General features: G+C 62.9%; 36 protein-coding genes and 1 tRNA gene (1 of these 37 running past the window's edge). 17 read left to right on the forward strand and 20 right to left on the reverse strand.

Going from position 1 to position 42,946, the window contains the following annotated elements; all coding sequences use genetic code 11:
- Positions 1-464: the start of a transposase gene (locus KY459_06650; GenBank protein MBW3564388.1), read on the reverse strand. It extends 541 nt beyond the left edge of the window; 464 of the gene's 1,005 nt are visible here — the first part of the coding sequence; it begins with the start codon at positions 462-464; the stop codon falls past the left edge of the window.
- A 520-nt stretch (positions 465-984) separates the two neighbouring features.
- Between KY459_06650 and KY459_06655 the strand changes: the two genes are divergently transcribed.
- Positions 985-1,203 carry a type II toxin-antitoxin system HicB family antitoxin gene (locus tag KY459_06655; protein MBW3564389.1) on the forward strand — a complete coding sequence of 73 codons (219 nt, stop codon included), beginning with the start codon at positions 985-987 and terminating at the stop codon, positions 1,201-1,203.
- 337 nt (positions 1,204-1,540) lie between these two features.
- On the opposite strand, the gene KY459_06660 is transcribed toward KY459_06655, so the two are convergent.
- Positions 1,541-1,975: a DUF433 domain-containing protein gene (locus KY459_06660; protein MBW3564390.1), complete on the reverse strand. Its 435-nt coding sequence runs from the start codon at positions 1,973-1,975 to the stop codon at positions 1,541-1,543.
- A 247-nt stretch (positions 1,976-2,222) separates the two neighbouring features.
- Here KY459_06660 and nhaA point away from each other — a divergent pair, with 247 nt between their 5' ends.
- The 4 genes from nhaA to KY459_06680 all read left to right on the forward strand — a co-directional run bounded on the left by nhaA (position 2,223) and on the right by KY459_06680 (position 8,360).
- Positions 2,223-3,560 carry a Na+/H+ antiporter NhaA gene (gene nhaA, locus KY459_06665; protein ID MBW3564391.1) on the forward strand — a complete coding sequence of 446 codons (1,338 nt, stop codon included), beginning with the start codon at positions 2,223-2,225 and terminating at the stop codon, positions 3,558-3,560.
- 137 nt (positions 3,561-3,697) lie between these two features.
- Entirely contained in the window at positions 3,698-4,939 is a 1,242-nt protein-coding gene (icd, locus tag KY459_06670) for an isocitrate dehydrogenase (NADP(+)) (GenBank protein MBW3564392.1), read from the forward strand.
- A gap of 5 nt (positions 4,940-4,944) precedes the next feature.
- Positions 4,945-6,120 carry a DNA polymerase IV gene (gene dinB, locus KY459_06675; GenBank protein MBW3564393.1) on the forward strand — a complete coding sequence of 392 codons (1,176 nt, stop codon included), beginning with the start codon at positions 4,945-4,947 and terminating at the stop codon, positions 6,118-6,120.
- Positions 6,117-8,360, forward strand: a complete 2,244-nt coding sequence (locus KY459_06680; GenBank protein MBW3564394.1) for a hypothetical protein — start codon at positions 6,117-6,119, stop codon at positions 8,358-8,360. The genes dinB and KY459_06680 overlap by 4 nt, the downstream gene beginning before the upstream one ends.
- A 361-nt stretch (positions 8,361-8,721) precedes the next feature.
- Here KY459_06680 and KY459_06685 read toward each other — a convergent pair whose 3' ends face one another.
- The 3 genes from KY459_06685 to KY459_06695 are packed head-to-tail and all read right to left on the reverse strand — an operon-like array spanning position 8,722 to position 13,718.
- Positions 8,722-10,662 (reverse strand): molybdopterin biosynthesis protein, encoded by a 1,941-nt coding sequence (locus KY459_06685; GenBank protein MBW3564395.1) that lies wholly within the window; start codon positions 10,660-10,662, stop codon positions 8,722-8,724.
- On the reverse strand, positions 10,652-11,863 hold the full coding sequence (locus KY459_06690; protein MBW3564396.1) for a molybdopterin molybdotransferase MoeA: 1,212 nt from the start codon (positions 11,861-11,863) through the stop codon (positions 10,652-10,654). Before KY459_06690 ends, KY459_06685 begins: the two co-directional genes overlap by 11 nt.
- Positions 11,864-11,915: 52 nt before the next feature.
- A complete protein-coding gene (locus tag KY459_06695) occupies positions 11,916-13,718 on the reverse strand; it encodes a DUF885 domain-containing protein (GenBank protein MBW3564397.1) in 1,803 nt (600 codons plus the stop codon).
- 156 nt (positions 13,719-13,874) lie between these two features.
- On the opposite strand from KY459_06695, the gene KY459_06700 reads away from it, so the two are divergent.
- Positions 13,875-14,390 carry a hypothetical protein gene (locus KY459_06700; GenBank protein ID MBW3564398.1) on the forward strand — a complete coding sequence of 172 codons (516 nt, stop codon included), beginning with the start codon at positions 13,875-13,877 and terminating at the stop codon, positions 14,388-14,390.
- Entirely contained in the window at positions 14,383-14,604 is a 222-nt protein-coding gene (locus KY459_06705; GenBank protein MBW3564399.1) for a hypothetical protein, read from the forward strand. Before KY459_06700 ends, KY459_06705 begins: the two co-directional genes overlap by 8 nt.
- Positions 14,605-14,634: 30 nt before the next feature.
- On the opposite strand, the gene mnmA is transcribed toward KY459_06705, so the two are convergent.
- From mnmA to KY459_06765, 12 genes are all read right to left on the reverse strand, one after another.
- Entirely contained in the window at positions 14,635-15,786 is a 1,152-nt protein-coding gene (gene mnmA, locus KY459_06710; GenBank protein ID MBW3564400.1) for a tRNA 2-thiouridine(34) synthase MnmA, read from the reverse strand.
- Between the two features lie 24 nt (positions 15,787-15,810).
- The gene (locus KY459_06715; protein ID MBW3564401.1) at positions 15,811-16,689 is read right to left on the reverse strand and encodes a DMT family transporter; all 879 of its coding nucleotides are present in this window, start codon (positions 16,687-16,689) and stop codon (positions 15,811-15,813) included.
- Between the two features lie 16 nt (positions 16,690-16,705).
- The gene (locus KY459_06720) at positions 16,706-18,982 is read right to left on the reverse strand and encodes an NADP-dependent malic enzyme (protein ID MBW3564402.1); all 2,277 of its coding nucleotides are present in this window, start codon (positions 18,980-18,982) and stop codon (positions 16,706-16,708) included.
- A gap of 105 nt (positions 18,983-19,087) precedes the next feature.
- A complete protein-coding gene (locus KY459_06725) occupies positions 19,088-19,621 on the reverse strand; it encodes a putative metal-dependent hydrolase (protein ID MBW3564403.1) in 534 nt (177 codons plus the stop codon).
- A gap of 33 nt (positions 19,622-19,654) precedes the next feature.
- Positions 19,655-20,959, reverse strand: coding sequence for a PAS domain-containing protein (locus KY459_06730; protein MBW3564404.1), 1,305 nt, complete (start codon positions 20,957-20,959; stop codon positions 19,655-19,657).
- Positions 20,956-22,353: a sigma-54 dependent transcriptional regulator gene (locus KY459_06735; protein ID MBW3564405.1), complete on the reverse strand. Its 1,398-nt coding sequence runs from the start codon at positions 22,351-22,353 to the stop codon at positions 20,956-20,958. The genes KY459_06730 and KY459_06735 overlap by 4 nt, the downstream gene beginning before the upstream one ends.
- A 76-nt stretch (positions 22,354-22,429) precedes the next feature.
- Positions 22,430-23,644 (reverse strand): ABC transporter permease, encoded by a 1,215-nt coding sequence (locus KY459_06740; protein MBW3564406.1) that lies wholly within the window; start codon positions 23,642-23,644, stop codon positions 22,430-22,432.
- Positions 23,641-24,867 (reverse strand): ABC transporter permease, encoded by a 1,227-nt coding sequence (locus tag KY459_06745; protein ID MBW3564407.1) that lies wholly within the window; start codon positions 24,865-24,867, stop codon positions 23,641-23,643. The genes KY459_06740 and KY459_06745 overlap by 4 nt, the downstream gene beginning before the upstream one ends.
- A gap of 3 nt (positions 24,868-24,870) precedes the next feature.
- Positions 24,871-25,533 carry an ABC transporter ATP-binding protein gene (locus KY459_06750; GenBank protein MBW3564408.1) on the reverse strand — a complete coding sequence of 221 codons (663 nt, stop codon included), beginning with the start codon at positions 25,531-25,533 and terminating at the stop codon, positions 24,871-24,873.
- 34 nt (positions 25,534-25,567) lie between these two features.
- Entirely contained in the window at positions 25,568-26,812 is a 1,245-nt protein-coding gene (locus tag KY459_06755; GenBank protein ID MBW3564409.1) for an HlyD family efflux transporter periplasmic adaptor subunit, read from the reverse strand.
- A gap of 144 nt (positions 26,813-26,956) precedes the next feature.
- The gene (rlmN, locus tag KY459_06760; protein ID MBW3564410.1) at positions 26,957-28,030 is read right to left on the reverse strand and encodes a 23S rRNA (adenine(2503)-C(2))-methyltransferase RlmN; all 1,074 of its coding nucleotides are present in this window, start codon (positions 28,028-28,030) and stop codon (positions 26,957-26,959) included.
- A 7-nt stretch (positions 28,031-28,037) separates the two neighbouring features.
- Complete coding sequence (locus KY459_06765) at positions 28,038-28,349, reverse strand: hypothetical protein (GenBank protein ID MBW3564411.1); 312 nt, start codon at positions 28,347-28,349, stop codon at positions 28,038-28,040.
- A 269-nt stretch (positions 28,350-28,618) separates the two neighbouring features.
- Here KY459_06765 and KY459_06770 point away from each other — a divergent pair, with 269 nt between their 5' ends.
- From KY459_06770 to KY459_06785, 4 genes are read left to right on the forward strand one after another with little or no spacing between them, the layout of a single operon-like run.
- Complete coding sequence (locus KY459_06770; GenBank protein MBW3564412.1) at positions 28,619-29,953, forward strand: erythromycin esterase family protein; 1,335 nt, start codon at positions 28,619-28,621, stop codon at positions 29,951-29,953.
- A gap of 12 nt (positions 29,954-29,965) precedes the next feature.
- Complete coding sequence (locus KY459_06775) at positions 29,966-30,331, forward strand: DUF5335 domain-containing protein (protein ID MBW3564413.1); 366 nt, start codon at positions 29,966-29,968, stop codon at positions 30,329-30,331.
- Complete coding sequence (locus tag KY459_06780; protein ID MBW3564414.1) at positions 30,332-31,018, forward strand: protein-L-isoaspartate(D-aspartate) O-methyltransferase; 687 nt, start codon at positions 30,332-30,334, stop codon at positions 31,016-31,018.
- Between the two features lie 29 nt (positions 31,019-31,047).
- Positions 31,048-31,947, forward strand: a complete 900-nt coding sequence (locus tag KY459_06785) for a hypothetical protein (GenBank protein MBW3564415.1) — start codon at positions 31,048-31,050, stop codon at positions 31,945-31,947.
- A gap of 2 nt (positions 31,948-31,949) precedes the next feature.
- On the opposite strand, the gene KY459_06790 is transcribed toward KY459_06785, so the two are convergent.
- Entirely contained in the window at positions 31,950-33,101 is a 1,152-nt protein-coding gene (locus tag KY459_06790) for a metallophosphoesterase (protein MBW3564416.1), read from the reverse strand.
- 107 nt (positions 33,102-33,208) lie between these two features.
- Here KY459_06790 and KY459_06795 point away from each other — a divergent pair, with 107 nt between their 5' ends.
- Complete coding sequence (locus KY459_06795; GenBank protein MBW3564417.1) at positions 33,209-35,344, forward strand: sulfatase-like hydrolase/transferase; 2,136 nt, start codon at positions 33,209-33,211, stop codon at positions 35,342-35,344.
- A gap of 116 nt (positions 35,345-35,460) precedes the next feature.
- Here KY459_06795 and KY459_06800 read toward each other — a convergent pair whose 3' ends face one another.
- On the reverse strand, positions 35,461-37,749 hold the full coding sequence (locus KY459_06800) for a hypothetical protein (GenBank protein ID MBW3564418.1): 2,289 nt from the start codon (positions 37,747-37,749) through the stop codon (positions 35,461-35,463).
- 763 nt (positions 37,750-38,512) lie between these two features.
- On the opposite strand from KY459_06800, the gene KY459_06805 reads away from it, so the two are divergent.
- Positions 38,513-38,587, forward strand: a tRNA-Cys gene (locus KY459_06805).
- 15 nt (positions 38,588-38,602) lie between these two features.
- Here the strand turns inward: KY459_06805 and KY459_06810 are convergent.
- On the reverse strand, positions 38,603-39,301 hold the full coding sequence (locus KY459_06810) for an SDR family oxidoreductase (protein MBW3564419.1): 699 nt from the start codon (positions 39,299-39,301) through the stop codon (positions 38,603-38,605).
- A gap of 23 nt (positions 39,302-39,324) precedes the next feature.
- Between KY459_06810 and KY459_06815 the strand changes: the two genes are divergently transcribed.
- From KY459_06815 to KY459_06830, 4 genes are all read left to right on the forward strand, one after another.
- Positions 39,325-40,062 (forward strand): hypothetical protein, encoded by a 738-nt coding sequence (locus KY459_06815; protein ID MBW3564420.1) that lies wholly within the window; start codon positions 39,325-39,327, stop codon positions 40,060-40,062.
- Between the two features lie 96 nt (positions 40,063-40,158).
- Entirely contained in the window at positions 40,159-40,317 is a 159-nt protein-coding gene (locus KY459_06820) for a hypothetical protein (protein MBW3564421.1), read from the forward strand.
- Between the two features lie 22 nt (positions 40,318-40,339).
- The gene (locus KY459_06825; GenBank protein MBW3564422.1) at positions 40,340-41,821 is read left to right on the forward strand and encodes an urea amidolyase family protein; all 1,482 of its coding nucleotides are present in this window, start codon (positions 40,340-40,342) and stop codon (positions 41,819-41,821) included.
- Positions 41,822-41,857: 36 nt separating this feature from the next.
- Entirely contained in the window at positions 41,858-42,760 is a 903-nt protein-coding gene (locus KY459_06830) for a TIGR01777 family oxidoreductase (GenBank protein MBW3564423.1), read from the forward strand.
- The last annotated feature ends 186 nt before the right edge of the window (positions 42,761-42,946 follow it).

Below are 42,946 nucleotides of genomic sequence, written 5' to 3' on the forward strand. Positions count from 1 at the left end.
GAGAGCCACCACGGCGCCCGCTCGAGCCCCGCACTCGCACGGTAACTCGACCACCGGTAGTCCTCGGGGCGCTCGACCATCCCGGCCCGCACGGGATTGAGAACGACGTAGCGCGCCGCCTCGAGCATCCAGGTTGCCTCGTCGACCAGATGCGCCTTGAACCGTCCCTGAAAGAGATGTCCGCATCGGTCGTACTTTCGGTTGGAATCCTGCGCGTAGCGCTGGTTGAGCCGCTGCATTCCGCGTGACAGCGTCGGCTCGGGTGTGGAGAGGAGGATGTGGTAGTGGTTGCCCATCAGGACCCAGGCGTGGATGCGCCAGTTGAAGAGCGCGACGACTCCGGCGAGGATGCCGAGAAACGACTCGCGGTCGTCATCATCGTGGAAGATCATCTCGCGGTTGTTCCCGCGCGATGTGACGTGCCACAGAGCGCCACGATGTTCGAGTCTGAGCGGTCGAGCCATGGAGAAACCATCCCTCGGTGAAAGGAAAAAAGTCCAACCGTTGACGGGAGTGGTTGCTTTTCTCCCTCGGAATGGAAACTTTCGTGACGTCTCTCTACGAGGGTTAGAATGCGTTTGAGCCCGAAATGCATCTCGAACCGACAATCGAAGGTGTGGCCCCCAATTCGCCGCAATTCGCCGAAGGTGTGGCCCCCAATTCGCCCCAATTCTCAATTGAAGGTGTGGCCCCAATTCTGACTCGGCGTGATGAGGTACGCTCGAGACGATGCCCTCAGAGAGAAAACTCGTGCGGAAGATCCTTGCCGGAGCATCTGATTCGAATATCCGGTTTGATGAACTGCGTTCTCTCCTGAAGCGGCTCGGTTTCAGCGAGCGAATTCGAGGCGGCATCACATTTTGCGAGAGATGGCGTTGCGGAGATCCTGAACCTGCAGCCGCGACGCGGAAGAGCGAAGGACTATCAGGTCAAACAGACGCGCGCCGTTCTGCTGAAGTACGGACTCGGTCGGAGAGGAACACGATGAGTGAGACTCCGAAGTACGAGATGATCATCTACTGGAGCGAGACCGACGATGCTTTCATCGTCGAGGTTCCCGAGCTGTCGGGTTGTATGGCGGATGGGGCGACGTACGAGGAGGCCGTCAGCAATGCGCAAATCGTGATCGCAGAGTGGCTCGAGACGGCTCGTGAGCTCGGACGAGACATTCCAGCTCCTCGGGGTCGTCTGATGTATGCCTAGCGAAGCGTTCCGCAGTGAGAGTCATACCCGCCCGCGGTTAAGCGAAAACTCGCATCCGGGCCTCGAAACCGGGTGAATCTGAACAACGTCAGGCGAGCCAGAAAGTTAGGCCGAAATCGCGTCGGACCAACGCGAACAACATCTTCAGGTGGTATCGGGCGTCGGAGGGGCGGTACACGCAAGCGGATCCATTCAGGTTGGAGGTAGGGAAACAGCCACACCGGGTCCGGGCAATCTGGTGGGAAATGGTCTCTGTGACGCTCCACCGCCAGACCCGCTTCCTCCAGGATTCGTGGAAACGCAAGTCCCAGATTGCGGTCGGTGAAGAACGTGAAGTTCACGCAGAGCGCTCGAAGATGATCGCCTCTTCGACGGCTTCGGAGCTGATCTCGTAGTCAGCCGCAACCTCATCAATACTTTCACCCGCATCGATCCGATCGAGCAGTGTGCGGGTGGAAATGAAGGCGCGGCTGATTACCGGCCTACCAAAAGAGATCTCAGGATCGATCAGAATCGGCTTTGCGTCGATCTGCTCCGCAACCATGAATGGATAGAGACGAACGGGGAGACGCAACTCGCCCCACTCGACCCGCTGCAGATGAGTGTCAAACATCCGGCGCATCGCGAGCTGTCCCGACGCGGACAGGTTGATGAGCCCTCCGTATCGATCGAGGAAAATCTCACCCCCAGCGGTGCAGAGCTCCTGGCGAAGCAGGAGATTCTCGATGGAAAGCTCCTTCTCTGCCCACGACAGCGCCTGGCGAACAGCCACTAATGGGACGCCATGTTCCGTGCGGAGCGATCGCAAAACCGGGGCTTCGATCAGATTTGCGAACGAAAGCGTCGGAGGCCGCCGACGGGCCGGTCTGAGAACCGGCTGAAACTCCGCTTTTCCCTGCGTCGTCTCGTACTGCCGACCGATGAACCACGACGAGCCACCAGCCGGCCAGAAAGCTTACATTCCCGGTTCGAGCCGGGGAAAGAGCTGCCGTATCGTCTGATAACGTTAGAGCCAGGCCATGCAACGTCTTCTGAAAAGGTTCCGACGGGAAACGTCTCCGGTTCGCGAGTTTCTGAGAACCGAAGCCGCTTCAGGAGTCCTGCTCGGCGTTGCAACGATACTCGCTCTGGTGATGGCCAACAGTCCGCTCGCCGGAGCATACAGGTCCTTTCTCGACACACCGGTAATCGTGGGAATCGGGGCGATTGTCATCGACAAACCCCTGCTGCTGTGGATCAACGACGGTCTGATGGCGATTTTCTTTCTGATCGTCGGACTCGAGATCAAACGGGAGATAAAGTACGGCGAGCTGTCGAGTGTGAAGTCGGCAACCCTCCCTCTCGCCTGTGCCGCTGGCGGAGCAATGGTTCCCGCTCTGATCTACCTCGCTTTCAATCCCTCATCGCCAGCCGCGCGTGGCTGGGCGATTCCGATGGCAACCGACATCGCCTTCGCGGTCGGTGTTCTCGCGCTGCTCGGGACTCGGGTTCCCTCGTGGGCGAAGCTGCTGCTTCTGGCCACGGCGGTGGTTGACGACCTGATCGCGGTCATCGTCATCGCGCTCTTCTACACCAGCGAGCTGAAAACCGAGGCTCTGCTGCTGGCGACAGGCGCAGTCGGGATCCTGATCATTCTGAATTCACTGAATGTCAGAAACCTCTGGCCATATCTTCTGGTGGGTGGGGGGCTCTGGGTTGCCGTTCTCAAATCGGGTATCCATGCGACTCTGGCGGGCGTCGTCCTCGGGTTTTTGATCCCGGCAATGGCGAAAAAACAGCGCGCGCTCACCGACAACGAAGCTGCGCTACTCCAACAGATCGGATCGCGAACGGACGAAGAAACCAATCTCCAGAAGGAGCACCGCCAGCAGAGACTCGAGCGTCTCGAAGATCTCGTCGTCGAGTCCGGCTCTCCGCTTCACCGTCTCGAGCACAAACTTCATCCTGTCGTCGCATTCTTGGTGATTCCGATTTTCGCTTTCGCGAACGCCGGCCTCACACTGGACGTGCAGACACTGACCTCCGCTCTGGCGGCTCCGATCTCACTCGGCATCATCGTCGGGCTCTTCCTCGGCAAACAGCTCGGCGTATTCACCGTGGCGTACCTCGCGATCAGGCTCGGTCTGACTCCCCTTCGCCCGGACCGTGACACGCTGATCTGGATTTACGGCCTCTCACTCCTCGCGGGGATAGGATTCACCATGTCTCTGTTCATCGGGGGTCTCGCCTTTGACGATCCGGGACGTTTCGAGCAGGCCAAAATCGGTATCCTGGCCGGCTCGCTTCTCAGCGGTGTTTCCGGTTTTCTCCTGCTGAGAACCCGCTCGCCGCGAGCTCCGGAGACCAGCGCCGACTGAACCGCGTTGAGGCCGCCGGCGGGAAGCTGGGGTCAGAGCCAGACGGGCTGTTGCCGCTACCGGTGTGCAATCGGGCACTTCTCGATTTTTCCCGGCGAATCCAATAGAGTCGCCGCGAGAAAGGAGTTGCCCGACAGATGAAATTCGAGCGTTTCGGCAAGGTTCCGGAGGGGTCCGTAATCTCGGCGGATGGAAAGAAAATCACCGTTCCGGACGACCCGATCATCCCGTTCATCGAAGGGGACGGCACCGGCCCCGACATCTGGCGCGCAACCCGTCACGTTCTCGACGGCGCCGTCGAAAAGGTCTACTCCGGCAGGAAGAGAATCGCCTGGTTCGAGGTGTACGGCGGCGAGAAGGCGAACGAGAAATTCGGAGAATGGCTTCCGGAAGAGACTCTCGACGCGGTCCGGCACTTCAAGGTCGCGATCAAGGGCCCGCTGACGACGCCGGTCGGTGGCGGCATCCGCTCGCTCAACGTCACCCTCCGCCAGGTTCTCGATCTCTACGCGTGCGTCCGCCCGGTGCGCTACTTCGGCGGCGTCCCGTCGCCCGTCGCCGAGCCGGAGAAGGTCGACATGGTGATCTTTCGCGAGAACACGGAGGACGTTTACGCCGGGATCGAATGGAAGGCCGGCTCCGAGGAAGCAAGTAAGATCCGCGATTTCATTCGAGACATGGGGAAGGAGATTCGCGAAGGATCGGCGATCGGAATCAAGCCGGTCTCGGAGTTCGGATCGAAGCGTCTCGTGAAAAAGGCGATCGAGTACGCGATCGCGAACGGCCGCGATTCGGTGACGCTGGTCCACAAGGGCAACATCATGAAGTTCACCGAGGGGGCCTTCAAGGACTGGGGATACGAGGTGGCGGAGGAGGAGTTCGGCGATCGGACCGTGACGGAAGCGGATCTCTGGGACAAGCACGACGGCAAAGCGCCTGCGGGGAAGATCATCATCAAGGACAGGATTGCCGATGCGATGTTCCAGCAGATTCTTCTGCGGCCGGCGGAGTATTCGATCATCGCGACGACGAATCTGAACGGCGACTATCTCTCCGACGCACTCGCGGCGCAGGTCGGCGGACTCGGAATGGCGCCGGGATCGAACGAATCGAACGAGGTCGCGTTTTTCGAGGCGACCCACGGCACCGCGCCGAAGTACGCCGGGCAGGACAAGGTCAATCCCGGCTCGCTGATCCTCTCAGGAGTCATGATGCTGCGGCACCTCGGCTGGAACGAGGCCGCTTCCGCCGTCGAGGAAGCTCTCGGCCGGACGATTCAGGAGAAGCGTGTCACCTACGATCTCGAGAGGCAGATGAGCGGAGCCACGCTGTTGTCGACGTCGGAGTTCGGCAAGGCGATCGTCGACAACATCGGCTGATGTAGATGCGCAAAATCATCCACGTCGACATGGATGCGTTCTATGCATCGGTCGAACAGCGGGATGACCCTTCGTTGGCGGGGAGGCCGGTGGTGGTCGGTGCGAATGCGCCCCGGGGGGTAGTCGCCGCCGCGTCCTACGAAGCGAGGGCTTTCGGCGTCCGGTCCGCGATGCCGTCGGTTCGCGCCGCGCGACTCTGTCCGGACGCGGTGTGGATTCGACCGCGGTTCGATCGCTACCGCGAGGTCTCGTTGCAGATTCGTGAGATCTTCGAGCGTCACACAGATCTGATCGAGCCGCTCGGCCTCGACGAGGCTTACCTCGACGTGACCGTCGAAAAGACCGGAATCGCAACGGCTACCGAGACCGCGGAGGTCATCCGGCGAGAGATCCGGGAGACGACCGGCCTCACCGCCTCCGCGGGCGTCGCGGCCAACAAGTTCCTCGCGAAGATCGCGTCGGACTGGAAAAAGCCCGACGGCCTGTTCGTGATCAAACCGCATCAGGTCGAGCGATTTCTCGAGCACCTCGACGTCCGCAGGCTGCCGGGAGTCGGACGGAAGACCGAAGAGCGCCTGAAAAGCATGAACATTCTCGAGGTACGTCATCTGCGCGAGCTCGACGAGGATGAGCTGACCGAACGCTTCGGAAGTTTCGGCAGGCGGCTGTGGCAACTGGCGCGCGGCATCGATGACCGCCCGGTCAATCCATCGCGCATCCGGAAGTCGATGTCGTCCGAGAACACCTACTCGCGGGACCTCACTCTCGAAGAAGTGAGGGAAACGATGAACCGGGAGATTGACCGGGTCTGGAGCTGGGGCGAGAAGCGCGGCATGTTCGGCCGGACGATCGTGGTCAAGCTCCGGTCAGCCGACTTCACGACGCTCACCCGACAGTCGACGCGTTGCGATCCGCCGGCGACGCTCGAGGAGTTCCGGTCGCGGGCGCAGGAACTGCTCGGAGCGTTTCCCTTCGGACCGGAAACCAGGTTCCGTCTGGCGGGGGTGGGGATGAGCGGGTTCGACGAGGCGCTCGACCCCCAGGAGCCCCTTCCATTCGAGCGCCGCGAGGATCATCATCAGGTCGGAGAGGATCATGGCGAAGGACGCGGCGAGGAGTTTCATCGCGACGATCGAGAAGATCCGCGAAGGGAAGTCGCGCTGACGAAGCGCCCGGAATGATCACGGCTCTCGTCACCGTCGCCGGGGTGCTTGTTCCGTCGGCGCTGCTCGCATTTCTGGTTCACAGGCTTCTCGTTCCCGTTTCGCGGACGACGTTCTTCCTTGCACTCGGTATCGCGCTCGTCGCTGTGAGCCCGGGTCTGGTGCCCGACCGTGTTCCGGTGCCGCTCGATGAAGTGATGCGAGGGTACCCATTTCGCGGCGTCGTCGGTGAGGTATCGCCCCGAAACGCTTTGACGAATGACACGGTCAAGCTCTTTCTTCCGTGGTATTCGGCGGCTCGGGATCAGATGCTCGATGGCGATCTGCCGTTATGGAATCCGTGGTCGTTCGCAGGGTATCCGCTTCTGGCGAATGGTGAAGCCGCTCCGCTTTCGCCCTTTTTTCTGGCGACTCTGTTCGTGCCGCTGCCCGAGCAGATCGTAGCGATGGCCGGCGTGAAGGTGTTCGTCGCCTTTCTCTTCGGGGCGCTCTTTCTGATGCGACTCGGAGCCAGCCGGTGGGCGGCGTGGTTCGGTTCGGCAGCATTCGCACTTTCGACCTATCAGTTCGTCTACCTCTACTACAGCGCAGCGACTGTGTCGGCTCTTCTTCCGGCGGTTGCCCTCGGTTTGCTCCTCATTCTCGAGGATCCGGGCCGCAGGTCGATCTCGTTCTTTGCCGTAACCGTGGCCGTCGCCATGTCCTCCGGACATCCGGAGAGCGTGCTCCACATGATCATCGGCGGACTGATCGTGATCGCCGCGGTGTTGATTCGGGGAGGGCTGCCGGACGTGCGGCGATCGTTTCTGCTGATCACAGGGGGAGCGATTCTCGGTCTCGCTTTCTCGGCGATCGCCTGGGTTCCGGTGGCGGAGCAGGTGGCACAAAGCCAGCGTCTCGGAGAGATTGCGAGCCATCGTGAAATGAACCAGTCGTTTTCCGGGCTTGCGGGCTGGGCGCTCATCACGCCGGACGCGTTTGGAAATCCGGCGAGAGGCACCTGGGCGTGGAAGTACAACTATCCGGGCGTTGCATCGTCCTACGTCGGCTCGATCGTTCTGTGTCTCGTTCCACTGGCGATCTTCATCCGGAACGCGGGAGCTGTTCCGAGGACGCTCGCGATCGGAGCGGTGCTCACCTGGCTCTCGGCGATGAAGTGGACCTTTGTCGGATATCTGTCAGAGATTCCTCCGCTATCACTCGTCGGAAATGACAAACTCCGCTTCGTCTCGGTGTTTCTCGCCGCGGCGGCTGCCGCGCTGATTCTCGACCGTCTTCGTGCTCTGCGTGCATTGCCGGCATTCGCTCTGGCGGCGCTCGTCTTCAACGCGGGGTGGCTCGCGATCGCGCTTCAGTACTTTCCGGATCGGCTCGGCCCGTACGCCCTGATCGGCCCCGCTGCCGTGATCGGGTTTGGGCTCGTGGCCTGGAGATGGGCGTCGTATTCGTGCGTCATCGCTTTCTTTCTGATCGTCGTCGAGCTTGCCGTTCTCAATCTCCCGTTCAACGCAACGGCGGAGACCCGCTACTACGCTCCACCGGTTCCGATGATCGACCGGTTGCACGCTCTCGCTCCGGAGGAACCTTTCAGAGTCGCCGGCCTCGACTGGACTTTTCTCCCGAACACCTCCGCGATCTACCGGCTGGAGGACGTGAGAGGGAGTGATCCGATGGCGTGGCAGCCGTACGTCGAGTTTTTCGCTGATGCATCGGTTCCGACCGAGGGCGCCGATCTTAGGAGGATCATCGACCCGGCTCATCCGCACCTCGATCTTCTCGGTGTCCGGTTCCTTCTGGCGGACCCGGAGCAGAGTGCCGGCGAGGGATGGCGGCTGGTGTACGAAGGGGCCGACGGCCGGCTGTACGAGAATGAGCAGTGGAAGCGGAGGTTCTTCGAGGTCGAAGAGGGCGCGGCGGCGACGGCGCGACGCCCCGCGATTCGTTCGCTCTGGACTTCACAGACGAGGCCGGGACGGTTTCGCCTGACGGTCGATGCGGAGCGCCATGCGCTCATCGGATCATCTCAGCCGGATCTACCCGGCTGGAGGGTCCGGGTCGACGGGCAGCCGGCCGGCCTCGTCGATTTGGCAGAACCGTTCGTCGCATTCCGGGTTCCAGCGGGGATGTCCCGGGTGGTCGTCGATTACCAGCCGACCTCAGTGTGGTTGAGCGCCTGGATCTCAGTGCTGAGCCTGCTGGGATGGTTTCTCTGGTTCAGAACCCGGGTCAGTCCGAGGGCGCGAAGCGACGGATCATAAACGAATGTTTGATCTCTCGCGAAAACCCACTTCCTCGTTATCCGGAGCCATTTGAACGGCACAATGCCCCGGTGAAGCGGGAACGAAAACCGGAGCCCGCAAAACTCCGCATCCCATACTCAAGCCGACGTCGTCCCGAGCGGGCGGTCGGGTGGGCAAGCGAGGGACCTTGTAGGGTGGGACATCAGGCCAAGCGAAGCGCTGCAAGTGGGTCGAAGTCCAACAATTTCGTGGTCGTTTCATTAGAAGCCGCCGAAGGACGCCGAAGGATCTGGTGGCAGGCTCGTGAATGAATGATGCGGAGAGGCATCACGTCGATTCACGACCCACCCCCGGATTCTTCACCCGCGCTGCGCCGGGCTCAGAACGACGAATTGTCGTGGCTGAAGCCGAGCCCGCGGAGCCGCTCGCGTACGGCCGGATCGCCGACGGTCTCGACGAACCGGCGGACCGGCGCGCGATCGATGCGAGAGCGCGCGACGGCGAAATCGTAACGTTCGTCGCCGATCGGGATGAACCCGAGGCCGGACGATCGGGCGACCGTCTCGATACAGACGCCCCAGTCGGCCCGTCGCTGGGCGACGGCGCTCGCCACCGCTTCATGTGATTTCGGCTCGACCCAGTACCCGGCCGGACGGGCACCCTCCAGAATGCGGTCGATGAGCGCTCGCGTACCGCTCCCCCGGTTGCGATTGATCATCACGAGCCCGGCCGAAGATCGGATTACGTTCGTCGCCTCATCGAGGCTCCGGCCTTCGAAGCGTTCATCGTCCTCGCGAAACGCGATTCCCTGAACGCGGACGTAGCCGTGGATCAGCTCGATCGTATCGTCGACGAAGGGTGCGTTGTAGGAACCGGTCGCGGGATCCCACAGATGGATCCCCGCGAGATCGCACTCTCCGCGCTTCACCGCTTCGAGACCGGCCGAGCTTCCCGCGGCGATCGAGCGCGTGCTGAAACCGGCCCCGCGGAGCGTCGCGAGGATCTCGTCGAGCCCGCGGCACTGGCTGCCGATCACGACGAGATCGACCGGTTCGATCTCTTCCGAGAGGAGAGTGGCTTCGAGGATCTCGCCCTTCTCGACGAGCTCCTGGTGGCGGTCGATCCGGACGAAGGCGTCCGCATGGCTGAACGTCGTGACCGAACCGGATCCCTTCCCGATCGGCCACGCGATCGGCGGCTCCTCGGGGTCGGTCGACGGCACGAGCATCACGAGAACGAACTCGGTGCGCCCCTTGTCGGAGATTATCCTGAACGGTGCACGAGCCGTAATTCTTCGTCCGGGCTTGCGGCGCCGTCCCGTCATCCGCGCGATCAGTGGTGCTACGAATTCATGGAAGGTGAAGATCGCCGAAGTGGGGAAACCGGGAAGGACGACGACGGGCTTTTCGTGATGGAGCGCGAGGCAGACCGGTTTGCCGGGCTTGAGCGCCACGCCGTGGACGACGAGGCCGGGATCGAGCTCGGCAGCGATCCGATAGGAGATGTCGCCGGCGCCCTTCGAGGTTCCGCCGGACATCAGAACGATGTCGTGATCGCAGAGCGCGCCGTGGACCATCTCTCTCAGTTGGTCTGCCTTGTCGGGACAGATTCCGAGCCGGTGCGGCTCTCCTCCCGCTTCGCGTACCGCTTCGGCGAGAATCCACGAGTTGCTGTCGATGATCCTTCCTGGTGTGAGAATCTCGTCGCTCGATGGATCGACGAGCTCGTCGCCGGTCGAGATGATGGCGACTCGTGGCTTCGCGAACACCGGAACCCGAGTGTGGCCGGTCGACGCCAGAACGCCGATCTCGCGCGCGGTCAGCAGACGGCTTGCATGCGCGATCGTTTCTCCCTGGCTGATGTCGGTACCGGCGAACGTGACGTTCCCTCCGGGGACGACCGCTCGGGAAACCTCGAGCTCTGCGCCCTCCCGGTTCGTGTGCTCGACCATGACGACGGCGTTCGCGCCGCGCGGAAGCGGTGCGCCCGTCGCAATCGGGAGGGCTTCCCCCTGCCGGACTTCGTGCCGCGGCAGTTGCCCCGGAGCCGAAGCCTCGATCGTGACGCGAAGTCTGCGAGGCTCGGTCTCGCTCGCTTCCCACGTATCCTCCGATCGGACGGCGAATCCGTCGACGTTGCTCCGATCGAACGAGGTCACATTCACCGGCGAGCGGAGATCCTCCGCCAGAACCCGTCCGGAAGCCGACTCGAGCGCGACCGTCTCGGCACGAGGCGCGAGGTGGGCGGTTGCCAGGTCGTACCTCCGATGCGCTTCCTCCACATCGATGACGTCGAGAAACTGTTCCTGATCAATGGTCATAGAGGTAAACCTCGATCGAGGAGCCGACGGGATGGCCTTCGCTGTCGGCGGAGACCAGCGCGAATCCGTCGGCTCGGGTCGTGGTCGAAAGGATCGATGCACCCGCCGAGGCGATCGGCTCGGCGGTGTCTCCCTCGATTTTCAATCGGACGTAGTCGACACGACCCGGTTCGGAGACGATCTTACGCCCGAGAGTTCTGGTGACCCTCCGGTAGGGTAACCAAGAATTCCGTCCGCCCAGGCGACGAATCGTCCTCCCAGCCAATAGATCGTACGCGCAGAGGCATGAAACGGGATTTCCCGGAAGAAGGAAAACGATCCGGTTGCCGACAGTTCCGAAGCCGGTGGGCGATGCGGGACGCATTGCGATTCCGTGGACCGCGAGCTCTCCGAGCTCGGCCACGAGTTGCGGGGCATGATCTTCGGTGCCCACCGACGAGCCGCCAGAAATCAGAATCACGTCTGCATTCGAGTTGCTGAGCGCATCCCGGAGAACATCCGCGTCGTCGGGAAGGATGCGCGATTGCGACACCTCTCCACCGTCGCGTTTCGCGAGCATTTCGAGCATGACCGAATTGCTCTCCCAGATCGATCCGGGGCGTGGCGGAGATCCGATCGGAAGGAGCTCGTCCCCCGTTGCGAGAATCTCGACTCTCGGCCTCCGGATGACCTCGGCGTGGTCGAGACCGATCGAGGCGATCATCGCGATGTCCTGGGGGCGCAGGATTCTCCCGGCCGCAAGAACGCGATCCCCCTCCCGGACGTCTTCCCCTTTGCGGCCGATGTGCCGGCCGGGAGTGACCGAGTCCTGGATCCGCACGCGACCGCCGGTCTCCTCCGCGATCTCGGCGACCACGACGGCATCGGCCCCATCCGGGATCGGTGCCCCGGTCATGATCCGGACGGCTTCACCCCGTCGTATCGCGCCCTCCCATCGCGAGCCCGGAAGCGCCTGGCCGACAACCACGAGGTCGACGCGGTTCGACGCCGTCGCACCGAAAGTCTCTTCCGCGCAGACCGCATAGCCGTCCATCGCCGAGCGGTCGAAGGAAGGAACGTCGACTGTCGAGATCAAATCCGAGGAGAGAGCGCGGCCGAATGCTTCCCGGAGTGGGACGTTTTCCGAATCGAGAGTCGCGCTGAGGGAGTCGAGGATCTCGATTGCGTCATCGAGACGCACCCGGGACCGGAAACCTCGCATCCGGACGTCCCCGGGTCGTGGGTGCGACCGGTCTGAGGCGTCGGTCGCCGTCTCAGGGCTCCTTCTTCGAGGCGATCCAGTCCCTGACTCTTCGCTCGAGGATCGACAGCGGGATGGCACCAGCTCCGAGGACCGTGTCGTGGAACTCCCGGACGTCGAAGTTCTCTCCGAGCTCGGTGCTCGCGAGCTGCCGAAGCTCCTTGATCTTCAGCTCTCCGATCTTGTAGGCGAGCGCCTGACCCGGCCATACGATGTAGCGGTCGATCTCGACGACGACGTCGTGCTCGGACTTCCCTGCGTTCTCCATGAAGTATTCGATCGCCTGCTGCCGCGACCATCCCTTCGAATGCATCCCGGTGTCGACGACGAGCCGGATCGCGCGCCACATCTCGTAGGTGAGCTGACCGAACTTCGAGTAGGGATCCTCGTACATGCCGAGGTCGCTGCCGAGCGATTCCGCGTAGAGTCCCCATCCTTCGACGAAAGCGGTGTAGCCGAATCCGTATCTGCGAAAGTTCGGGAGCTCGCCCAGTTCCTGCGCGAGAGCGATCTGAAGATGATGTCCGGGCACCGCCTCGTGCAGCGTGAGGGCTTCCATCTCCCACTTCGGTCTCGACGCTAGATCATAGGTGTTCGCGTAGAAGACCCCGGCGCGGCCCGCTTCGATCGATCCGGGGTTGTAGTACGCGGTCGTCTGGGTTTTCTCGGAGTACTCGGGGACGGGCTCCACCGTGTACGGAAGGCGTTGCAGGGTACGGAAGAGGGTCGGAAGCTCTCCATCGATCCGTTTCGCGATGTCGCGATATGCCGTCAGCAGGTCTTCCTTCTGGTCGAAGAAGAACTGTTCGTCGGTCCGGAGAAACGTGAAGAACTCCGCGAGAGATCCTTCGAAGCCGGTCTCCTCCCGAATCTTCTCCATCTCGCCGCGGATGCGCGCGACCTCGTCGAGGCCGATCTGATGGATCTGATCGGGTGTGAGGTCGGTCGTCGTTCTCTGGCGCACGTTGTAGGCATACCAGGCCTCACCGTCGGGAAGCTCGGAGAGACCGATCGATTCTCTGGTCCCGCCGTAATAGCTCTTCTCCCAGAAGTCTTCGAGCTTTCGAAGGGCCGGATAGACCGACTGGCGGAGGGCCGAGATGCCCTCGCGCCGGAGACGTTCACGCTCTGACTCGGGAATCGATTCGGGCAGGTCCGAGAAATAGATCGTGTAAATCGGTGAGTCTTCGACTCGGTCGGGCATCTGCAGACGGATCAGGTTTCCGACTTCCCGGAGGGTGATTCGCGGTGGCGTCACTCCTTTTTCGAGGCCCGCTTCGAGGTGCTCGATCGTGTGATCGACCGAGGTCGGGAAGGCCTCGAGTCGCCGGATGAAGTTCTCGACGTCCGCGACGGTGCGCTTAGGCGTGACGTTCGCAATCTGTGCGATCGACTGGTGGATGCCTCCCATCTGGTTGATCTGGAGGTATTCGCCGGGGAAGCGGTGGCCGGCGATCTCGTTCTCGAGGTCCTCGAGATAGAGGTCGTAGTTGAGCTTGTCGGCCTCGCTGAGGCGTGAGCGGTCGATTGCCTTCAGTCTGGCGAGCGCATCCCGCGCGTGGGCTTTCCGGCGCTCGATCGCGGCAGCGGAGATGTCGGTGACGCGATCGTCGTAGCGGCGGTCGCCGAGGTACGTCGCGAACTCCGGAAACTCTTCGAGCGTCCACTCCCACTCTGCGTCGAAAAAGCCGTGCAGCTCGTCGTCACGGTGATCCGCCGGATCAGCCGTCGCGGGGCCGGAGACCGATGGAGTCACGACGATCTCCGTCTCTTCGAGACAGTCGCAGGGAGCGGTTGTGGCGCAGCCGGCCAGCATGAGAGTGCCGGCGAGCAGAAGTGGGAAGAATCGATGCATTTTGCCTCCGGAGTCGGGATGTCGGTGCACGTAGTCATGGTATCGGAACCGGGCCGGAACCAGAGTTCGAGTCAGCGTCTGTTTCCGACGAAGGCGCTTATTGTATCCTCGGATGAGATGCTGCCTCCGGGTCCGTTCATCGAGGTGATGAAGTCGCTCGCCGCCGCTGACGTCCGCTTCATCGTGGTCGGGGGCGTCGCCGTCGTGTTGCACGGTCATCTTCGCCTGACGGCGGATCTCGACCTTGTCCTCGACATGACGCCGGACAACCTCAGGCGCGCAGTATCTGCGTTGGCGGATCTGAATTTCAAACCCCGAGCCCCGGTTCCGATCGAGACTTTCGTAAGTCCGGAAGAGAGAAAGCGCTTGCGCAGGGAAAAACAGATGGAAGTGTTGTCTCTCTGGAGTGAGTCCCGGGCCGGATTCGAAGTCGATCTCTTCACCGAAGCTCCATTCGACTACGATGAGGTAGCCCGGCGAGCGACGCGGGTGATGGTTGACGAATTCGAGATTCTCGTGGCCCCGGTTTCAGTGCTCATCGGCATGAAGCGGAAAGCTTCGAGAGGGAGAGACCTCGAGGACATCGCCGTCTTGGAGAGAATTCTGCGACAGCGAGGGGACTCGAATGAGTGAGTGGAGCTTCGAAGGAACGACTCGCCGGCAGGAGCTTCTGGGGCTCGAGATGACGGTTGAGGAGCGCCTTCGATGGCTCGACCGCACATTTCTCGAAGCGGTCGCGCTGCGCCGCGCCGCGGCAGGCGATGCGGAACCGCTCTGGATCAGATCTGAATTTCCCGATTCGGCCGAGCGGGATACCGCCGATGGTCGTCCGGGCGAACGGGACTGATCCGGTCGTCAGATTCTTCTGAATTTCCGCCTAGCCCTGGCGGCGCGAGATCCAGCCCCCGCCGAGACAGACGTCGCCGTCGTAGAAGACGACCGCCTGTCCGGGTGCGGCGGCGCGGACTGGCTCGTCGAACGTGACGCGACTCGTCCACTCGTCGAGCATCTCGACCGAGGCGGGAAGGTCTTCGCCGCGCGAGCGGACGCGGGCCCGAACCTCGATCTTCGTTCCCGGCGACGGAACCTCGCCGGAGATCCAGTGGGTTCGCTCGGCCACGAGCTCGAGCCGCCGCAGGTTCTGCTCGGGTCCGACGACGACGTCCTTCGTCTGCGGGTCGATGTGCACGACGTAGAGTCGATCGGCCGTCCCGCCGATCTGAAGACCGCGGCGCTGGCCGACGGTGAACCGGTGGTAGCCGTCGTGCGTCCCGACCTCCCGGCCTTCGACGTCGATGATTCTGCCGCAGGCGTTCCCGGTCGCGACCGCGGTCGCCGATGCGCTTCCTCCCGCCGCCGCCATCCGCTTCGCCTCCTCCTCGACGATTCGCGCGTAGGAGTCGGTCTGCGGAACGAAGCAGATCTCGTACGACTCCGCCTTCTTCGCCACCGACAGCCCCGCCTCTTCCGCGATTGCCCGCACCTCGGGCTTGGTCAGCTCGCCGAGCGGGAAAAGGGCGTGGGCGAGCTGCGCCTGCGAGAGCTCGAAGAGGAAGTAGCTCTGATCCTTGGCGAGATCGCGCGCCTTCCGGAGCTCGAATCGCCCATCCTCGCTTCGGGTGACGCGGGCATAGTGACCGGTGGCGACCTTCGTCGCGCCGACCGAGAGTGCCTTCCGGTGAAACGAGTCGAACTTGACCCACGTGTTGCAGCGGACGCAGGGACTCGGTGTGCGGCCTTCGAGGTAGTCGAGCGCGAACGGCTCGATCACCTTCTCGCGAAAACCCTCCTCCATGTCGATGACGAAGTGCGGTATGCCGAGCTTCCACGCGACCGATCGTGCATCCGCCATGTCGTCGAGCGTGCAGCAGCCGCCGTACTCCGTCTCCGAGCGAGCGGACGAGTCGTACATCCGCATCGACAGGCCCAGAACGTCATAGCCTTCGCGCACGAGGAGGTACGCGGTCGTCGAGGAATCGACACCGCCGGACATCGCGACTGCAATTCGGGTCCGCGTCTCCATGCGGATCGGGCAACGTCTGAAAAGTAACGATTATTCGGCGAGGACTGCCGCGGGGCGGGCCCGCCCGAGGATGATCATCGCGGCCACGCCGATGATCGAAACGACAATGCCGATGACCGTCAGAAGCGTCAGCACATCGCCGAGATAGATGACGCCGAGGATCGTGGCGATGACGACGCCGAGCTGGGAGATGATGCCGGCGGCGAGGGTCTCGACCCACCGGTAGGCCCATGTCATGAGAATCTGGGCGAGCAGCGCGGCCACGCCCGCGAGCAGAACGAAAAGCCACTCGCGCGGGCTTGGGGCCTTCCAGACCGGCACCGCGACCGGAAGCGTGACGATCAGGCCGAAGACGGAGAGAAAGAAGAGGATGCTCCAGGTGCTTTCGGTCTTTCTGGCTCCGCGCATCGCGGTCACCGCGGCGGCGGCGCAGACTGCCGAAGCGAGTCCGGCGAGCTCCCACCTGCCGAATCCGAGCGTTTCGTCCGGCGTCGAGTGGCCGGTGACGACCAGGGCGACTCCGATGAGCGTGATCACGAGTGGTCCGACGTTCCGGGCGGTCAGCCGCTCGCCGAGAAATACGGCCGCGAGAATGCCGCTGAACACCGGCGATGTGGAGTTGAGAAGTGAGGCGACGCCGACCGGGATGTGCGCAACCGATACGAAATAGAGAAGGACCGCGAGCCCACCGAAAAAACCGCGCAGCACGAGCGGCAGGAGCCGGGTGTACTGAAAGCTCTTCGCCCGGATTCGCGGGATCAGGAGGATCGGGACGAAGACGATCAGGAAACGGAACACGGCGACCTCGCTGGGAGGAACCGTGGCAGCGGCGACCTTGACGAAGATCGCCATCAGAGCGAAGCAGAGCGTCGAGGTGAGGAGCGCGACGACGCCCCGGTTCTCGGTCAATGCGGGTCGCTTTCTCCTACCAGTCCTGAGCGTCGAGCGCGGCGATTGCCGCCATGTTGACGATGTCGGAAACGTCGACGCCCCGCTGGAGCACGTGGACGGGCTTCGCAAGTCCCTGCAGAATCGGACCGATCGCTTCCGCGCCCGCGATCCGCCAGAGCAGCTTGTAGGCGATGTTGGCCGATTGCAGGTCGGGACAGATGAGGACGTTCGCGTCCCCCTGAATGACGCTCCAAGGGTAGTCGGCCTCGGCGATCGAAGAGACGACCGCGGTATCCGCCTGCATCTCGCCGTCGACCACGAGATCGGGATCAGTCGCGTGGAGAATCTCGACCGCGCGCCTCACCTTTGCCTGACTCGGGTGCGGAGTCGAGCCGAAGTTCGAGAACGAAAGCATCCCGACGCGCGGCTCGATCCCGAATCTGCGAGCGGTTTTTGCGCTCAGCCGCGCGATCTCCGCGAGCTCCTCGGCCGTCGGATCGATGTTGACGGTCGTGTCGGCGAGGATCAGCTCGCGGTTGTCGAACAGCAGAAGGTAGGCACCCGACACGCGTTTGACTCCCCCGGCGGTCTTCAGGATCTGGAGGGCGGGGCGGATCGTTTCGGGGTAATAGGCGCGCAACCCGGAGATGACGCCGTCGGCGTCTCCCAGGTCCAGCATGAGCATCGCGAAGTAGTTGCGGCTCCGAGCGAGCTTCCGGGCGTCGGCGAGCGTCACACCGTAGCGACGCCTGAGCTGATGGAGGCGTTTGGCGTAACGCTCGGATTTGTCGGTATCGCGAACGTCGATGATCTCGACGGCCGAGGAATCGATCTCGAGGTCTTTGATGTGGCGCTCGACGATGTCGCGTCTGCCGAGAAGTACGGGGGAGGCGATTTCCTCCTCGATCAGGATCTTTGCAGCGCGGACGATTTTCTCGTCGTCTCCCTCCGGCAGGACGATTCGTTTCCTGTCGCCGGTCCGGGCCCGGTCGAAGACGGTGTTCATGATCTGCCGGGAACGGCCGAGGAATCGCTCGAGCTGACGTACGTACTGCTCGTAGTCCTCGATCGGCCTTCCGGCCACGCCGCTCTCCGCGGCGGCCTTCGCCACGGCGGGGGAGACCCAGAGCAGCACGCGATAGTCGAAGGGCTTCGGAATGAGGTATTCGCGTCCGAACTGCATGCGGTCGACCGAGTAAGCGCGCAGAACCGAATCCGGCACGTCCTCGCGCGCGAGATCCGCAAGCGCCTTTGCCGCGGCGCGTTTCATCGGCTCGTTGACGGCCGTAGCACGGCAGTCGAGCGCTCCTCTGAAGATGAACGGGAACCCGAGAACGTTGTTGACCTGATTCGGATAGTCGGAACGTCCCGTTGCCATGATCACGTCTGGCCGGGCCTCGGTCGCCTCTTCGTAGGTGATCTCGGGATCCGGATTGGCGAGCGCGAATACGATCGGGTTGTCCGCCATCGATCGCACCATGTCCTGTGTCACGATTCCGCCGATGGATAGGCCGAGAAAGACGTCGGCGCCCTTCATGGCATCTTCGAGGGTTCGGGCGTCGGTCTTCGCCGCGAACTCCTGTTTGTACTCGTTCATCCCTTTCTCGCGCCCCTGGTAAATCACGCCGGTACTGTCGACGAGGATGACGTTCTCCCGTTTCAGGCCGAACTCCTGGTACAGGCGGATGCAGGCGATTCCGGCCGCGCCCGCGCCGGTTGACACGATCCGAACGTCCTCGATTTTCTTGCCGGCGACTTCGAGCGCATTGAGGAGTGCAGCGGCGGAGATGATCGCCGTCCCGTGCTGGTCGTCGTGGAAGACGGGGATGTTCATTTCGGCCTGCAGGCGGCGCTCGATCTCGAAGCACTCGGGCGCGCCGATGTCCTCGAGGTTGATGCCGCCGAAGGTCGGCTCGAGATGCCTGACGAGAGCGACGAACTCGTCGACGTCGGTTACCGAGAGCTCGAGGTCGAAGACGTCGATCCCGGCGAATCGCTTGAAGAGAACAGCCTTTCCTTCCATCACAGGCTTGCCGGCAGCCGGGCCGATGTCTCCCAGCCCGAGGACGGCCGTTCCGTTGGTCACGACCGCGACGAGATTCCCCTTGTTCGTGTATCGATAGACCGCTGATGGGTCTTTCTCGATCTCACGGCAGGGAGCCGCGACTCCCGGAGTGTAGGCCAGCGAGAGATCGCGCTGGGATAGCGTCGGCTTGGTCGGGATGACTTCGATTTTTCCGGGGATGGGCTCCTCGTGATAGATGAGGGCTTCGGCGGAAAAGTCGCGGCTGCGGGGCTTGTCGTCGTTCATGTCGGGTGTAGTTTATCCGCGCCGGGCGCCGGGCGGCGAACGTGAGCGACAGGAGCACCGAGCATCTTCCGCCGCCTGCGCAGTCAAACTATCGCAACAGACCGATCACCAGCCTTCACGCTGGGCTGTGGTCGTGATGTGCGCGAGATGGTGCCGGCCGTGCCACGCGTAAATGCCGATCGTCCTGGCGAGATCGAGCATCCCCGCCTCGGGATGGATGTAGCGACAGGTGAGATCATCGGAGGAGAGCGCGCGGAGAAGAGCCACCAATTTCACGTGAAGACTCTCCAGAAAGGCGAGGCTGACTTCCACCGGCACGAGCCGGTAATCGGCCAGCTCGGCCCAGAGGCTCTCGTCATAGGGCTTGATCGTCGGTTCGTCCTCGGTGAGCGCCCACTTGAACCGGACGTAGGCATTGAGATGGCTGTCGGGAACATGGTGGGCGACCTGCCGGAGAGTCCATCCGCCGTCGCGGTATCGGACGTCGAGCTGGTTCTCGTCGAGTTGCTCGACCGCGGCGCGCATGCGCGAAGGGAGCTCTTCGATCTGATCGATCCACAGCGACGTCTGTTCGGTCGTGATGACGCCGTCGTGCTCGAATTGGCCGATCGGATAGCGGGGATCGGGAAGAGTGTTCATGGTTGCCGGACGTTTCAAGGGTCGCGCCGGCCCTCAGAAACGGATCGTGAACTCGGCTCCCGTTCCCTCGCGGTTTCGGAGGCTGAAGTCGAACCCGTGGCTCGAAAGGATCTCGCGGGCCAGAGTCAGCCCGAGCCCGCGCCCATCGCGTTTGGTGCTGCAGAAAGGACGGAAGAGATCCCCCTCGATCTCGTCGGAGATCCCCGGTCCACTGTCGAGGATTCGCAGCTCGGGCCCATGGGCGCCTCGATCGATCCGCATCCCGATCGATCCGTCCCGTCCGATCGATTCGGCGGCATTTCTCAGGACGTTCAGCAGCACCTGCTCGATCTGGTTCTTGTCCATGTCGATCGTGCCGGGATCCTCTGACACGTCGACCGTGATCCGGACGTTGCGCGCCTTGAGGTCGGGCCTCACCAGCACCGCCAGATCCTGCATCAGCTCGACGAGCGAAACCGGCCGGAGCTCGGGTGCGGGCAATCTGACGATGTCCGCGAACGCATTGACGAACCGGTTCAGATTCTCGAGCCTCGAGCGGGAAACCTCGATCGCGTTCTCGTAATCGGTCCGGTCTGCTGCCGAGATCTGCCGGCGATAGTGAAGCGACGATTCGAGCAGCGACCGAACCGCTCCCACCGAGTTGGCGACCTCGTGCGAGATCATCCTGATGAGCTTCTCGTATGCGGACTTTTCGGTCGTCCGAAGCTCTTCGGTCAGCTCGTCGACGACGAAAAAGGCTCTGGAAAAGCCCCGGTCCATGTACTCGGCACGGCGGCAGCGGAACCGCCTTCCGCTGTCGAGAGAAACAATCGTCGACTCATCGCGATCGAGCTTCGCGAGAATGCCGGCCAGTGGATGGCCAATCTCATCGAGCCGGCGGCCCGCGAGTGAAACACTGCGATCGTCGAAGATCGACTCTGCCGCGGGATTGATCCGGCGAATCCGATCGTCGAAATCGAGAATGATGATTCCGGAGGGTGATGCATCGATGATTCGACCGAGCAGGAGGTTGGTCTCTTCGACACGAAGCCGTTCCTCCCGCAGCGATTCAATCATGCGGTTGTAGACCGCGATCAGCGCATCCATCTCCGGCTGCCCGATATCTCGAAACTGGGATGCGAAATCCCCCTCCGCGAGGAGCTCTGCACCAGTCGAGATCAATTCGAGCGGTACGAAGAGGGAGCTGATCAACCGGTAGCCGAGAATGAGCGACAGCACGAAGACGATCTCGACGCCGATGAGAAGCAGGCGATTGTCGGCGAGGAGCAGAACCGCAACGAGGCCGAAGAAGAGGTGGATGAGGACCAGATAGAGGATGAACCTCCGGCGAAGGCTCATGGCTCCAGACCGTATTTCTCGAACCGGCGGTAGAGTGCGGCCCGGCTGAGTCCGAGAGCTTCGGCCACCTTCGTGACGTTCCCCTCGTAGTGTCGAAGGCAACGATCGATCATTTCCCGCTCGATCTCGTCGAGGGTCATCGATCCGGCCGCCGGCAACTGTCCGTCGGCTTCCCGAGGCTGATCGATCTCGATCGCCGAGACGAGCTCTGATTCGGTGAGGACGTCGGTCTCGTGCAGGAGAACCGCTCGCTCGATCACCTGCCGGAGCTGCCGGATGTTGCCGGGCCAGCTCTGCCGCTGGAGCCATCGGATCGCGCCGGGCGAGATGCTCAGCGAGCGACCGTACGATTGGCTGCAGACGGCCGCGAAGTGTCTCGAGAGGATCGGGATGTCCGATGGGCGATCGCGCAGGGGAGGAAGTCGAATCGTGATCAGATTGAGCCGGTAGAGCAAGTCCTCGCGGAACGAGCCTTCCGCCACCATCTCAGCAACCGGTCGATTGGTCGCCGAGATCACGCGGACGTCGACCGTTCGGCTCCGGCTCGAGCCGAGAACCTCGTACGTCCGGTCCTGGAGGACCCTCAGCAGCTTCACCTGGGAGTTGAGATCGATCTCTCCGATCTCGTCGAGAAAGATCGTGCCGCCGTCGGCAACTTCGAAACGACCTTTACGGGCGTCCTTCGCGTCGGTGAATGCGCCCTTGACGTGACCGAACATCTCGCTCTCGAAGAGGGTCGACGAGATCCCACCGAGATTGACCTTGACGAATGGACCTCTGCGACGGCGGCTGTTCAGATGAATCGCCTCGGCGACGAGCTCCTTGCCCGTACCGCTTTCTCCCGTGATCAGCACCGAGGCGTCGGTGGGAGCCACCCGTCCGATCATTGCGAGAATCCGGAGGAGCTCCGGGTCGCTGCCGACGATTCCGGAGAATTCATGGTCGCGGTCGAGAGCACCGCGATCGCGAATGCGTTCGGGCGGCCGATCCGGATCGTTGCTTGCTGCGAGCGACAGCGCCGTTTCGAGCGACGCGAGGAGTGCCGCGTTGGACCAGGGTTTCGGGATGAAGTCCGAAGCTCCCGCCTTCATACCTTCGACGGCGAGCCCGATCGATCCCCACGCCGTGATCAGAACGACCGGTACGACCGGATCGACTTCCCGGATTCTGCGGAGGAGACTCAATCCTTCTTCTCCCGTGGTGCTGCGTGAGAAATTCATGTCCTGAAGGACTAGATCGATCACGCCGGAGCGGATCTGCCTGATGGCGTCATCGGGATCCTCGGCCACGGTCGCGCCAAAACCCTGCTGGCGAAGCAGCAGAGAGAGCGAGGCCGTGATCGACGGATCGTCGTCGACGACCAGAATCGTGGTTTCTTCGCGAGACTTCGTCATCGGATCGACTCGATTATCCACCAGTCGATACTTCGCGGAAGCGTCGGAAGTTTCACTCGGGGCCGGCCTCTCGGTTCTACTCGTACTGCATTGCGGCGGCGGGTTGAATTCGCGAAGCCAGCCAGCTCGGATAGAGGCTGCAGACGATCGCGAGAATGTAGATTGTCGCGATCGATGCGGCCATGCCTATGGATCGGACTCCGCGGAACATCGCGACCAGCTCCGGGAGCGGGGAGTCAGACGGAGCGAGCGTGTCCGGCACCTGAACGATGATCAGGATGCCGGCCATCACCCCGAAGGTGGTGATGATCAGGGTCTCGAAGATGATCTGTCGGTAGATCCTTCCTGAGGTAGCGCCGACGGCTCGCCTCAGCCCGAGCTCGTCGGTGCGGCGGGTGATGTTCTGCCAGAGAACGCCGATCAGGCCGAGAGCGACCATCAGAATCATAAAGCCTGCGATGACCGCTCCGATCATGATCGGCGCGAGCGCAAGTCGGTATGAAGCGTCTCTCATCGCCGACAGCGGCCGGATCGTGAACGACCATTCCGGCGCGATGCTCTGAAGCCTGGTGATCAGCTCCTCTTCGAATGAGGCTTCCACGGGCGCATCGAATCGAACGGCGATGTTTCGAGGCGGGCGTGTGGCGGCGTCTCCGAGCCTGACCCGGCGGAAAAGAAAGTTTCCCGGCGAGGAGAGCTCGCCCCTGCTCCGGAAGTCCTCGACGACGCCGACGATGCGGACCTCCCGTCCCCCCCAGAACACGAAGGTCTTTCCGACGGGGGACGACTCGCCGAATGCGTCTCGTGCGAGATCTCCGTCGATGATTACCGGCTCGGTTTGGTGAGCATCATCCTCCGGGCCGAAGAAACGCCCCTCGAGCAGACGGAGCTTCATCACGGCCACGAAGTCGTCGGTGACTTCGTTGACCTCGATCTCGAAGCTGCGACCGTCGATCTCGATGCTTCCGGTGGTGCTACCGAAAGAGTAGGGCGGATGAAGAACCCCGGCTGCCATCGCGACCTCGGGAACCTGCTCGATTTCGTGGAGCAGGGTGGCGAATTTCGTGGAGGTGTCGGCGGACCAGTTGTCGTCGGATGTCTGTTTGACGTCGATCGCGACGTTCCAGACATTCCGCCATTCGAACCCGAGAGGCCGATGGTAATTCTGCAGAAGGTGAAAAGACATCGTGAGCACTGCGAAAAGCACGAGAAACGAGATGAAGATCTCGACCATGATCAGGGCATTGAGTTTCTTTCGTTTCCAGACGAGTTTGAGCATGTGACGGATCATCGGTCTGCTCCTCTCAGTGCGTCGACCGGATGCATTCGCGACATCCTCCAGGCCGGCCAGACTCCGGAAACGATGCCGAAGATCAGCGCCATGAGGAAACCGGCGAGAAAGATCCGGAAATTGAGCGATAGCTGGGCGTAGGGGATGATGCCGGAGCGGTTGAGGGCGGCGAGGACGATTCCGGAAATGCCGAAGCCGACGATGCCACCGAGGACCGTCAGCACCACATTTTCAACGATGAACTGGCCGACGAGGGCACGGGAACGGGCACCGAATGACTTTCTCACGCCGATCTCGGAGGCTCGTTCCATGATCCTGCTGAGATTCATATTGATCAGGTTGATTGCCGGAAGACCCATGAAGAGAAGCGCCATCACCACGAAGATCGTTTTCAGTATGTGGGGACTGAGGTCGAATTCACTGGCCACCGCATTGAAGAAGGTGTCGAGGTTCGCGGTGACGGTGGTGAAGTCCGAGCTTCGAGGTGGCGCCGCCGCGACGCGGGAGGCGAACTCCTCCTGCATGACCGGCAGACTTGCGCGGTCCTTCGCGAGCACCAGCGCCATCGAGTTTCCCGTAACCTCCTCCTCGCGGTAAGCGGCCGACTTGGCAGTCGTCGAAGGAACCCAGATGTCGGCGAAGGGAAGGAGTCGAATGAAGGGTACGTCGCGGACGACGCCGACGACGCGAAACCGCTGCTGATCGACTTCGATCGTCTCGCCGATCGCCGCCTCAGCGTTGCCGAAGAAGTTCGCGGCGGTGGACTCGTTCACGACGGCGACGTAGTTCGCGGTCGAGACGTCGAGCTCCCCGAACGGGTTGCCGGCGATGAACTCGAAATCGAGAACCTTCCAGAACTCCGCATCGGTCCGCTTGATCCAGAGCTCGTTTCTGCGACTCTCGTCGAACGAGAGGACCTTGGCCTGCATCTGAAAAATCGAGGTCGATTCGGCGCCTGGGAGGTCGCGCACATGGCGATCCAGAAATCGCCAGCCGGGATGCCCGCTGCGCGAGGACTCCGGGCCACGGGCCTCGAGGAAATAGACACCGAGCCGGCGGTCGAGATTGGTCTCGGGCGGATGCGCTGCAAAGACATGATCGATCATTGCGGTCGCGATCATGAGAACGGCCAGCGTGAAACTGATTCCGAAGATGCTGGCGAACGTGAAGAACTTCCGGCGTTGAAGGACTTTCCAGGAGAGCTGCAGGTAGTGTCTGAGCATCGGCTACTCCACCTGCCGTCCGTCGAACAGCCGGATCGTCCGCTCGGTCGATTTCGCGAGTCGCCCGTCGTGAGTGACCATGACGATCGTGGTCTTCTCGTTGTTCAGATCGCGGAGGATCTCCATGATCTCGTCGCCCATATGACTGTCGAGGTTTCCCGTCGGCTCGTCGGCGAGGAGAATCTTCGGTTTTCCGACGATCGCACGGGCGATTGCCACGCGTTGCTGCTGGCCGCCCGAGAGCTGCGAGGGATAGTGATTTACACGGGACGACAGCCCGACGCGGTCGAGCGCTTCGTTCGCCAGTTTTCTCCGCTCGGATCCCGACAGTTTCCGGTACAGCAGAGGGATCTCGACGTTGTCGATGACTTTCAAGTCGGGGACGAGATGGAAGCTCTGAAAGATGAAGCCGAGCTTCTCGTTGCGAAGCGGGGCGACGTTCCGGTCCCTGTACGATTCGATCGGTTCGCCATCGATTGCGATCGAGCCGTCGGTCGGCGCGTCGAGAAGACCAACGAGGTTGAGAAGCGTACTCTTGCCGCAACCCGAGGGGCCCATCACCGAAACGAACTGCCCCGTCGCGATGTCGAGATTGATGTTCTGCAGCGCGAGCGTCTCGACGCGCTCGGCCCGGTAAACCTTACGAACATTTCTTAGCTCGATCATTCTGGTTCCACCTTTCATTCGGTACTGTTCGTGGTCAGTCGATCCCGATGCGTTCGAGGCTCAGCCTGTCGCGCATGTCGCTGACGATCACTTCATCTCCTTCGTTCAGTCCATCGAGGACTTCGATCATTCGGGGAGAGACGAGGCCGAAGGTCACCTCGACTCGGACGGCGTGATCGCCACGCAGCACGAAAACCTGCTGCGACCTCGCATCGGAGAGATGAGGCCCGCGGTCGAGCGTCTTTACGTCACGCCTCTCTTCGGTGACCACCTGTACGTCGACTCTCAGCTTGTTCCTGAGCATCTCGTCGGAGGGTTCTTCGAGCGCTACGTGAAAGCGGATGATCCCGTTCTCGATGGTCGGATCGACTGTCGAAACGCGGCCGTCGAGCCAGCGGTCGCCGACGTGTACGAGCGCGGGGAGCCCCGGGCTCAGCCGCCCCGCATGAATGTCGGACACCGTCGCCTGCACGTGGAATGAGCTGAGATCCGCGAAGCGTGCGATGACTTCTCCCTCGCGGACGGTGATCCCTTCCTGCGGAGTGACCCAGGTCAGGACTCCGCGCTCGGGCGCACGAGTCATGGCGAGCTCGAGCTCGCGTGCGGCCTGCTCCCGCTCCAGGCCGAGCGCGACGATGGCGGAATCGATCGTTGCGAGCTCGCTGCGCCGATTGATCGCCGTGCTCGCAACGGAACGGTGGAGGTCCTCCAGCTCGATTCGACCCTTCTTCGCCTCGACTTCCGCCTGCCTGCGAGTCTCGAGCGAGACGAGTCCCTCTTCGTGGAGTTTTCGATTCTGATCCGCGCGCGACTCGAGGAGCTCGAGGTCGAGCTCCGTCCGTTCGATCCGGCTCCGCAGATCGGCCAGATCGCTTTCGGTTCGGACTGCCAGACGCTCACGCTCCTGTCGCTTCTGCTCGATCTGTTCGGTGATTCGCTCGAGACCGAGCCGCGACGCGGAGGTATCGAGCCTGAGAATCTCTTCTCCCGGCTCGAGAATGTCGCCGGGCTGGCGCAACACGTCGACCACACGCGCGTCGACCGGCGTCGAGATCGCTCGTTCGAAAGCGGGAGCGATCTCGCCGCTCGCCTCGAACCCCGCCCGGATCGTCCCTCGCTCCACGGTCGCCGTCCGGATCTCCGTCCGGTCGATTGACGGCTCGAGCCAGCTTCCGACCAGAAGGATGCCCGCTGCGAGGGCAGCCAGGAGGAGGAGCCACTTCACGACCCTGGCCGCAAGCTCCTTTCTCCTTGTTCCGGCGTCAATTTCCCGATCCATCACGCAGCAGGAGAGACCAAGGATCACGCCACAGCTAAACGGCTGAATAGTAAGACTTTGACTGGATTATAGATGTGCGGGAACGGACGGTTGGGGATCGAGCCGTCCGGAATCGCACAGCGATGGCACCGCCGCGTCCCGGTGTCAGATTCGAGCTGGTCGCTTTTCGCCGCGCCCTTTCCGTTCCGAGCGGCCGCGAAGCTGGCCGCACGCGGCGGCGATGTCGAGCCCCTTCGATCGCCGGACGGTCACACGAGTACCGGTCGCGGCAAGGGCGGCCGCGAAGCGGTCGATCGCGGCGTCGGATGGACGGGTCATCCAGTCGGGAAGCGTCGGATCGGGATTGAAGGGGATGGCGTTGACTTTGATGTCGATGCCGCGGAGAAGCTTCGCGAGCGCCTCGGCGTCGGCGGGCGAGTCGTTCCAACCCGCAAGGAGGACGTACTCGGCGGTGATCGTCCGGCCGTGCTCGAGAGGAAATGCGCGGAGTGCTTCGATGATCTCGGCAAGGGGGTAGCGTTTCGAGATCGGCATGATCTCTTCGCGACGCGCCTGGTCCGGAGCATTGATCGAAACGGCGAGGTTCGGCCGATCGGGACGTTCGGCGAGCCACCGGAGCCCCGGCGTGATTCCGGAAGTCGAAAGCGTCACGCGTCTGAGCGAGATCGAGAGAGCCAGGATGTCGAGGACGACGTCGAGCGATTCGGTGTTGAGCAGCGGCTCACCCATCCCCATGAAGACGACATTCAGCTGCTCGTCATCGACCGAATGGATCTCCTGAACGCTGTGGATCTGTTCGAGGATGACCGAGGGAGGGAGATTGACGCCGGGCCCGAAAAAGCCCGTCACGCAGAACGTGCATCCGACCGCGCATCCGGCCTGGGACGAGACGCAGATCGTCGTCCGGGCGCCCATCGGCATGTGGACGGTCTCGATCCGGTCCTCCGACGGAAGCGCGAAGAGGTATTTCCGGCTCCCGTCAGAGGCCTCGGGGGTCTGGTCGACGACCTGGAGTGACGAGAGAGAGAATTCGGCGGCGAGACGGTCCCGGGTCTCCTGCGGGAGGTTGGTCATCGCGTCGAACGCGTGGACGTGATGCTGGTAGAGCCAGTCGGCGATCTGAGCGATCCGGTAAGCGGGAGTGACGTGGCCGGCGAGAATGGCAGGAAGATCGGAGGGACGGACGTCGTAGAGGTTGCGCGAGCGTGGGGAAGACACGGGCTTTTCAGCCGTTCTTCGACGATTTGACTTTGCGCGTCGGATCGATCCCGACCGACTTGAGGAAATTGAGATCCTCGACGTCGATCCGGAACTGTGCCTCGCCCGCGGGAAGCGCGAGCCGCTGGGTCCGTTCCTCCTGCGCCGGTTCGTCGTCGTCGCTCCGGCTCAGGCCGATCGTGGCATCGAGGACGACGTAGAGATCGTAGCCCTCATCACGGATCTGCTGGATCATCCCGTTGACATTATTCGAGCCGGAGACCGATTCATTGATTGCGGTCCCGAGCTCCTTCAACAGTTCTTTGATCCGATCTTCCATCTTTCGATCTCGGAAACGGCCTGAGCGGATGGGTCCATTTCCGCAAACCGATTGTGCCATATTCCAGCGGATGTCAAAACTTGACAGACTCGAATCCATTGCCGCCGGTTCCACGAGCGCTCGAGAGCATCCGTTCGCGGAATGAAACTTGCGTGGTTTCATCCGAGCCGCCATCGTACGCGGCTCGCCAGCAGCGGGGCTACCTCCTGCCTCGACCGAAGCCGCCATGAGCGGTGCAGAGTCGCGTGACTGACGGTGGAAGGGAGGTTATGAAGGACGCAGCACTGATCGACCGCATCCGACGCTCCGCGAAGCGACTCGAAGGAGCTCGCACCGACTACGACGACCTCCTCGATCTCGTCGGGGACGCGAAGTTCGTACTTCTCGGAGAGGCTTCTCATGGAACTCACGAGTTCTACGATCAGCGCGCCGCGATCACGAAACGCCTCGTCAGGGAGAAGGACTTTCGAATCGTCGCGGTCGAGGCCGACTGGCCCGATGCCTATCGTGTGAACCGTCATGTGCGGGGGTTCGGCAAAGACGAGACGCCCCTTCAGGCCCTGGGCGACTTCCGCCGCTTCCCGACCTGGATGTGGCGGAACCGGGACGTGCTGGACTTCGTCGAGTGGCTTGCCGGCCACAACGCCGCCATCGATGAACAGGATCGACGCACGGGCTTCTACGGGATTGATCTCTACAGTCTTTTCGCGTCGATCGAGGCGGTGATCGGTTATCTCGAGAAAGTCGATCCCGAGGCCGCAAGGCGAGCGCGGGAACGCTACGGCTGCTTCGACCACTTCGGCGAGAACAGCCAGGCGTACGGCTACGCGAGCTCGCTCGGCATCAAACCGGACTGCGAAGACGAGGTCGTTGCTCAGCTCGTCGATCTGAGGAGCAGATTTGCCGACTATGCGTCGCGCAACGGCCAGATCCCGCCCGACGAGGCGTTCTACGCCGAGCAGAACGCCCGACTCGTCGCGAGCGCCGAAACGTACTACCGCTCGATGTTCGGCGGCCGCGTCTCGTCGTGGAACCTCCGCGATCGGCACATGGCGGATACGATCGACGCTCTTTCGAGCTATTACGAGCGGAAGAGCGGCAACGGAAAGGTCGCGGTCTGGGAGCACAACTCGCATCTCGGAGACGCGAGAGCAACCGAGATGGGCCGGCGAGGCGAGCTCAACGTCGGACAGTTGATGCGTGAACGGCACGGGGAAGAATGCCGGTCGATCGGATTCACGACCTTCACCGGTGAAGTCACCGCGGCTTCGGCGTGGGATGGTCCGGCCGAGCGAAAGAAGGTCCGGCCTGCTCTCGAGGGCAGCTATGAGGAGTTGTTCCACCGGACCGGAATCGGCGATTTCTGGCTGCCGCTCAGAGAGAATGACTCGCTGGCGGATCTCGAGGAGCCCCGTCTCGAGCGCGCGATCGGCGTCATCTACATGCCCGAGACCGAACGCCAGAGCCACTACTTTCACGCGTCGCTTCCTCACCAGTTCGATGGGGTCCTACATTTCGACACGACGAGTGCCGTCGAGGGGCTCCCGGCCGGGAAGCCCCTTCACCCCGAGGAGGCACCCGAAACCTACCCCTCGGGAATCTGAGGTGGACCCGCGATGAAGAAGACGATCCCCCGCTCCGACTGGAACCGATTTCTGAAGTCCTTCAGTCTGCAGCACGAAGGATGGCTCGTCGACGTCGAGTCAGTCTCGAAAGGGACGTCGCGATCGGAAGCGCGGAGCATTCCGCTCGAATCGGTGAGAGCTCGCGAGGATGGTTCGGCAGGCTCGATCGTCGTGACGGCCGGGGAATCGGACGACGAGCCGACGCGAATCGCAATCGATCACCCCGAATCTCTGCGGGTCGAACTGAACGACGGCATCGAGGCAGGACTCGAGATCGAAGCGGCGAGTGGCACGGTCACCAGAATCTGCTTCGTCTCTCCTGTCGCTCCCGAGTCGGTCGACGGTCTGGTGATCTGAATGGTGACGCATACGAAAAGCTCGGCCATGAAGGATACGGCGAAGCTTCGCGACTGGATGGTCGCGACCCAGATCCAGGCGCGAGGAATCGATGATCCTGCCGTTCTGTCGGCGATGCGGGCGGTGCCTCGGGAAGAATTCGTTCCGCGGGAGTTGCGGAGTCGCGCCTATGAAGACGGGCCGCTTCCGATCGGGGAGGGACAGACGATCTCGCAGCCATTCATTGTTGCGAGCATGGTCCAGTCCTTGAGGCTGCGGCCGGCGGATCGGGTTCTCGAGATCGGTGTCGGTTCCGGTTACGCCGCGGCGGTAATCGCGGAAATCGTCGAGGAAGTTTTTGCGATCGAGCGACACGAAGAGCTCGTCCTGACGGCGCGCGAAAGACTCGAAAGGCTCGGCTACGACAACGTCGAGATCCGGCACGGCGACGGGACCGTGGGATGGGAGGAGCACGCCCCGTTCAACGCGATCGTCGTTGCGGCGGCCGGACCAAGGATCCCGGAAAGTCTGAAGGCGCAGCTCGCGGAGGGAGGGCGGCTGGTCATTCCCGTCGAGGTGAGCGTGCACGACCAGAGGTTGATTCGTCTCACCCGAACGGAATCGGGATTCCGCGAGGAATGGCTCGAGCCGGTCCGATTCGTTCCGCTGGTCGGACACGAAGGGTGGCCCGAGGGTTCGGAAAGGTGAGCCCGGTCGGCGTGGCGTCGGCCGGAGGGATCGTCCGGAACGATCTCGACTGGGTTCTCGCGCGGCTCGACTGGCTGAAAAACGAGCGCATCTGGCCCAATGGCAAGCGCTATCTCTGGACGGATGCGTTCGGACTCACGCTGCTGCTTTCGCTTCATCGCGAGACCGGTGATCCGGAATACCTCGATGCGGCGCGCAAGCTCGTGAACGACGTGCAGCGCGTGCTCGGACGAGAGAGAGGCATCCGGATCGGCGAGGACCCCGACCGCGACGGCCAGTACTTCCACTACCTCGCGATGTGGATCCATGCTCTGACGCGCTTCGGCGCAATCGAGCCGGGGTACCGCGACGACGCCCTGCGGCTCGTGCGCGAAATCCACGAGCCATTCCTCGTCCCGAGCCGCGGGGTCATCTGGAAGATGGCGGAGGATCTGAGTGGGCCGTATCCCGGATACGGATTCGGCGCTCTCGATCCTTTCCACGGGATGGTCGTCTATCGACTTCTCGATCCCGACGCCCTCTCGTCCGAGATTCGTGAGCTGGAGGAGATCGTGGAAAAGAGTTACCGCGATCTGCGGATCGACCAGGATCTGGGTCTGGGCATGATGCTCTGGATGACGCATTTCTTTCCTGAAGAAGAGTGGGCGCGCGCTCAAAGGGAGGCGTCGCTCGCAATGCTCGAACAACTCTGGATCGAGAGAGAGGGCTATTTCTGCCGCTCAAGAGGTTTGCCGTCGATGAAATTCGCGTTCACGAATGCGGGAGTCGCGATCGGGCTCCAGAGCGTCGGGGCGATGGCGGCGCGCGTCGAGCGATCTCTCCGATACTTCGATTCGTATCGTTCGGGTGACGAGTACGACCGTGATGCGATCACGCACGTGATGTTGTGCTGCGCGCACATGCCGGGACAGCTCATCGCGGAACGCTGAGCTCAGCGACCGGCCTGGAGGGTGATCAGCACGATCTCAGGCGGGACGCCGAACCGTGACGGAACTACCCAGTAACCAGCGCCGGTGGTGACGTAGAGCCTGCGGCCTTCGGAATCGGTGCAGATTCCGGTATCGCAGGGGAGGAAAGCTCCTGCGAGCGTGATGTCGGTGCCCGGAACCGCGAGTTGACCGCCGTGAGTGTGACCCGCGAGCGTGAGCTCCGCACCGGCTTCCGCTGCGACGCGGAACGCTCGGGGCTGGTGGGCGAAGAGGATTGTCGTCGTCCCGGCCGGGCGGCCTGCCACGGCCGCAGCGATATTCGGCGCGAGGTCTCCGTCGCGATCGGCTGCGAAGTCGGAGAGCCCGGCAATCCAGAGTGTTGCTCCATCGCGCTCGAACGGAAACCCCTCGTTTACGAGCAGCCGCACGCGCGAGCTGGACATCCGCCTGATGAACTCGTGAGGATCACCATACATCTCGTGGTTTCCGAGGACGGCCAGGACCGGGATGGACGCAGGTACGGGCTCGAAGGTCGAGAGGAGCTTTTCGGTGAATCGGGGCTCGTCGTCGATCAGATCTCCGGCTGCGAGCACGAGGTGCGGCTCGAGTGCTGCCAGCTCGCTGCCGATCCGATGCAGCCTCGAGCGTCGGGTGAAGAGTCCCGCGTGGATGTCGGAGAGAAGGGCGATCTTCGTTCCCCCCAAACGAGGATCGAGCGACTCGATCTCGATCTCGACGCGCTCGATCTCCAGCGGGATGAGCGCCTGGAACGCGCCGATCGTGAAGACGAGGGCGCCGGCGGTCCAGAACAGCAGCGACGGGATGCCTACGAGCTCGAAAAAGGAATGCCTCCGGAAGAAGACCAGTTTGATCGCCAGCAACAAGAGGAGGAACGCCGTAAAGAGGATCGACGCCGAGTACCATGTGAAAAACGGGGGAGCGGTCACCGATCTGAGAACGGATGCGAACGTCGTCGTGCGATCGGCGATGATCAGCGGAACCGCGAGCCAGAAGAGGTTTCCGGCGATGGTCGCGGTGGCGACCGTGACCCGGCCGGCCTTCGACCGATGAGTTTTCCACAGCACGACCGACGTCGTCACCGCACAACCGACGAGGACGGCGACGACCAGGATGAAGATAATCGTTCCCGACACCGCGCGGATCATACGGGAAGCCGAGGATGATCCGCTCCGGGACCGGCGGAAAGATGACACGAGGCACTGAAAGGCAATGTGCAGCGTCAATCCTTGCGATTGCAGGAGTGGCGCTGTCTCTCATCGCCGGCTGCAGGGATGAGGCTCCGACGGCGGAAGGCACGTCGCGGCCGAACGTGATTTTCATCTCAATCGACACGCTGCGGAGCGACCGGCTGCCGGCGTACGGGTACGAAATCGGAGAGACTCCCGTGCTCGATGCATTCAGCCGCGACGCGGTCCTCTACGAGAGCGCGTGGTCGCACTGCCCGCTGACGCTTCCTTCGCACGCGACGATGTTCACCGGACTGCTCCCGTCGGAAAACGGTGTGCGGGACAACACCGGTTACAGGATCCGTCCGGACGACGTCCTGTTGGCGGAAGTGCTCGCCGATGAAGGCTACGCGACCGGCGCGGCCGTCTCGGCCTTCGTTCTTCGACGGGAGACCGGAATCGATCGCGGGTTCGAGTTCTACGACGACGGCGTCGAAGGAGTCGGACAGAGCGGGTCGATCGGAATGATCCAGCGTAGCGGAACGCATACTGCTTCCGTGGCCAGAGCGTGGCTGGCAGGGCAGTCTCAGGAAGCACCTCTCTTTTTTTTCCTCCATCTCTACGATCCGCACACTCCCTACGATCCCCCCGCTCCGTTCGATGAGAGATTCGACGATCCGTACGATGGCGAGATCGCCTACACTGATACGGTTCTCGGCGAGTTTTTCGACTTTCTGCGGGAGCGCGGCCTCTATGAATCCTCGCTGATCATCGTCGCCTCCGATCACGGGGAAGGCCTCGGTGACCACGGGGAAGAGGAACACGGGATCTTTCTCTATCGCGAGTCGATCCAGGTTCCTCTGATGATCCGGTATCCCGGGGGCCGCGGCGCCGGAACGCGTGTCGAGACTCCCGTCATGCTCTCGGATCTCTTTCCGACCGTCCTCGACTCGGTCGGTCTCGGTCACCGGATCGGCGAGGTGACGGGAGAGTCGATCGAAGCCGTCACGGGGAAGCCGCCGCGGAAAATCTACAGCGAGAGTTTCTATCCGCGGCTCCACTATGGATGGAGCGATCTCCATTCGCTGACCGATGGCACGACTCACTTCATCGAAGCGCCGCGACCCGAGCTGTACGATCTCGCTTCCGATCCTGGTGAAACGGAGAACGTGCTCGAAGAGCGGCGGCGCACCTTCTTCGAGTTTCGCGACGCGATCGCTCCGTTCATTCGCGAGGCCGAGGCCCCGGAGGAGGTGGATCCCGAGACGGCGGCGCAGCTTGCGGCGCTCGGCTACCTCGCCGGAGGTTCTGCGGCTTCGGGCGATGAAGACCTTCCCGATCCGAAGGATGGGATCGGCACTCTGGCGCGGGTGACCCGGGCGTTCCAGACCTTCCGGAACGGGGACCTCACCCTGGCCTTGTCCCAGGTCGAGGAAGAGCTCGCGGAGAACCGGCGCGTTCTCGATTTGTGGGATCTGCGGATGAGAATTCTCGCGCGGCTCGGGCGGCTGGATGAAGCGATCGAAGCAGGAAGGGAAGCGTTGAGACTCTCCCCGACCTCGACGCATCGGGCGATCGCGGTTGCCGCCATCGCACTTCGGGCCAACCGCCTCGACGACGCCGTCAGCCATGCGAAGCTTGCCGCAAATGCGGAGCCGGCGCCTGCCAATGATATTTTTGCGCGGGTGGCGCTGGCGCGGGGCGAGCTCGATGAGGCGGAAGCGTTTGCGCGGAAGTCGATCGCTGCCGCTCCGGACAACATCGACCCGCACATGACGATGGCGCGGGTCGAAAAGGAACGGGGCAATCTCGAAGCCGCCTGGGCCTCACTCGAAGAAGCTTCGAAGCTGGCGAGACGAAAACAGCTCACCAGGGTCGAGGGACTGCATTTCCTGCGCGGTGATGTTCTCGCCCGGATGCGACGGCCGCAGGAAGCCGAGCGGGAGTTCCGGCAGGAGATCGCTCTCTTCCCTGAAGAGCCGCAGGCCTACAAGAATCTGCTGCTGCTCCTCGTCTCGGAGAAGAAGCTTCGCGAAGCCGAAAGGTTGATCGCCGATCTCATTGAGGCGAGTCCGACGCCGCCTTCGTATATCGCGATCAGCGAAACCCTCAACGTGATCGGCGATCCGCGGGCCGCGAGGTTCTGGGCACGGCAGGGTCTCGAAGAGTTCCCGAACGACCCGAGGCTCCGCGAGCTGGCACGAAGCTGAAGTCGCGGGAGTGAGCGCTGGTGATCCCATGGGCGGTCGCGGCTTCTCTCGAGGTCATGTGGCGACGCTGCCCTGAGGCGCGATTCTCGTTCAGAAGAGGCGCTAAGCGATCCGGGCTAGGGTCCCGGCTCGCGGATTGTGACGGCGCCGGTGGATGGGTCAGTCTCCAGGACGAACGCCCAAAGCTTCATTTCTGCTTGAGGCGTTACTGTGATGCGGACGTACTCTGCTGTCCGGATTCCCGCGGTTTGGAGGTCGAGGTCGGCGAAGTGTGGGCCTGCAGGGTCGACCTGGCTGAGGGGAAGTTGGTCCTCGAACAATACCTGCTCGCCTTCCGTGATCCTCACGGTTGCTGTGCCGCCGGGGTGGCGGGCGAGGTCGTAAATGCGCAAGGTTCGGTCGCGTGGTTCGGGTGTGAGGCCGGTGATCTCGAACGACCCTGTCGCGGCGTCCTCACCGCGGATGACCGGCAGCCGGATCATCTCCCCGGTATTCTCGTCCCGCACGAACAGGTCGAAGGAGAGCTCGGGGGCGTCGGGTTCTGGCATGACGATGAGGAGGCCCGTCAGCGCGTTGCGCGCGAGCTCTTCGGGCCTGGTGACGCCCGGGGAGATCGCGACGGGGTTGCCGCCGATCTCGATCCGCAATACGTCATCGCCGCGCCATGAGGCGACTGCGACGGTCCTCCATGCGCGGTTTTCCGTCCGGAGTGGTTCGGGCCCAATGAGGACGGGTAAGAGGATCGTCGCTGCCTCGGGTGCTGGTGGTGGTTCGGGTACGTGGTAGAGGAGGATGCTCTTGCCGATGCGTTCTGGTTCGTACGCGTCAAGCCACTCGAAGGCGGGCTCCCCCCGGCCAAAGCCGGGACCGAGTCGGTTCATGATGCTCACCGCGACCCATCCCGTCGTGGGATGGTCGTGCAGGGTCGTCAGTGATGGCAGGTCGTGCCAGGGGAGCACGGCACTCCCGAAGTACGAAAGGCTGAGGGTTTCCATGCCCCGCTCGTTGGCGACCTGCTCGAGCCGGAAGAGGTCCTGCCCCCAGTCGAGATTGCTGTCAAGCAGCCAGCGCTCGGGGTGGTCATTGGCGATCTCGTTGAACCAAGCGAGGTGATCAGGATGCGCACGCGCGACGTTCCACGTCTGCCAACCCAGGAGGAGCGCGATCAGCGCGCTTGCGACCGCGCCCCACGAGCGTCTCGTTGCGCCGCAGTACTCTTTGAGCTGTGCGACTGGGAGGACTGCGGTGATGGCCAGGAGTGGGTAGATGGGCAAGACGTGGCGAACGCCGATATTGATTCCCGAGGTCATCGCGACACCGAGGATGGCGATCGCGGCCGCGGCTGGTGCAAGGCGCTCCCACCGACCACGCCGCGCCTCAATGGTGAGAAGTAGTAGTCCGGCCAGGCTGAGGAGGAGAAAGGGGATGGGCGTCTTGACGCCGATGGCCACGGGGAAGTAGTACCACCACCCCTGCCAGGAGGTCTCCCCGAGCAGGTACGCGAAGTGCCCGGTTCGGTTGTGCACGAGAATCTCCAGCACCCCCCGGAAAAGCTCTGGTGCTGGAACTGGAATGTTCTCACCGACTGCGTGGACCGTGGTCCTGATCGGCCCTTCGGGGAGTGCAGAGTCGTACGTTTGGTGCTTGTCCGCCGGCAAGATGACTCCGAAGGAGAACCCGAACACGGCCCACACCAGAAGCACGCCAGCGACGAGGCCGGCGAGGATCCTGATTGTCCATTGCGGCGCGCGGGCGGTGCCATGACGGCTCAGGCGCCGGAGAATGAAGACGAACAGGAGCGCGCCGGGTAGGAACGCGACCGCGGAGAGCTTCGCCAGCACCGCACCAGCCAAAGCCACGCCGAGCGCAATACTGCGTCCAAGACTTGGGTGCTCGAGCCACCAGTCAAACGTGAGAAGGCCTGCGGCCAGCATGGCCGCCGCCGCCGTATCGGTCGTCGCCACTCCCGCATGACCGAGCACCGGCGGGAGGGAGACGAACAGGAAGGTCCCAAGAGGCGCCGCCCACCACCCGTAAAGGCGCCATGACCAGAGCGCGACGACGATCGCGCCCAGCAGGAAGAACGGGAGGTTCCCAGCACGAGCCATGACCAGGTGCCGCCGGTACATGTCCTCGTGATACAGGATGAGGTTCCCCTGTTCGACCAACCATCCCTGCTCGACATACGGCACGCCCTCAAGCCACGGCCCCAGCGCGAAAAGGACCCGTGCAAGCGGGGGGTGCTGCAGGTCGTACGTGTACTTTCCGGCAGCAAGCAGCTCCATGCCCGCAGCGATGTGCGCGGGCTCGTCCACGATTTGGCTGAACACGTGCCATTCCGTGACGAGGACCGCGCAGCCGGCGAGCAGGAGGACCGCTGTTAGGATGATTGCCGCTAGTCGCATGGCTTGAGTCGTTCCGGGGAGCCGGGATTCTACCAGCAAACAACTCAGGCCCGAGCGAGAGGCGGAGAGTGCCGCCGGGACCGACCGGTCCCAGCGGCCAAGTAGTTGCTCGATCGCGTACTACGACTGTGGCGAATGCTCGTGGCATTGATACGCGGCGCAGATCTCCCCTCAGCTCTGCGATCTCGGTCGTGAGCTGCTCGAGCGTCGCATCGTCGATGTGACCGTGCCGGAACCGACGGGCGATCATCGCGCATCTGGCCAGGATCGAGTCGCTCGTTGCGACCGATACGTGCAAGGTCACGGCATGCCCAATCTCATCAAAATGCTCGCCCTCAACTGAGTAGATCGTGACGGTCCGCAGAGCACGCTCTTCGGAAGAGTCGAGACGCTTGGCTCAGCGGGTTATGCACGGGGGCTCAAGCATTTCGTGGAAATCTTGAGCTCGAGAACAGTCCGGAATCAGTCAAGGGGACGACCTAAAAGAATCCAACAACCGCTTCGCCACCCCTTCCTCTTCATGGCCTCGCACTCGTTTCGAGTCGGGGCCTAAGGCGATCTGACGAAGAAAGATCTTTGCCTGGCGATGCTTTTTCTTTGGCACACGGATTCGGCTGGTAGATCGTTGTTTGGCCGTCGGCAGCTGGATCTCCCTCCTGACTCTCTGTACCATCCTCGCGATCGGCGCCGCGAGGGCGCGCCACCGAAGGAATCATTGAGGTTCGACCCCGCGTTCGGAGCATCTGCCAACCGGATTTCATGGGGCGACGTAGCCAAGTGGTAAGGCAGAGGTCTGCAAAACCTTTATTCGCGGGTTCGAATCCCGCCGTCGCCTCCACCTTTCCCTCCTGTTTCAGCTCCAGGCGAGAATGTTTTTCCCGTTCATCGGCCTCGAGGCCCCCGACGCCAGAAATGCGATCATCTCCGCGATCTCTTCGGGCATCATCTCGGCCTCGGCGCCCGGTGCGGCCTTCTCCAGCATTTCCGTGCGTACCGATCCCGGGCTGATGCAGTTCACGCGGATGCCGGTTTCCTTCAACTCGCCGGCGAGCGCCTCGGTGAACATGATCAGAGCCGCCTTCGACGACGCATAGGAGACGAAACCGGGAAACTTGTCGGGACCACTGACGCCGCTGATCGAACCGACGTTCACGATCGCGCCGCGCCCTGTGTGCTTCATGATCGGAATCGCGTGCCGGCACGTGAGAAACGCCGACCGGATGTTTGCCGCGAATGTCGCGTCCCACGACGCGGGCGACGTCTCCGTCAGGCGTGCGGGATCGACATGGCCGGCATTGTTCACCAGAATCGACACTCTTCCGAAGGACTCGTTGCACTCTCTGAAGAGTCGTGCGATGTCGTCTTCGACCGTGACGTCACCCCTGACGACGAGCATCCGCTCGGGGAACTCGGACGCGACCTCCCGGAGCTCTTTTTCGCGGCGGGCAAAAATTGCGACGCGGGCTCCTTCACGGGCGAAGAGGCGCGCCGTCGCGGCCCCGATCCCGCTCGAGGCTCCCGTGACGATCGCGATCTCATCCTGGAATCTCATCGCCTGATCCTATACGACCACTCATGATCCGGAAGCGCGAACGGGGCGGCAAACCCTTCGTGAACACCACGGCGGAATGGGCGCATCATCGCTATGATCGTCTGATGCGAGCTCTCATGGTGACAGCGGTCCTCGTCCTCTCCTGTGTCCGAGGGGATGCCCTTGGAGAGAGTGAAGAGCTGGTGGTCGTCGGGGGACCTTGTGAAGGGTGCGAGACGGTAGCCGAAGGGATGCCGCAGGAGCTTTCTTCGGTGGGGACGATTGCCCCGAGCTCCGAACCGGGAGTGAGGATGACGATCCGCGGTCGTGTGCTCGATGCCAGCGGGGAGGCGGTCCAGGGAGTCATCGTCTACGCGTACCACACCGACGACGGGGGTATTTATCCGCGCAACGGTTCCGGCGGCCATCGCCACGGAGGCCTTCGGGGATGGGCGCGTTCGGATGAAGAGGGGCGCTACGCCTTCGAGACGATCCGGCCGGGCGGATATCCCGGTTCGACCAGTCCCGCCCATGTGCACATGCACGTGATCGAGGAGTCGGGCTGCAGCTACTACATCGACGACATACTCTTCACCGACGATCCACGACTCGATGCGGCCGCCCGGAGGCAGATGGCTCGCGGGCGAGGCGGCAACGGGATCGTCACCCCCGCCTCCGAACCGGACGGGTCGATCACCGTAGTTCGCGACATCGTCCTCGGAGCGGGCATTCGCGATTACGACCGCTGCCGCGAGCTGGCTGCGGCCCGCCCCAGATCCTGACGGGGGACCTAACGAAGAAACAAAGGGCGAGTGGCCCTCGGAGTTATCAATATGATATCATTGTGATAACGGGCAGTGGTGCTCGCTCTGTAACTGATGGCTGAACGGAAAGCGTACCTTCTGCGAATGGATCCGCGGATTCTCGAGGCTCTGCAGCGCTGGTCGGATGACGAGCTGCGGAGCCTCAACGCGCAGATCGACTTTCTTCTCCGGAAAGCACTTCGCGACGCCGGCAGGCTTCCGAAAAAGAAATGAAACTCGAACGAGGGCTTCGCCCGTGAAAGATTTCTTCGAGCTTCGAAGCGCCGGTCCCGGGACGGTGCTGGTGCAGCTGGACGACGATCCGGCGATGGTCGAAGCCGTCCAGACGACGCTCTCTCAGATGGACGCGGTGGAATCTGCGACCCCAGGCTTCGATTCGGTTTTCGTCAGCTTCGATCCGCGCACGCTCTCGCTGGAAGAGATCACAACGGCGCTCGAGGCGATCCCACCCCCGGATCGGTCACGGCTCGCCTCGGGGAGTGAGATCGAGATACCGGTCTCGATTGCCGCCGCCGATGCACCCGACCTCGATTTCATCGTCGAAGCCTGCGGAGTCGGCCGGGAGGAGCTCATCGAGATTCTCCGCTCGGTCGTTCTGCGCGGACGATTCGAGGGCTTTCTTCCCGGGTTCGTCTATCTGGACGGCCTCCCGCCCCGGCTCGTGATCGAGCGCCGTACGGTCCCGCGCACGAAGGTCCCCGCGGGGAGTTTTGCGATCGCGGCCGGAATGGCCGGCTTCTATCCGCTCGCCTCGCCGGCTGGCTGGCACATCCTCGGCCGGACGCCCGCGGCCCTCGTCGATCCTGAGCGGAGACCGGCGAAGCTGCTGCGGCCTGGCGATCGGATATCGCTCCGGCTTTGCGAGTCGATGGAGGAGGCTCGATCGGTCTGGAGCGATCCGCGGCCTGTCGATCGAGGACTTGCCTCTGCCGGTCGCGGTCGTCCGTTGCTGCGCGTCGAGCGCCCGGGACAGATGGCGCTCATCGTCGACGGCTCGACCGGTCGGAGGCCGTTCGATGCCGGCGCCGCCCGTGCCGCAAACCTTGCCGTGGGGAATCCGGAAGGTGCCCCGGTGATGGAGATTGCCGCAGTCGGTCCGGTACTCCGCTTCGATGACGAGGCGATGTTGTCGTGGCAGGGAGCAGACCCCGACATTTCAGTCGACGACTCGAGCGTCGGGGTGAAAGCGCAGTTCCCGGTCGTGGCGGGGTCGATGGTCGCCATCGGTCCGCTGCGCGAAGGCTTGCGCGGATGGCTCGCGGTTTCAGGGGGCTACTCCCACTTCGGGTCCGGGGTGCTCCGGGAAGGCGATCAGCTGGGGAGCGAGGGCTTGCCGGCCCGTACCCCGAGAATCGTGCCGGTCGAACGCACCGGGCGAACGACGATCGGTGTCTGGCCGGGACCGCACCCCATCGACCCGGACGAGCTGCAGCTGCTCACATCGATCGTCTGGACCGTCACGGCCGAGATCGATCGGACCGGCGTTCGCCTCGAGTCCCCGGAAATCTCCACGGGACCTCGCGGCGTCGCGAGCTGCGGAATGCGAGCCGGGTCGGTCCAGTGGCATCCTGGCGGCCAGCTCGTGGCGATGGGGCCCGATCATCCCGTGACCGGGGGATATCTGCAGCCCTTCTCGATCGACCGCGAGGAGATCTGGAAGCTGGCTGCGCTTCGTCCGGGCGAGAGCGTCTGGTTCATTCTCCTGAACCGGAAATGATGACCGCGCACGTGCTTTGCTCCGGGAAGTCCCGGAATGAAGATCATGATCTCGGGAGGTACCGGCTTCGTCGGACAGGGGCTGATCCCGAAACTCCTTTCGGGAGGGCACGAGGTCGTGGTCCTTTCCCGATCGAACAGCAGCGAATCGGGGCGTGTCCGCATCGTTCAATGGGAGATGCGAAGCGATGGCGACTGGACGTCCGAGCTCGCCGACACCGAGGCCATCGTCAACCTCGCTGGTGAGAACATCGCATCGGGTCGCTGGACCGAAAAGAAGAAGAGGAAACTTCTCAACAGCCGGACCAACACCACGCGTGCTCTGGTGGAAGCACTCCGGAAATCGCAGCGCAGGAATGTCCATTTCGTCAGCGCCTCCGCGGTCGGATACTACGGTTCGCGGGGAGATGAAGTCCTCGATGAGGAGTCGGGTCCCGGGGAGGGCTTTCTCGCAGAGATGGCGGTTCAGTGGGAAGGTGCTGCGATGGCCGCTTCCGACTTCGCGACCGTCACCATCTGCAGGTTGGGAGTCGTTCTCGGAGATGGTGGGATGCTCGGGCGGATCGAAAAGATATTTCGTCTATATCTCGGCGGCAGACTCGGAAACGGACGGCAATGGATGTCGTGGATCGATCGGAACGATCTGGCCGATCTTTTCGTCTGGCTGCTCGAGCGGAAAGAAGGGACGGCGGGGATCTACAACCTGGTCTCGCCCAATCCGGTGACCAACAGACGATTCACGGATCTGTTCGCCCGAGCGGTCGGTCGCCCGGCGCCTTTCGTCGTTCCGCGGTTTGCGCTCGAGCTGGCTCTGGGTGAGATGGCGCGTGAGCTGTTGCTGGTAAGCCAGCGGGTTCATCCATCCCGGGTTTCCTCGGAAGGGTTCCAGTTTCTGCATCCGACGCTGGAGTCCTCACTCGGGCGGATCTACGGAGCGTAGACGGGGTCGGGGGGGGGGGTGGGGGGGGGGGGGGGGGGGCGGGGGGGGGGGGGGGGGGGGGGGGGGGGGGGGGGGGGGGGGGGGGGCCGGGGGGGGGGGGGGGGGGGGGGGGTGGGGGCGGGGGGGGGGGGGGGGGCGGGGGGGGGGGGGGGGGGGGGGGGGGGGGGGGGGGGGGGGGGGGGGGGG

It is taken from the genome of Acidobacteriota bacterium (genome assembly GCA_019347945.1).
Lineage (GTDB): Bacteria > Acidobacteriota > Thermoanaerobaculia > Gp7-AA8 > JAHWKK01 > JAHWKK01.

Coding starts and splice junctions, on each gene's coding strand:
- KY459_06705 (MBW3564399.1), top strand. CDS start 14,383: ATGAGTGAGTGGAGCTTCGAAGGAACGACTCGCCGGCAGGAGCTTCTG.
- icd (MBW3564392.1), top strand. CDS start 3,698: ATGAAATTCGAGCGTTTCGGCAAGGTTCCGGAGGGGTCCGTAATCTCG.
- KY459_06820 (MBW3564421.1), top strand. CDS start 40,159: ATGGCTGAACGGAAAGCGTACCTTCTGCGAATGGATCCGCGGATTCTC.
- KY459_06685 (MBW3564395.1), bottom strand. CDS start 10,662: ATGACCATTGATCAGGAACAGTTTCTCGACGTCATCGATGTGGAGGAA.
- KY459_06745 (MBW3564407.1), bottom strand. CDS start 24,867: ATGCTCAGACACTACCTGCAGCTCTCCTGGAAAGTCCTTCAACGCCGG.
- KY459_06730 (MBW3564404.1), bottom strand. CDS start 20,959: ATGAGCCTTCGCCGGAGGTTCATCCTCTATCTGGTCCTCATCCACCTC.
- KY459_06680 (MBW3564394.1), top strand. CDS start 6,117: ATGATCACGGCTCTCGTCACCGTCGCCGGGGTGCTTGTTCCGTCGGCG.
- KY459_06695 (MBW3564397.1), bottom strand. CDS start 13,718: ATGCTGGCCGGCTGCGCCACAACCGCTCCCTGCGACTGTCTCGAAGAG.
- KY459_06750 (MBW3564408.1), bottom strand. CDS start 25,533: ATGATCGAGCTAAGAAATGTTCGTAAGGTTTACCGGGCCGAGCGCGTC.
- KY459_06740 (MBW3564406.1), bottom strand. CDS start 23,644: ATGATCCGTCACATGCTCAAACTCGTCTGGAAACGAAAGAAACTCAAT.
- KY459_06755 (MBW3564409.1), bottom strand. CDS start 26,812: ATGGATCGGGAAATTGACGCCGGAACAAGGAGAAAGGAGCTTGCGGCC.
- nhaA (MBW3564391.1), top strand. CDS start 2,223: ATGCAACGTCTTCTGAAAAGGTTCCGACGGGAAACGTCTCCGGTTCGC.
- KY459_06830 (MBW3564423.1), top strand. CDS start 41,858: ATGAAGATCATGATCTCGGGAGGTACCGGCTTCGTCGGACAGGGGCTG.
- KY459_06735 (MBW3564405.1), bottom strand. CDS start 22,353: ATGACGAAGTCTCGCGAAGAAACCACGATTCTGGTCGTCGACGACGAT.
- KY459_06800 (MBW3564418.1), bottom strand. CDS start 37,749: ATGCGACTAGCGGCAATCATCCTAACAGCGGTCCTCCTGCTCGCCGGC.
- KY459_06700 (MBW3564398.1), top strand. CDS start 13,875: ATGCTGCCTCCGGGTCCGTTCATCGAGGTGATGAAGTCGCTCGCCGCC.
- KY459_06765 (MBW3564411.1), bottom strand. CDS start 28,349: ATGGAAGATCGGATCAAAGAACTGTTGAAGGAGCTCGGGACCGCAATC.
- KY459_06720 (MBW3564402.1), bottom strand. CDS start 18,982: ATGAACGACGACAAGCCCCGCAGCCGCGACTTTTCCGCCGAAGCCCTC.
- KY459_06780 (MBW3564414.1), top strand. CDS start 30,332: ATGGTGACGCATACGAAAAGCTCGGCCATGAAGGATACGGCGAAGCTT.
- KY459_06655 (MBW3564389.1), top strand. CDS start 985: ATGAGTGAGACTCCGAAGTACGAGATGATCATCTACTGGAGCGAGACC.
- KY459_06725 (MBW3564403.1), bottom strand. CDS start 19,621: ATGAACACTCTTCCCGATCCCCGCTATCCGATCGGCCAATTCGAGCAC.
- KY459_06815 (MBW3564420.1), top strand. CDS start 39,325: ATGATCCGGAAGCGCGAACGGGGCGGCAAACCCTTCGTGAACACCACG.
- KY459_06775 (MBW3564413.1), top strand. CDS start 29,966: ATGAAGAAGACGATCCCCCGCTCCGACTGGAACCGATTTCTGAAGTCC.
- dinB (MBW3564393.1), top strand. CDS start 4,945: ATGCGCAAAATCATCCACGTCGACATGGATGCGTTCTATGCATCGGTC.
- KY459_06810 (MBW3564419.1), bottom strand. CDS start 39,301: ATGAGATTCCAGGATGAGATCGCGATCGTCACGGGAGCCTCGAGCGGG.
- KY459_06770 (MBW3564412.1), top strand. CDS start 28,619: ATGAAGGACGCAGCACTGATCGACCGCATCCGACGCTCCGCGAAGCGA.
- KY459_06690 (MBW3564396.1), bottom strand. CDS start 11,863: ATGCGAGGTTTCCGGTCCCGGGTGCGTCTCGATGACGCAATCGAGATC.